This window comes from Streptomyces sp. NPDC048481, assembly GCF_043200075.1.
Taxonomy (GTDB): Bacteria; Actinomycetota; Actinomycetes; order Streptomycetales; family Streptomycetaceae; genus Streptomyces.
In genome coordinates, this window is record NZ_JBICXC010000019.1 from 1 (window position 1) to 40,965 (window position 40,965).

Annotated in this window: 16 protein-coding genes; 9 read left to right on the forward strand and 7 right to left on the reverse strand. The window is 73.5% G+C overall.

Going from position 1 to position 40,965, the window contains the following annotated elements:
• The 5 genes from ACGFSH_RS33690 to ACGFSH_RS33710 all read left to right on the forward strand — a co-directional run.
• Positions 1-1,639: alpha/beta fold hydrolase (locus ACGFSH_RS33690; protein WP_393355306.1), on the forward strand; the 1,639-nt coding region annotated here is incomplete at its 5' end.
• Between the two features lie 176 nt (positions 1,640-1,815).
• Positions 1,816-2,715: a proline iminopeptidase-family hydrolase gene (locus ACGFSH_RS33695; protein ID WP_393355308.1), complete on the forward strand. Its 900-nt coding sequence runs from the start codon at positions 1,816-1,818 to the stop codon at positions 2,713-2,715.
• 142 nt (positions 2,716-2,857) lie between these two features.
• Positions 2,858-17,413: an SDR family NAD(P)-dependent oxidoreductase gene (locus ACGFSH_RS33700; protein ID WP_393355311.1), complete on the forward strand. Its 14,556-nt coding sequence runs from the start codon at positions 2,858-2,860 to the stop codon at positions 17,411-17,413.
• 211 nt (positions 17,414-17,624) lie between these two features.
• Positions 17,625-18,860: a cytochrome P450 gene (locus ACGFSH_RS33705; RefSeq protein ID WP_393355313.1), complete on the forward strand. Its 1,236-nt coding sequence runs from the start codon at positions 17,625-17,627 to the stop codon at positions 18,858-18,860.
• 179 nt (positions 18,861-19,039) lie between these two features.
• Positions 19,040-19,822 (forward strand): thioesterase II family protein, encoded by a 783-nt coding sequence (locus ACGFSH_RS33710; protein ID WP_393355315.1) that lies wholly within the window; start codon positions 19,040-19,042, stop codon positions 19,820-19,822.
• Between the two features lie 98 nt (positions 19,823-19,920).
• Here the strand turns inward: ACGFSH_RS33710 and ACGFSH_RS33715 are convergent, their stop codons facing one another.
• The 5 genes from ACGFSH_RS33715 to ACGFSH_RS33735 all read right to left on the reverse strand — a co-directional run bounded on the left by ACGFSH_RS33715 (position 19,921) and on the right by ACGFSH_RS33735 (position 24,353).
• A complete protein-coding gene (locus ACGFSH_RS33715) occupies positions 19,921-20,400 on the reverse strand; it encodes a hypothetical protein (RefSeq protein ID WP_393355317.1) in 480 nt (159 codons plus the stop codon).
• Between the two features lie 342 nt (positions 20,401-20,742).
• Positions 20,743-21,042 carry a hypothetical protein gene (locus tag ACGFSH_RS33720; RefSeq protein WP_393355319.1) on the reverse strand — a complete coding sequence of 100 codons (300 nt, stop codon included), beginning with the start codon at positions 21,040-21,042 and terminating at the stop codon, positions 20,743-20,745.
• Positions 21,043-21,106: 64 nt separating this feature from the next.
• Positions 21,107-21,961 carry a mycofactocin-coupled SDR family oxidoreductase gene (locus tag ACGFSH_RS33725; RefSeq protein ID WP_393355321.1) on the reverse strand — a complete coding sequence of 285 codons (855 nt, stop codon included), beginning with the start codon at positions 21,959-21,961 and terminating at the stop codon, positions 21,107-21,109.
• A 233-nt stretch (positions 21,962-22,194) separates the two neighbouring features.
• Complete coding sequence (locus ACGFSH_RS33730) at positions 22,195-22,566, reverse strand: cold-shock protein (protein WP_393355323.1); 372 nt, start codon at positions 22,564-22,566, stop codon at positions 22,195-22,197.
• Positions 22,567-22,655: 89 nt separating this feature from the next.
• Positions 22,656-24,353, reverse strand: a complete 1,698-nt coding sequence (locus tag ACGFSH_RS33735; protein ID WP_393355325.1) for a DHA2 family efflux MFS transporter permease subunit — start codon at positions 24,351-24,353, stop codon at positions 22,656-22,658.
• A 128-nt stretch (positions 24,354-24,481) separates the two neighbouring features.
• Between ACGFSH_RS33735 and ACGFSH_RS33740 the strand changes: the two genes are divergently transcribed.
• Positions 24,482-25,255, forward strand: coding sequence for a TetR/AcrR family transcriptional regulator (locus ACGFSH_RS33740; RefSeq protein WP_393355327.1), 774 nt, complete (start codon positions 24,482-24,484; stop codon positions 25,253-25,255).
• Positions 25,256-25,361: 106 nt separating this feature from the next.
• On the opposite strand, the gene ACGFSH_RS33745 is transcribed toward ACGFSH_RS33740, so the two are convergent.
• Complete coding sequence (locus tag ACGFSH_RS33745; RefSeq protein ID WP_393355329.1) at positions 25,362-26,978, reverse strand: AMP-binding protein; 1,617 nt, start codon at positions 26,976-26,978, stop codon at positions 25,362-25,364.
• 89 nt (positions 26,979-27,067) lie between these two features.
• On the opposite strand from ACGFSH_RS33745, the gene ACGFSH_RS33750 reads away from it, so the two are divergent.
• Positions 27,068-27,313 (forward strand): acyl carrier protein, encoded by a 246-nt coding sequence (locus ACGFSH_RS33750; protein ID WP_393355331.1) that lies wholly within the window; start codon positions 27,068-27,070, stop codon positions 27,311-27,313.
• A 38-nt stretch (positions 27,314-27,351) separates the two neighbouring features.
• Here the strand turns inward: ACGFSH_RS33750 and ACGFSH_RS33755 are convergent, their stop codons facing one another.
• Positions 27,352-28,308 (reverse strand): ACP S-malonyltransferase, encoded by a 957-nt coding sequence (locus ACGFSH_RS33755; protein WP_393355334.1) that lies wholly within the window; start codon positions 28,306-28,308, stop codon positions 27,352-27,354.
• A gap of 239 nt (positions 28,309-28,547) precedes the next feature.
• Between ACGFSH_RS33755 and ACGFSH_RS33760 the strand changes: the two genes are divergently transcribed.
• Both ACGFSH_RS33760 and ACGFSH_RS33765 read left to right on the forward strand, forming a co-directional pair.
• Positions 28,548-30,152 carry an AMP-binding protein gene (locus ACGFSH_RS33760; RefSeq protein ID WP_393355336.1) on the forward strand — a complete coding sequence of 535 codons (1,605 nt, stop codon included), beginning with the start codon at positions 28,548-28,550 and terminating at the stop codon, positions 30,150-30,152.
• A gap of 234 nt (positions 30,153-30,386) precedes the next feature.
• Positions 30,387-40,965, forward strand: a 10,579-nt coding sequence (locus ACGFSH_RS33765) for an SDR family NAD(P)-dependent oxidoreductase (protein WP_393355338.1), incomplete at its 3' end; no start/stop codon positions are given.

A 40,965-nucleotide genomic window follows, 5' to 3' on the forward strand; every position in this document is an offset into this window, starting at 1 on the left:
TGGGCAGTCGGCGTATGCGGCGGCGAACGTGTTCTTGGACGCTCTGGCCGCGCATCGGCATGCGCGAGGGCTGCCCGCCACCTCCATCGCCTACGCGCTCTGGCAGACCGAGACCGGGCTCAGCCAGTGGCTCACCGACGTCGACCTTCAGCGCATGCGCCGCACGGGCATGCCGCCGCTGACGGAGCAGGAGGGACTCGCGGACCTCGACGCCGCCGTGGCTGCCGGACGGCCGGCGGTGCTGTCCATGCACGTGGACCTCCCGGCACTGCGCCGGCTGCCCGAGCTCCCGCATCCGATGCTCCGCGCCCTCGTACCGGCGCCCAGGGCAGCGCGGCCCGGCGGTGGGCCGGTCCGGGACGAAGCGCTGCGACGACGGCTGCGTGAATCGTCCGGACCGGAGCAGCTGGCCGAGCTGCGCCGCCTCGTCGTCGCGACGGTCGCCACGGTGCTCGGCTTCGACGACGAGGCCGACGTCGATCCCCGACGCGGCTTCCTGGAGTCCGGGTTCGACTCGCTGGCCGCGATCGACCTCCGCAATCAGCTCAACAAGGCGCTCGGGCTGCAACTCCCGGCCATGGCCGTCTTCGACGGGCAGAACCCGGAGCAGCTCGCCGCGCTCGTCCAGGCCGAACTGGCAGCCGCCGGCCCTGTCACCGCCCCCGCTACCACCGTCACCGCTATCACTGGCGTTGTCGGTGCGGACGGTGGAGACGGCGTCGAGTCCGGCGCACGGGTCGGCGCACGGACCGGCGAAGCCTCCGAGGCCGCCGCGGGAACGGTCGGCGCTCCCGAGCCCGCGGGCGACGCCGATTCGCTCAGCGGCCTCTTCCGTGAGGCGGTGCTGGCGGGCAAGGTCGGCAAGGCGTTCGGTCTCCTGCGCTCCGTGGCCGAACTGCGCGACAGCTTCGACACCGAGGGGATGACGACCCCCCTCGCGTCGGCCCGGCTGGGCGACGGCCCGGGAAGCCCGCGGATCGTGTGCGTCTCGACACCGATGGCGGGCGGCGGCCTCCACCAGCACGCGAGACTGGCGTCGCACCTGCGAGGTGCCCGGCCGGTCTCCGCCCTGGCCCTGCCCGGGTTCGCCACCGGTGAGCCCCTGCCCGCCTCGGCGGAGGCGGTCGTCCGGACCATGGCCGACAACGTGCTCGACTCCGCACCGGACCGGCCGTTCGTCCTGCTCGGGTACTCCTCCGGCGGGCTGATCGCCTACGCCACCGCGTACCACCTGGAGCAGGTGCACGGCGTGGTGCCGGCGGGCGTGGTCCTCCTGGACAGCTACCGGGTGCAGGACGAGGCCATGGTGGTCGGCATGGAGCGGCTCGCGCGAAGCCTGCTGGAGGTCGAGCAGACCGTCGGCCGCTACGACAGCACCCGGCTGTCCGCGATGAGCCGCTACTTCGACATCCTGCCGGACTTCAAACTCGACGCCGTGTCCGCGCCGGTGCTGTTCGTCAGCGCGACCGGCGACTTCCTGGACCGTGGCCAGTACGAGGGCGACCCGGGCGACCTCAGGGCCCGCCCGTGGGACCCGGACCACGAACTGCGTGCCGCGCCGGGCAGCCACTTCACCCTCATCCAGGACGACGCCGGGACCACGGCCGGCGTCGTCGAGGACTGGGTCGGGCAGCTGTAGGGGGAGCGTCGCCCCCTACAGGGGGCCGCAGCGGGTCCGTCGGCCCCGCCCCCGTCACTACCGTCGCAACCGAGGCAGGACCTGACCTCACGACCGTGCGCGCCGCGCCGCGCCCGTCGGCCGCCGACGGGTACGGCACGTCCGCGCGCCGCATCCGGCGTGGAAGGAGAAGTCGTATGGCGCTGCCACCGAGTGCCCGGGGGACCGTCCCCTTCGGGCCTCACCGGACCTGGTACCGGGTCACCGGGGACCGTACCGTCGACCGGCCGACCGTGGTGCTGGTGCACGGCGGTCCGGGCAGCACCCACGACTACCTCCTGGGTCTCGCCGCGCTGGCCGAGCACGGCTGGCCCGTCGTGCACTACGACCAGATCGGCAACGGCGGTTCGACGCACCTGCCGCAGGCCGGCGCGGACTTCTGGACGGTCGACCTGTTCCTGGCGGAGCTGGACAACCTCGTCCACGCGCTCGGGATCGCGGACGACTTCGTGCTCCTCGGCCAGTCCTGGGGCGGCATGCTCTCCTCCGCCTACGCGGCACGGCGGCCGAAGGGCCTGCGCGGCCTCGTCGTCGCCGACTCGCCCGCCTCCTACCCGGCGTGGAAGGAGGAGCTCAAGGCCCTGCGCGCCCAGTTGCCGCCCGGCGTCAACGAGACTCTGCTCGCCCACGAGGCGGCGGGCACGACGGACAGCCCCGCCTACCTGGAGGCTATGAACGTCTTCTACGACCGTCATGTCTGCCGGCTGCCGGACAAGCCGACCGAGCTGACCGCCTCGCTGATGGAGATCGCCAACGATCCCACCGTCTACTTCACGATGAACGGACCGAGCGAGTTCCACGTCGTCGGCACCCTGCGGGACTGGTCCGTCATCGACCTGCTGCCGCGCATCGAGGTTCCCACCCTCCTCGTCTCCGGACGCCACGACGAGGTCACCGTCGGCGCGGTGCAGCCCTATTTCGACCTGATCCCCGACGTGCGCTGGGAGATCTTCGAGGAGTCGAGCCACGGCCCGCACCTCGAAGAACCCGAGCTGTTCATGAAGGTGCTCGTCGAGTACCTGCGCTCGCTGGGCTGAGCCGCACACGGTCGCGGGCACACGGCCGAGCACACGCCGGGCACGGGACCAGGTCCAAGCACAGGGCCTGGCCGGCACAGGGCCAGGTCCAGCCACCCGGCCGCGCACAGAGTCGAGCACACCGAGCAGAACACGAGGACTCGTGGACACCCAGGTTGACCAGCTGGTCGAGGCACTTCGCAACTCCCTCATGGAGAACGAGAAGCTGCGCGAAGCGCATGAGGCGCACCTCGCAGCCGCGCGGGAACCGATCGCGATCGTGTCGGCGGCCTGCCGGTTCCCCGGCGGCGTCGCCACTCCCGGGCAGCTGTGGCGGCTGATCGCCGAGGGCCGCGACGCGGTCTCGCCGTTCCCCACGAACCGCGGCTGGGACCTCGACGGCCTGTACGACCCCGAGCCCGGCGCGGACGGCAAGTGCTACACGCGCGAGGGCGGCTTCCTGCACGACGCCGACCGCTTCGACCCCGGCTTCTTCAACATCAGCCCGAGCGAAGCCCTGATCATGGACCCGCAGCAGCGCGTGCTGCTGGAGGTGGCCCACGAGGCATTCGAACGCGCCGGCATCCCGCACAACAGCCTCAAGGGCAGCCGTACGGGTGTTTTCGCGGGCGTCATGTACCACGACTACGGCCTCGGCGACGACGACGGCAGCACCAGCGGCGGCAGCGTCGTGTCCGGCAGGGTCGCCTACACCTTCGGCCTGGAGGGGCCGGCGGTGACGGTGGACACGGCGTGTTCGTCGTCGCTGGTGGCGTTGCATCTGGCGGCTCAGGCGTTGCGGTCGGGGGAGTGTTCGCTGGCGTTGGCCGGTGGGGTGACGGTGATGTCGACGCCGGAGACGTTCGTGGAGTTCAGTCAACAGCGGGGTCTGTCGGTGGACGGGCGGTGCAAGGCGTTCGCGGAGGCGGCGGACGGCACTGGCTGGGGTGAGGGTGCGGGTCTGCTGTTGCTGGAGCGGTTGTCGGATGCGCGCAGGCTGGGGCATCCGGTGCTGGCGGTGGTGCGGGGTTCGGCGGTGAACCAGGACGGTGCGTCGAACGGGCTGACGGCGCCGAACGGGCCGTCGCAGCAGCGGGTGATCCGGGCCGCGCTCGCCAACGCGCAGCTCACGGGAGTCGACGTCGACCTGGTGGAGGGGCACGGCACCGGGACCCGGTTGGGCGACCCGATCGAGGCGCAGGCCCTGCTGGCGACGTACGGCCGGGACCGGGACGGCGGGGATCCGCTGTATCTGGGATCCGTGAAGTCCAACTTGGGTCATACGCAGGCTGCGGCGGGTGTCGCCGGTGTGATCAAACTGATGGAGGCGATGCGGCACGGTGTCATGCCGCGGACGCTGCATGTGGACGCTCCGTCGTCGCAGGTGGACTGGACGTCGGGGGCGGTGGAGCTGCTGACGGAGGCGCGACCCTGGCCCGCGATGGGCGACCGTCCACGGCGGGCGGCGGTGTCGTCGTTCGGCATCAGCGGCACCAACGCGCACATCATCATCGAACAGCCCGCTGACGACAGTGAGTCGACCCAGCCCCGAGCACGCTCGCACGGCCCGGTGGCGGTCGCTCTGTCGGCGCGGTCGCCGGAGGCGTTGACGGCGTCGGCCGCCGCCCTGATCTCGTGGTGGGCCGAGCGGGACGATGTCGAAGTCGCCGAGGTGGCATCGGCGTTGAGGCATGGCCGTGCCGCGCTGGAGCACCGGACGGTGGTCGTCGCGTCCTCACGCGAGGAGGCGTTGGCCGGCCTGGGGTCGTTCGCATCGGATGCGCAGGGTGCCGGGGTCGCTGTCACGGGGCGGGTGTCTGCCGGGCGGACGGGGTGGTTGTTCACTGGGCAGGGCTCGCAGTGGCTGGGCATGGGGCGTGAGTTGTACGCGGCCGAGCCGGTGTTCGCGGCCGCTTTCGACGAGGCGTGCGAGGCGCTGGACCGGCATCTGCCGAGGCCGCTTCGTGAGGTGGTGTGGGGTGAGGATGCGTCGTTGGTGGATGCGACGGTGTTCACTCAGGCGGGCTTGTTCGCTGTGCAGGCTGGTCTGGTGGCCGTTCTGCGGCATTGGGGTGTGAGCCCGGATGTGCTGCTGGGCCATTCCGTCGGGGAGATCTCGGCTGCGTATGCGGCGGGGGTGTTCGGGCTGGAGGACGCGGCCCGTCTGGTGGCGGCACGCGGGTCGTTGATGCAGGCCCTGCCGGACGGCGGGGGCATGCTGGCCCTGTCCGCCGCACTGGAGGGTGTTGAGGAGCTGATCGACGGAACCGCCGTGGACGTCGCGGCCGTCAACGCACCGAGGGCCGTCGTGGTGTCCGGTGCGGTCGGCGAGCTGGAGCAGGTGACGGCCCGTGCGGCTGAGGCGGGGGTGAGGGCGACGCGGTTGTCGGTCTCGCACGCTTTCCACTCCCGGCTGATGGAGCCGATGCTGGAGGAGTTCGCTCAGGTCGCGGCCGGCGTGACCTACCGCGAGCCGAGGACTGCGGTGGTCTCGAACGTGACGGGGCAGGTGGTGTCGGCTGAGCTGACCGACCCGGCCTACTGGGTGCGGCATGTGCGGGAAGCGGTCCGTTTCGCCGACGGTCTGGCCACGGCACGTGGGCTGGGTGTGACGCGGTTCGTGGAGGTGGGCCCGGAAGCCGTCCTGACCGCCTTGACCCGTCAAAGCCTGGACGAGGCAGACGAGTTGGCGTTCGCGCCGCTGATGCGCCGCCCCGAGGAAGGCGCCTCGGCGCAGGTCACGTTGCTGAGGGCCGCCGCTGCCCTCCACGTGCGCGGTGCTTCCGTGGACTGGCACCTGCCCACCCCCGCCCGCCACCTCGACCTGCCCACCTACCCCTTCCAGCGCAGCCGCTACTGGCTGCCCGCGGCCGAGCGGGGGATGGACGCCGGCAGCCGTGGCCTCGTCGCTGTGATCCATCCCCTGCTGGGCGCGGCGGTATCCGTCGCGGACACCGGCGGGACGATCCTCACCGGACGCCTCTCGATCGAGGCCGAGCCCTGGCTCGCCGATCACGCGGTGAACGGCACGGTTCTTCTTCCGGGCACGGCGTTCGTCGAACTCGCCCTGCGGGCCGGGGACGAGGTGGGCTGTGACCGGGTCGAGGAACTCACCTTGGTCGCCCCGCTGGTGCTGCCCGAACGGGGCGGTGTCCAGATCCAGGTCGTGGTCGGCGGGGCCGACGACGAGGGACGGCGTGAGCTGACCGTGCACTCCCGTCACGACGGCAGGGAGTGGGTGTGCCACGCGCAGGGCACCGTCGCGGCCGGGGACGACCGCCCCGCGGACTTCGACCTGGCTGCCTGGCCGCCCGCCGGGGCGGAAAGGGTCGAGACGGGCGACCCGTACGCCGCTCTCGCCGCCGACGGCTACGACTACGGGCCGACGTTCCAGGGACTACGGCAAGTGTGGCGGCGCGGCGACGAACTGTTCGTGGACATCGCGCTGCCCGAGGACGCCGACGCGCAGGCGTTCGGACTGCACCCGGCCCTGCTCGACGCGGCCCTGCACGGGGTCCACCTCGGTCGCCCCGACCCGGAAGGCGGGCCCGCCCTGCCGTTCTCCTGGCACGGCGTGACCCTCTGGGCGGCGGGCGCGTCCCGGCTGCGGGTCGCCGTGGACGCCGGTGGACGGATGAGGCTGGCGGACGAGGACGGACGTCCGGTCGGGGAGGTGGACGAGCTTGTGGTGCGGCCCGTCACCGCGGCCGACCTCGCCGGCGCCGCGGGCCGTTCCGACGTACTGCACCGGATCACGTGGACACCGGCACGGCTGCCGGAACCTGGAGAGCCCGGAAAGCCGGGAGAAACCGGGGGCCCGGGGGAGTCGGCGGAAGCGCCGGGGCTGTCGTCGCGGCTGCCGGTGACCGTGGTCGCGGCGGATGCACTGGCCGCCTCGGGTGGTGCCGTGGTCGTGCTGCGCGCCGAAGGCGACGAACCCGTCGTGCAGGTCACCACTGCACTCCAGGAGTGGCTGGTGGACGAGGACCGGCGCGACGCCGTCCTGATCGTCGCCGCCGACCGCGCCACGTCCGACGGTCCGATGCGGGCCGGTGTGGCCGGCCTGGTCAGGGCGGCGCAGGCCGAGCATCCGGGGCGCTTCGTCTTCGCCGACGTGGACGACGCCGACGCGCTCGCGCCCTCGGTGTGGCACGCCGTCGCCGTTTCCGGAGAACCCGAGTGGAGGCTGAGGGGCCGCGACTGGTTCGTCCCGCGCCTCACCCGTGCGACACCCGCGACCCCTGCGACCCCCACGGCCCCTGCGGACCTCGGCGCGGCCGCGGTCACTCCGCCTGCCGCCGTCGCCCCGCCCGCCTGGGGTGCGGGCGCCGTGCTCGTCACCGGCGGCACGGGCGGGGTCGGGGCCGCGATCGCCCGGCACCTGGTCGTCGAGCACGGGGTCGCTGAGGTCGTGCTGCTGTCCCGTTCCGGCCCTGACGCGTCCGGGGCCGCCCGGCTCGTGGAGGAGCTGACCGCTGCCGGAGCACGGGCGCGGGCCGTCGCCTGCGACGTCGGTGACCGAGCCGGCCTTGCCGCCGTCCTGGACACCGTCCCGGACCTCGGAGCCGTGGTGCACGCCGCGGGCGTCCTCGACGACGCCGTGCTGACCGAACTGACACCACAGCGGCACGAACGGGTCTGGCGTCCCAAGGCGACGGCAGCCGACCACCTGGCCGAACTCACCCACGCACGCGACCTGTCCGCGTTCGTCCTGGTGTCCTCGATCTCCGGCGTGCTCGGCGCGGCGGGCCAGGCCAACTACGCGGCGGCCAACGCCTACCTCGACGGCCTGGCCGCACGCCTCCGGGACGAAGGCCGCCGGGCCACGTCGATCGCCTTCGGCCTGTGGGGTGAGGTCGGCATGGGCGCCGCGCTCGACGCGACGGAACTGCGCCGCACCGAGCAGGCCGGACTCCCGGCCCTGACCACCGCCGAGGCCCTGGCGGCCTTCGACCGGGCGATGGAGGGCGGGGACGACGTCGTCGTGGCCGCCAGGCTGCTGCCCCAGCTGGCCCGGCACGCCGGACAACGCGCGCCCCTGCTTGCCGAGCTGTTCCGCGGGAGCGGGACCGGGCGCCGGTCCGCACGCGCGACGGCGGGAGACTCGCGCGCCCTGGCCCGGAAACTCGCCGGGGTCGACCCCGCCGACCGCTTCGGCATGGTCCTCGACCTCGTCCGAACCCAGGCCGCCGCTCTCCTCGGATACGACGACGCCGCCGCGCTCGATCCGCAACGCCCCTTCTCCGAGCTGGGGTTCGACTCCCTCAGCACGATCGAGATGCGCAACCGGCTCGCCGCCGCGACCGAGGTCCGCCTGCCGGCCACGCTGCTCTTCGACTACCCCACCGTGCACGTACTGACCCGGCACCTCCTGGCGGAAATCGCGGGGCGGGCGGCTCCCGAGGCCGACACCGCCCCCGCGACCACCGTCCCGGACGACGACCCGATCGCGATCGTGTCGATGGCCTGCCGCTACCCGGGCGGGGTCGCCGCCCCGGAGGAGCTGTGGCGGTTGATCGCCGAGGGCCGTGACGCGGTCTCGGCGTTCCCGGCCGACCGCGGCTGGGATCTCGACGCCCTCTACGACCCCGAGCCGGGCGTCGAGGGCAGGACCTACTCCCGGCACGGAGCCTTTCTGCACGACGCCGACCAGTTCGACCCGGCCTTCTTCACCATCAGCCCGACCGAGGCCCTGACCATGGACCCTCAGCAGCGCCTGCTGCTGGAGACGTCCTGGGAGGCCTTCGAGCGCGCGGGCATCGATCCGATCGCCCTCAAGGGCAGCCGCACCGGCGTCTTCGCGGGCGTCATGTACCACGACTACGGGCCGGGCACGAGCAGCGGCGCGATCGTCTCCGGCCGGGTGTCGTACGTCTTCGGTCTCGAAGGCCCGGCGGTGACGGTGGACACGGCGTGTTCGTCGTCGCTGGTGGCGCTGCATCTGGCGGCTCAGGCGTTGCGGTCGGGGGAGTGCTCGTTGGCGTTGGCCGGTGGGGTGACGGTGATGTCGACGCCGGAGACGTTCGTGGAGTTCAGTCAACAGCGGGGTCTGTCGGTGGACGGGCGGTGCAAGGCGTTCGCGGAGGCGGCGGACGGTACGGGGTGGGGTGAGGGTGCGGGTCTGCTGTTGCTGGAGCGGTTGTCGGATGCGCGCAGGCTGGGGCATCCGGTGCTGGCGGTGGTGCGGGGTTCGGCGGTGAACCAGGACGGTGCGTCGAACGGGCTGACGGCGCCGAACGGGCCGTCGCAGCAGCGGGTGATCCGGGCCGCGCTCGCCAACGCGCAGCTCACGGGAGTCGACGTCGACCTGGTGGAGGGGCACGGCACCGGGACCCGGTTGGGCGACCCGATCGAGGCGCAGGCCCTGCTGGCGACGTACGGGCAGGGGCGGGAGGATCAAGAGCCCCTGTATCTCGGGTCGTTGAAGTCGAATCTGGGTCATACGCAGGCGGCGGCAGGTGTCGCCGGTGTGATCAAGCTGGTGGAGGCGATGCGGCACGGGGTCATGCCGCGGACGCTGCATGTGGACGCTCCGTCGTCGCAGGTGGACTGGACGTCGGGGGCGGTGGAGCTGCTGACGGAGGCGCGCCCCTGGCCCGCGACCGACGGCCGTCCACGGCGGGCGGCGGTGTCGTCGTTCGGCATCAGCGGCACCAACGCCCACGTGATCATCGAGCAGGTCCCGGAGCCGCTGGAGTCGCCGACGTCGAAGGATTCGTCTGACGGAACAGTGGCGATCGCTCTGTCGGCGCGGTCGCCGGAGGCGCTGACGGCCTCGGCCGCTCGTCTGGCGTCGTGGTGGTCCGAGCGGGAGGACGTCGAAGTCGCCACGGTGGCTTCGGCTTTGACGGGCGGGCGTGCCGCGCTGGAGCACCGGGCGGTCGTCCTCGCCTCGTCGCGCGAGGAGGCGCTTGCATCGCTGACCTCGTTCGAGGCCGGCATGTCCGACGCGGTGGTCGGCCGGGTGTCCGCCGGGCGGACGGGATGGCTGTTCACGGGACAGGGCTCCCAATGGCTGGGCATGGGGCGTGAGTTGTACGCGGCCGAGCCGGTGTTCGCGGCCGCTTTCGACGAGGCGTGCGAGGCGCTGGACCGGCATCTGCCGAGGCCGCTTCGTGAGGTGGTGTGGGGTGAGGATGCGTCGTTGGTGGATGCGACGGTGTTCACTCAGGCGGGCTTGTTCGCTGTGCAGGCGGGTTTGGTGGCCGTCCTGCGGCATTGGGGTGTGAGCCCGGATGTGCTGCTGGGCCATTCCGTCGGGGAGATCTCGGCTGCGTATGTGGCGGGGGTGTTCGGGCTTGAGGACGCGGCCCGTCTGGTGGCGGCACGCGGGTCGTTGATGCAGGCCCTGCCGGAGGGCGGAGGCATGCTCGCTCTGGCTGCCGGACGTGAGCGGGCCGAGGAGTTGATCTCCGGACTGCTCGTGGACGTCGCGGCTGTCAACGGACCTGCGGCGGTGGTGGTGTCCGGAGCGGTCGGGGATCTGGAGCAGGTGGCCGAGCGGGCCGACGAGGCGAGGGTGCGGGCGACGCGGTTGTCGGTCTCGCACGCTTTCCACTCCCGGCTGATGGAGCCGATGCTGGAGGACTTCGCCGCCGTCGCGGCCACGGTGACCTACCGCGAACCCGCGACTGCGGTGGTCTCGAACGTGACCGGGCGGGTGGTGTCGGCGGAGCTGACCGACCCGGCCTACTGGGTGCGGCACGTGCGCGCGGCCGTACGGTTCTCCGAGGGCCTGGCCACGGCCGGAGCGCTGGGCGTGACCCGGTTCGTGGAGGTCGGCCCCGAGGCGGTACTGACCGCCCTTGCCCGCCAAGGCCTCCAGAACGGGGACGAGTCGACGTTCGCACCGCTGATGCGCCGCCCCAAGAAGGGCACCTCGGCGCAGGCCACCTTGCTGAAGGCCGCCGCCACCCTCCACGTGTCCGGCGTCTCCGTGGACTGGCACCTGCCCGCCCCCGCCCGCCACCTCGACCTGCCCACCTACCCCTTCCAGCGCAGCCGCTACTGGCAGGACTCGATGCCCGCAGACGCCGACCCCCGGCGGATGGGGCAGTCGCCGACCGGTCACCCGTTGCTGGGTGCGGCGGTGACGGTCGCCGAGACGGGGGGCGCGGTCCTCACCGGACGTCTCTCCGCCGAGACCCACCCCTGGCTCGCCGACCACGACGTCAACGGCGTCTCCGTCCTGCCTCCTTCGGTGCTCGTGGACTTCGCGCTTCGGGCCGCCCTGGAGGTGGACTGTGCGACCGTGGAGGAGCTGGACCTCGGTGCGCCCGTCGTCCTGTCGGGGGGCGCGGCCACTTTCGTGCAGGTGAGCGTCGGGGCGGCCGATGTCTCGGGCCGCCGCCGTCTCGGCGTGTACGTCCGGAGCGGAGACGGGGGCGAGTGGGTCCGCTGCGCCTCCGGCACGTTGGCCCCCGAGAGCCCGACGGCCGCCCCCACGGAGTGGCTCGCGCCGGAAGCCGAACCGCTGGACCTCGACACGATCTACGAAGCGCTCGCCCGTCGGGGGCACGCGTACGGGCCGGCGTTCCGGACGGTGCGGTCCGCATGGCGGGACGGGGCCGCTCTCTACGTCGAATCGGCGCTTCCCGAGACCCCCGACGCCAGGTCGGACGCGTCCTCGTACGTTCTCCATCCCGCCCTGCTGGAAGGCGTCTGCCAGGTTGTCACGGCGCTGGACGGAGCCGCACCGGAAGAGTTGTCGTCCACGTCGGCCGCTTCCGCGATGCTGGCCGCGTCCTGGCGCGGCATCACGGTGGCGGCGGGCAGCGGTGCGGAGACGCTGCGGGCTTCGTTCCGCGATGGCCGGCTGTCGCTGCTCGACGAGGACGGGGTGGCGGTGGGCGAGGTGGCATCGCTGGAGCTGCGGCCGGTCAGCAGCGCCGAGTTGACCGCCGCCGGCATGGCTACGTCCGCAACAGACGCGCTGTATCAGCTGCGTTGGACGGCGGCCCTGCTCCCCGAGCCCGAGTCCGAGCCTGGAGCGGCCGGCCCGGTCGCGGTCGTCGGACCGGAGGACGTGGCGGACGCCGCAGGAGATGTCGTCGTCTGCGTCTGCCCGCTTCCGAGGACTTCCGACGCGGCGGCGGCCCGTTCGCTGACGGGTGCCGTGCTCACCGCGCTGCGGGGGTGGGTCGCCGACCCGGCCAGGCACAGCAGCACGCTCGTGATCGTCACCGTCTGCGACGACGACGCTTCCGGCGCCTCGGCGCCCGCCGCCTCCGCGGTGGCCGGACTGGTACGCGCCGCGCAGATGGAACATCCAGGGCGTTTCGTTCTGGTGGGCCTTGACGTGGCTGACGACGCGTCGCTGCTCGACGAGCGGACCTGGCGCGCGCTGGCCACGGCGGCGGAGCCGGAGTGGCGGCGGCCGGCGGACGGGACCTGGCACGTGGCCCGGTTGCAGCGGCGGCCCCCGGCCGGAGACGGCCCGGACTGGGGCACAGGAACGGTGCTGGTCACCGGTGGCACGGGAGGCCTGGGCGCGCTCGTCGCCCGCAGACTGGCGACCGGGCACGGGGTGCGCAAGCTGGTCCTCGCGTCCCGGCGTGGCCCGGCGGCCCCGGGCGCGGCGGAACTCCTCGCCGAACTGCGGGACGCGGGAGCCGACGTCCGGGCCGTCGCCTGCGACGTCGCCGACCGCGAGGCCCTCGCCGGACTGCTGTCGACCGTCGACGAGCTGACCGGTGTCGTGCACACGGCCGGTGTGCTGCACGACGGCGTGCTGAGCGAGCAGACCGAGGACGGTCTCGACGCCGCGTGGGCGCCGAAGGCTGCCGCGGCCTGGGCCCTGCACGACCTCACCCGGAATCTCCCGCTGCGGGCGTTCGTGATGTTCTCCTCGGTGGCCGGGGTGCTCGGCTCGGCCGGCCAGACGAACTACGCCGCCGCCAACGGCTTCCTCGACGGTCTCGCCGAACACCGCCGCCGGCAGGGCCTGCCCGCGGTCTCGATCGCTTACGGACTCTGGGAGGGCGGCGGCATGGGCGCGGCCCTCGACCCGGCGGACCAGGAGCGAGGCGCGCGCATCGGCATGCCCGCGCTCACCGTCGCACAAGGTCTCGCCCTGTTCGACGTCGCGGTCGCCCTGGGGGAACCGTCGGTCGTCGCGACCCCGCTGCTGCCCGCCGTGGCCGACCACGCGGGGCAGCGCGCGCCACTGCTGACCGGGCTGTTCCGCGCCGCGACCGCCCGGGCCGCCGCCCGGCGCGCGGCAGGCGGACGACTCGCCCGACAGCTCACCGCCGCACCCGAGGCGGCACGGCCTGACATCGCGCTCCGCGCCGTCCAGGAACAGGCAGCCCAGGTGCTCGGCCACCCGGAGGGGACGGCCCTGGAACCCGATCGCCCCTTCTCGGAGTTCGGCTTCGATTCCCTCACGACGATCGAGATGCGCAACCGGCTCGGAGCGGCGACCGGTCTCCGCCTTCCGGCCGGCCTGCTGTTCGACCATCCGACGCTGCGCGCGCTCGCGCGCCACCTGGTCGCCGAGGTGTCCGGCACCGCTCCCGCGGAGACCGCCGCCCTCCGCAGGACCGCGGCGGCGGCCGCCGCCGACGAGCCGATCGCGATCGTGTCGATGGCATGCCGCTTCCCCGGCGGAGTGACCTCGCCGGAGGACCTGTGGCGCCTGGTCGCCGACGGCGTCGACGCGGTCTCCGACTTCCCGGCCGACCGGGGCTGGGACCTGGCGCGCCTCTACGACCCCGAACCGGGCAAGCCCGGCCACACCTACACCCGCAGCGGAGCGTTCCTCACCGGCGTCGACCGCTTCGACCCGGCCTTCTTCAACATCAGCCCGGTCGAGGCACTGGCCATGGACCCGCAGCAGCGCCTCTTCCTGGAGACGACCTGGGAGGCTCTCGAACGGGCCGGCATCGACCCCGCCACCCTGGCCGGCAGCGACACGGGCGTGTTCACGGGCACCTCCTACCAGGACTACGGCTCCAGGCTGCAACAGATCCCCGACGAGGTCGCCGGCTACGTCGGCAACGGCACGCTCGGCAGCGTCCTCTCCGGCCGGGTGTCGTACGTCTTCGGCTTCGAAGGCCCGGCCGTCACGGTGGACACCGCCTGCTCCTCGTCGCTCGTCGCCCTGCACCTCGCGGCCCAGGCCCTGCGGGCCGGCGAGTGCTCCCTGGCGCTGGCCGGCGGCGCGACCGTGATGTCGACGCCGGAGACGTTCGTCGAGTTCAGCCGCCAGCGCGGGCTGTCGGTCGACGGCCGCTGCAAGGCGTTCGCCGAGGCGGCGGACGGCACCGGATGGGGTGAAGGCGTCGGTCTGCTGCTGGTCGAGAAGCTGTCGGACGCGCGCAGGCTGGGGCATCCGGTGCTGGCGGTGGTGCGGGGTTCGGCGGTCAACCAGGACGGTGCGTCCAACGGTCTGACGGCGCCGAACGGGCCGTCCCAGCAGCGGGTGATCCGTGCCGCGCTCGCCAACGCCGGTGTGTCGGCCGCGGACGTGGACCTGGTCGAAGCACATGGCACGGGGACCCGCCTCGGGGATCCCATCGAGGCACAGGCGTTGCTGGACACCTACGGGACGGACCGGGACGGCGCGGAGCCGCTGTACCTCGGGTCGGTGAAGTCGAACCTCGGTCATACGCAGGCGGCAGCCGGTGTCGCCGGTGTGATCAAGCTGGTGGAGGCGATGCGGCACGGCGTGATGCCACGGACGCTGCACGTGGATGCGCCGTCATCGCAGGTGGACTGGTCGGCCGGAGCGGTGGAACTGCTGACGGAGGCCCGGCCCTGGCAGGTTCCGGGTGATCGTCCGCGGCGGGCGGCGGTGTCGTCGTTCGGCATCAGCGGCACCAACGCCCACGTGGTCCTCGAACAGGCGGTGCATGACGCGCAGTTCGCCGTGCCGAGGACCGAAGGACCGGTGGCGATGGCCCTGTCGGCGCGTTCACCGGAGGCGCTGACGGCATCGGCTGCCCGGCTGGCGTCGTGGTGGTCCCGGCGTGACGATGTCGAAGTCGCCGAGGTTGCCTCGGCATTGGCGGGTGGACGCGCCTCCCTGGAGCACCGGGCGGTGGTCGTCGCCGCCGGCCGCGAGGAGGCGCTGACAAAACTGGCCGCGTTCGCGTCGGAGTGGACCGGTGCGATCGGCGGACGGGTGTCTGCGGGGCGGACGGGGTGGTTGTTCACGGGGCAGGGGTCGCAGTGGCTGGGGATGGGCCGTGAACTGTACGGCGCCGAGCCGGTGTTCGCGGCTGCTTTCGACGAGGCGTGTGAGGCGCTGGACCGGCATCTGCCGAGGCCGCTTCGTGAGGTGGTGTGGGGTGAGGATGCGTCGTTGCTGGATGCGACGGTGTTCACTCAGGCGGGCTTGTTCGCTGTGCAGGCTGGTCTGGTGGCAGTACTGCGGCATTGGGGTGTGAGTCCTAATGTGCTGCTGGGCCATTCGGTCGGGGAGATCTCGGCTGCGTACGCGGCTGGTGTCTTCGGGCTGGAGGATGCGGCGCGTCTGGTGGCGGCGCGGGGGTCGTTGATGCAGGCCCTGCCGGACGGCGGGGGCATGCTCGCGCTGGCTGCCGGGCGTGAGCGGGCAGAGTCGCTGATCTCCGGTACTGCCGTGGATATTGCTGCCGTTAATGGGCCTGCGGCGGTGGTGGTGTCCGGTGCGGTCGGGGATCTGGAGCAGGTGGCGGCCCGTGCTGCTGAGGCGGGGGTGCGGGCGACCCGGTTGTCGGTCTCGCATGCTTTCCACTCCCGGTTGATGGAGCCGATGCTGGAGGAGTTCGCCCAGGTCGCCGCGACGGTGACGTATCGCGAGCCGACGACTGCGGTGGTTTCGAACGTGACGGGGCAAGTCGTCTCGACGGAGTTGACCGATCCCGGCTATTGGGCGCGGCATGTGCGGGAGGCGGTGCGTTTCGCCGACGGTGTAGCCACGGCACACGGGCTGGGTGTGACCCGGTTCGTGGAGGTGGGCCCGGAGGCGGTCCTGACCGCACTCGCCCGCCAAACCCTCGACGAAGCGGACGAGTTGACCTTCGCCCCGCTGATGCGCCGCCCGAAGGAAGGCATCTCGGCGCAGGCGACTTTGCTGAACGCGGCCGCCGCCCTCTATGCCTCCGGTGTTTCCGTGGACTGGCACCTGCCCGCCCCCGTCCGCCATCTCGACCTGCCCACCTACCCCTTCCAGCGCAGCCGCTATTGGCTGTCGGAGCCCGTGTCCGGGTCGGGCGCCGGGCAGGTGTCCGTCGGAGTGAGTGCGGCCGGCCTGCGGGAGTCCGGGCATGGTCTGCTGGCGGCGTCGGTGACGACCGCTGACGGCGTGTCGACGGTGCTGACGGGCCGGATCGGTGTGAGCACTCACCCGTGGCTGGCCGATCACGCGGTGGCCGGGATCGCCCTCGTACCGGGGACGGCCCTGCTGGACATGGCACTGCACGCCGCCGAGGTCACCGACTACACCGAGGTCGGCGAACTGATCATCGCCCAGCCCTTGCCCCTGCCCGCACACGGTCAGGTGGACGTCCAGGTCCAGGTGACCACCGCCGGTGAGCAGGCCGACCTCGCCATCCACTCCCGGCCCGCCGAGGACCCCGGAACACCCTGGATCACCCACGCCACCGGAACCCTCACGAGGCCTGTCGCCGCCGCATCCCGCCCGCTCGCCGCGACCGAGCCGGAGCCCTGGCCTCCCGCCCCCGCCGCGAATCTCGACGTCGACGACCTGTACCGGCGTCTTGCCGTCCGGGGTTTCCGTCTGGGGCCGCAGTTCCGGAGTGTGCAGGCGGCCTGGCAGGGCGAGGCCGGGCTGTATGTGGAGGTGGCGCTGCCGGAGGACGTCGACACGAGCGGTCACCGGATCCATCCGGCGCTGCTCGACGGGCTCTGCCAACTGCTGGCCGTCGACGCCGACGCGGACCTGGACGACCCGGCCCCGGACACCATGCCGCTCGGTTCGGCCTGGCGTGGTGTGCGGTGGGAGTCGGGGGACGGGGTGCTGTCGGCCTCACCCGCCCTGCGCCTGGCGTTCACCGGCGCCGGCCTGGCCGTGACGACGCCCTCCGGGACGCCCGTGGCGTCGGCCGCGTCGGTGGACCTGCACGCCGTGCCCCTCCCGGACGGGGCGTACGCGGGGGAATCGGTCCCGGACGCAGCTGCGGTGGGCACCGGGCAGGCGCCGACCGCGACGGCGCGGAGGGGGTCCGGCCGGCGGGCCGACCCGGAGCAGTTCGTGCGCGAGCTGGGCGAGCAGGACGACGAGACCCGCGCGCGGTCGTTGCTGCGTCTGGTGCGTGAGCAGGTGGCGCAGGTGCTCGGGCACGTGGACGCCGAGTCCGTGGATGCGGACACGGCCTTCTCGGAGCTGGGCTTCGACTCGATGGCCGCCGTCGAGGTCCGCAACCGGCTGAGCCGGCACACCGGACTCTCACTGCCCAGCACACTGGTCTTCGACCGTCCGACCGCCCGGCTCACCGCGGTCTGGCTCGACGGGGAACTGCGGCCGCGGGCCGAGAACGGCGCCGACGCGCTGCTGGGCCGGATGAGCACCCTCGACGCGCTGCTGACGAGCGCGTCCCCGTCTCCCGAGGAGCGGGACGCGATCCTTACCGGGCTGGAATCCCTGGTGCAGCGCTGGCGGTCGCGGACCACGGAGACCGACGCCGAACGGGCGGAACAGGAAGCGGTGGTGCTCGACGACGCGAGCGACGACGAACTGTTCGCGGTCCTCGACGGGGAACTCAGCGGCGGTTGAGCGGCGCCGCCGGGCGGCCACTTGCGGTGAAAGGCCACTTCCTGTGCCGGAGGCGCGGCACCGGCACGGGGAGTGGTCCCGACTCAGGGGGACGATAGGGGTACTTCGGCATCGGACGCCCGCCCTAGCGTGGGCTCGCCCGCGCGGAACCGCGCACCTGCCCATGACGCGCGCCACCTCCATCGCGCCGACCTGCCCCGGGAGATCCACGATGACGACCGAGCTGAACACCGTGACGCCGGACGACGCGGTGATCGAACTGTTCAGTCCGCCGCAGCCCGCGGACCCGTTCCCCCTCTACGACGTGCTGATGGAGACCGACCGCGTGTACCGCAGTCCGTCGCTCGGCCTGTGGGCCGTGACCGGCTACGCCGAGTCGGCCGCGATCCTGCGTGCCAACACGACCCGCAACGGGCCGCGAGCGGCCAGCACGATGCGGCCGGACTGGGCGGAGCACGAGGCGCTGCGCATGTACCTCAACGCCCTGATCACCCTCGACCCCCCGGACCACAGCCGCGTGCGCGGGCTCGCTGGCAGGGTGTTCACCCCGGCCGCGGTGCGCGCCCTGGGGCCCAGCATCGAGCGCCTGATGCGCCGTCACCTCGACGACATGGTCGAACTGGCCCAGGGCGGCGCCCCGGTGGACCTGATCACGTCGCTGGCCAGCCCGTTCCCGGTGGCCGTCATCAGCGAGATGCTGGGCGTGCCGGACGAGGACGGCATGCACTTCTACCACGTGGCCAACAACTGGTCGCGGGTCTGGGCGGGCGGCTACTACTCCGAGGAAGACCTCACGCGCGCCGACGCCGCGGCGCTCGAACTGCGCGAGTACTTCGACGGCATCCTCGACGAGCGCCGCAGGAGCCCGCGCGAGGACCTGCTCTCGACGCTGGTCCGCGAGGGCGACAACGCCCGGCTCTCTCCTGAGGAGACGATGTCGCTGGCGACGTTCCTCTTCGTCGCGGGCTTCGAGACCACCACCTCCCTCATCAGCGCGGGACTGATCTCCCTGCTGGACCACCCGGACCAGTTGGAGCTGTGGCGCCGCGACGCGTCCGTCACGCCCACGGCGGTCGAGGAGCTGCTGCGCTTCAACACGCCGATCACGGCCGCCAGTCGGGTGATGAAGGAGGACACCGCGCTCGGCGACCAGATCGTCCCGGCGGGCAACCTCGTCGTCGCGCTGCTGGCCGCGGCCAACCGCGACCCGCGCCAGTTCACCGACCCCGGCAGGCTGGACCTGACCCGCAGCGAGGGCGCCAACCTCGCCTTCAGCGCGGGTCCGCACTTCTGCATGGGCGGGAACCTGGCCCGGCTGGAGGCCTCGGTGCTGTTCCCGGCCTTCCTGGAGCGCTTCAGCAGCATCGAGGTGGTGGGCACCCCCACGCGCCGGGACGCCATCGGGCTCAACGGATACGAGGAGCTCCAGGTCGTCCTGGGCACCTGAGCCGGCCGGCGTGAGGCGGCCGGCACGAGACGCGGTCCGCCGCGGCGCCGGCGTCCGGGCGGTCCGCCCGCGGCGCCGGCGTTCTCCGGCAGTGAGTCCGGCCTCAAGTCGCGCCCGTACGAAGTGGCCACGCAGCCGTCGGCCCGAAAGCCGTTCCGGAAAGGGACAGGGAACCCCAGATGTCATTCACAGACCCCGCAGTGTGGCTGCGGCGCTATCACCCCGTCGACGACAACGCGCCGCGGCTCATCTGCTTCCCGCACGCCGGCGGGTCGGCGAGTTACTACTTCCCGTTCTCCCGCGCGGTTGCCGACACCGGTGCCGCCGAAGTGAGCGTGGTGCAGTACCCGGGACGCCAGGACCGGCACCGGGAGGCGTGCCTGACGGATCTGCGGCAGTTGGCGCGGTGCGTCGTCGACGCCGTGCTGGCCTGCGACGACGGCCGTCCGGTGGCGCTGTTCGGCCACAGCATGGGCGCGCTGCTCGCCTTCGAGGTGGCCCTGCAACTCCAGGAGGGGGCCGGACTGAGGGCGGACCGGCTGTTCGTCTCCGGCCGGCGTTCGCCCAGCCGTCCCACGAGCGAGAAGGTGCACCTGCGGGACGAGCAGGGCCTGATGCGCGAGGTGCGCGCACTCGACGGCACCGGATCCTCGATGCTGGACGACCCCGACATACGCGCGATGATCCTGCCCCCGCTCCGAGCCGACTACGAGGCGCTGGAGACCTACCGCTACAGTCCGGCGCGCCGCCTGACCATCCCGGTCGACGCCTTCGTCGGCGACAGCGACCCGCGTACCCCGGTCGACGACGCCGGGCAGTGGAGCGCGGTCACGAGCGGGGACTTCGACCTGCGCGTGCTGCCCGGCGGGCACTTCTACCTCGTGGAGCAGTGGACGACACTGGCCGCCCACCTGGGCGGCCGGCTCGCCGGCACGGGGGAACCCACGAGTCGGCGGCTGTGAACTCGGCCGATCGTGAACTCGGCCGACCGTGAAAACGGTCGGCCGTCCGATCGGACCGGTCAGTGTGAAGAAGCAGGGGGCCTTCTCGCCTCGGGACGTTATTCACCTCGTCCCCACGGAAGTTGGCCCCCACCGTGTCCCGTTCCGCCCCCTCCCGTTCCGCCCCACTCCGCCCCGGCCCGTCCCGAGAGGCGGAACGCCGTAAGGTTCAGTACCTCCTGTGTCAGCCCTGCGGCCGAGCGGAGGGCGCCGGAGTCGACGGATCGGCGGGGCCCCGAGACGCTCGCGACGAGGCGGCGGCACTGCTCCGGGATCGACTCGGCGAGCGTGGTCGCGGGTCCCGGCTGCAGCACGGCGGGGGTGGCGCGCTGGCGCCGGGCGACGCCCGCGGCGATCACGTCGGCGAAGAGCGCGCCGGAGCCGAGGCCCAGTACGGCGCGGACCCCGAGGCCCGCGGAGGCCACGTCGTCGAGCCACGGCGCGACATGGCGGTCGAGGTCCAGTCCGTGGGGGCGGTAGCCGGGCGGACGCCCCAGGGCCTGCCACACGGTGTGCTCGGTGTCCAACAGCGGTGCCACGGCACGGAGATCGGCGCCGGGCGGTCCGAGAAGGGGACGTCCGACCACAAGGATCAGCTCGCCCGACTGTCCGCGGAGCAGTTCCTCCCAGCAGCCGGGAGGGCGCCCGCGCCGGCCTTCTGCCACGTGCATGGTCGGCCTCGCATGCGTACGCCGCTCGTCGGGGACGGGCGGGCGGGGAGCGGTGCGGGACAGGGGACGCGGAAACCGTGCGCCCGCCCCCGACGGGGGATGGAGAGGGCGAGTCGCACGGTTTCCACGGGCCCGGTGGGCGCCTCGGGCGGGCCTGTCGGCCCGGTGGCGCCTTGGGCGGACCTGCGGGTCGGGCCGGTGGGTCTCGGGTCAGACGCGCTGCCCGGTCACCGTCATCCGGCCGAAGCTTCCCGCGATGGTCGCGCCGGTCAGGTTGTCCTCGGCGACGATCAGGTCGAAGTCCATCTTCATGGGCATCGGGCGCGTCATGTTGATGGTGAACTGGGCGCGGTCGCCCTCCAGCCGCCCGTTCTCGATGCCCACCGTGCTGCCCATCGCCGTCGCGGTGCCGGTGAGCGCCGCGCCGTTGCGGGTGACGTCGATGCTGCCCTCCTGGGGGCCGATGGGGGAGGCGATGGTGATGGACCACTTGCCGTCGATGGCGCTCATGAGTTCTCCATACTGGGTTGGTGGCCGGGATGGCCGGGTTGGGCGACGGACCTTCTCCGGTGGTTCAGCGCTCGATCTGCCGCTGCGCCAGGGCGCCGGCGTCGATCTTCAGCTGCACGCCGGTGAGGTACCGCGATTCGTCCGAGGCCAGGTAGACCACGGCGTGGGAGATGTCGGTCGGGTCCAGCAGCGGAACGCCCATGGCGTGGAAGTTCCGGAACAGGATCTCCGCGTCGGCCTCGGTGGGATGCTCGAGGTCGGGGCGGTAGGTGCGGTACGTGGACTCGTTCTGCACCATGCGGGTCGCGACGTTGCCCGGGTGGACCGCGTTGACGCGGGTGCCCTTCGGGGCGAGCTGCACGGCGAGCCAGTTGACGTACTCGACGAGGGTCTTCTTGGCGAAGCTGTAGCCGTACCCGCCGGGCCCGGCGACGGCGTTGCCCGCCAGCTCCGGCGCCAGGCCGGCGACCGAGCCCATCACGATGACCGACGCGCCGTCGCCGAGATGGGGGAGCGCGGCGTGCACGGTGGAGATGGTGCCGAGCAGGTTGACGTCGACTGTGTCGGTGAACGCGTTGAGCGGCCGGTCCATGCCGACCGGGCTGATGCCGGCGTTGGCGACGACCGCGTCGAGCCGGCCGAGTTCCTCGACCGTCTCGGCGAACGCCCGGTCGAGTGCCGCACGGTCGCGGATGTCGACCTGCCGGACCGCGGCGCGCCGTCCGCACTTCCTGACCAGGTCGGCGGTCTCGTCGAGTTCCGTACCCGTCGACATGCCGTAGTCGGCGACGGGGATGTCCTGGCAGATGTCGAACGCGATGATGTCCGCCCCCTCCTCGGCCAGACGCAGCGCGTGACTGCGGCCCTGTCCGCGGGCGGCGCCGGTGATTGCGACGACCTTGCCATCGACCCGGCCCATGATTCGCCTCCGTAGGCAATGGAAGTGGTTGCGTGTGCGCGGTGGTGCGGCGGCACGGTGGTGCGGTGTCACGGTGGTGCGGCGGCCCGCTCGGCGTGCCGGCGACGTGCCGTTCGCCGCGCCCCCGGGCCTCTTTATAGCCACGTGCGCCGAGGGCGGACGACCCCTAGGTTGCCGATCACCGCAGACCTAGGGGTCGTCAGGCCGGCGGTCCCGCCCCGTGGCCGCGAGGGTCAGTCGGGCACCCAGCCGTGACCGCGGGCCACGCGCAGCAGCCGCTCGCGCAGCCGGGCGATCTGGGCCGCCGTCACCGACGGGGCGCAGAAGATGATCGCGTCGGTGAACTCCTGGAGGAGTTCGGCGGACGTGACCCTGCGGCCGGCGGCCGCGGACGTCGTCCCGGCGGTCCCTTCGGACGGCTCCTGGGGGAGGGGCCGTACGTTGAAGGCCCGCAGACCCCGCTCGCTCTCGGTCTCCTCGAACTGGACGGGCACCCCGGGGGTGATGAGGTGCCGGTCGCAGAGGATGTCGTTCGCGTGCATGAAGGCGTCCTCACCCGATGGTCGGCTGACGAAGCCGTAGCCGTGCACGCTGTCGAAGCTCACTACTCGACCTTCAGGCATGGGTTCCGCCATTCTGTGTGGGGGATCGGTACGCCGCGGGCTCGTCGGGGACGATGTCCGTGCGGCCCTGATCAGCTGCCCGTGCTCCGGTCGGGGCTGGAGGGCACCTCTCCCGGACGGCCCGCGGGGGCCGGCACCGTCGGACCGTCGCCGGCGCCCAGGGCGGCGGCCTCCTCCGGATGGTGGGCGAGGTAGTCGCTCAGGCCGGGGAACTCCTCCTCGAAGTCCTCCGGGTACTCGGCCGGCGCGTTGCGCAGGGTGATCAGCGCCGTGATCGCGACAAGGCCGAGGATCACCACGTTGAGCAGGACGGCGCTGTGCAGACCCCGCATGAAAGCGGCGTCGGCCGCGTCGATGATGGCGGAGGCCGTCTTCTCGGGCAGCGTGGCGGTGGCCTGGAGGGCGCCGCCGAGGGAGTCCTTCGCCGCTTCGGCCACCTGCGCGGGGGTGTTGTCGGGCAGCTTCAGGGTGTGGGTGTAGCGGTTGTTGAGGATGGTGCCGAGGACCGCCATGCCCAGCGCGCCGCCCAGTTCGGCGGCCGTGGTGGCCAGGGCTGCCGCGGCGCCGGAGCGCTCCTTGGGCGCGCTGTTGACGATGGTGTCCGAGGTGACGGTGAAGGTGGACACGGCGCCGATCGCCTGGAGTACGACCGGGATGATGACGATGCCGTAGCTGGTGTCGACCTTCAGGGTGCTGTAGAAGGCCATCGCCCCGGCGCCGACCGCGAGACCGAAGGCGCACAGCTTGGCCCGCCCGATCTTCGGCACCAGCATGGCGATCATCGGGGCGACGATGATGGCGACCCCGGCGGGCGGCAGCATCGCGAGGCCCGACTTCAGCGGCGACCACCCGTGCACCAGCTGGAAGTACTGGCTGAGCAGCAGGGTCGTGCCGATGAAGGCGAACAGGGCGAAGGTGTTGGAGGCGACGGCGCCGGAGAACGCCATGCTCTTGAAGAGTTTGACGTCGATCAGCGGATGCTCCATGCGCACCTGCTTGAGGCCGAAGGCCACGAGGCCGGCGACGCCGATCGCCGCCGCGATCAGCACCCGCTTGTCGCCGAAGCCGTCGTGCACGGACTCCTGGATGGCGTAGACGATGCCGACGATGCTGACGATCGACAGGACGACGCTGACCGGATCGATCCGGCCGGGCAGCGGGCTGCGGGACTCCGGGACCACCACGACCGCCACCGAGAACAGCAGGATCATGATGGGGACGTTGATCAGGAAGACCGATCCCCACCAGAAGTTGTTGAGCAGCGGGCCCGCGATGACCGGTCCGATCGCCATGCCGCCGCTGATCATGGCGGCCCAGACGCCGACCGCGGTGGTGCGCTCCTTCGGGTCCGTGAAGATGTTGCGGATGATGGAGAGCGTGGTCGGGTAGACCGTCGCGCCGGCGACGCCGAGCAGCGCCCGCCCCGCGATCAGCCACGCCGGCGAGTCCGCGTAGGCGCAGAGCACGGACGCCGCGGCGAAGGAGAAGGAGCCGGCGAGCAGCAGCTTCTTGCGGCCGATCCGGTCGCCGAGGTTACCCATGGTCACCAGCAGGCCGGACAGGGCGAGACCGTAGATGTCCGCGATCCAGAGAACCTCGGTGGACGTAGGCTGCAGGTCCTTGATGAGTGAGGGGATGGCGAGCTGCAGGACGGTAAGGTCAACGCTCAACAACAGTGCGGCCATGCAGATCACGACAAGCGCCACCCAGCGGCGACCTCCGAGTTCAGGCGGCGGGGCCAGGCGGGGAGCGGTTGGAGAGGTAACCATCGGAGTCTCCGGCTTCTACGCGGGAATTCGACGAGCACGGTAACTGTGTATGCCGTACTCGCTTGTGTAAGCTATACGCAGAAGTGTGGAGCGGTCAATCGCTCCGCACTGGATGAGCTGGAGTGTCTGTGTCGAAACAAGACAGCGATGACTTCTCTCGGACCCTTGAGCTGCTGTGGGGCGGGCGAGGGGCGTCGGCGCGCGGGCCCAAGCCGGCGCTGACCGTCGAAGGCATCGTGGAGTGCGCCATCGGGATCGCCGACCGGGAGGGCTTCTCCGCCGTCTCGATGCAGCGGGTGGCCAAGGAGCTGGGCCGCAGCACGATGTCGCTGTACCGCTACCTTCCGGGGAAGAACGACCTGGTCAGCCTCATGATCGACGCCGCGCTCGGCGAACCGCCGATCCTTGACGACGCCATCGGCGACTGGCGCGCCAAACTCGAGGTGTGGGCCCACTGCTACCTGGTGGTCCTCAACGACCACCCCTGGGCCGTGACCGCGGCGACCCTGGGCCGGGCCATGGGGCCCAACGAACTCGGATGGCTCGAATCCGGCGTCTCCGCTCTCGCCGGGACGGCCCTGAGCGGCAGCGAGAAGACCGACGCGGTCGTCGCCGTCAACGGTCACGTCCGCAGCTGGGTGCAGTATGCGGGCAACACGCCCGCCGACCCGGCGGCCGACCTCTCGAACGAGTCCTGGGGCGCCGCCATCGCCGGCCTGGTCCGTGATCACAGCGAGCGCTACCCCGCGCTGCTCGAGGCCATGGAGTCCGGCGCCTTCGACCCGGCGGACGACGGTGGCCCGGCGTTCGGCCTGCGCGTCGTGCTCGACGGCATCGGCGTGCGGATCGCCGAACGCGACGCGGCGAAGAACCGCCCCCGCCGGGCCGCCCGCCAGCCCTGACCCACCCGCGCCCCGACCCGCCTGCGGCAGGGCCCCGACCCGCCCGCGGCCGGCCCGCCCCACCCCCGGCCCGGCCCGCCCGCGGGGTCAGCCCGCCCCTCTCCGGTCACCCGCGCGCAGGTTGCCTCCGTACGGACCCCGTCCCGCCCGCCCCGGCCCGCGAAGGACTCCGGTCCGCGCCCTCCGGCCGGACGAGAGCCTGCGCGGCGAGCGCCTTGCGGTCGGTCTTCCTGTTCGAGTTGAGCGGGAACTCCGTCAGGCGCCGGAACTCACGCGGCAGCGCGCCACCGGGCAGCAGCGGCCGCAGATGCCGGAGGAAGGCGGCCGGCGCGACCGGCTCCCCGGTGTAGAAGACCACCAGCTCGAGGGAATCGTCCGCCGGGCGGACCACCGCCACCGCGTCGCTCACCCCCGGACAGGCACGCGCCGCGTTGTCGACCTCCGCCAGCTCCACCCGAAGACCCTTGATCTGCACCTGTGAGTCGAGCCGCCCCACGTAGGCGAACTGGCCGGCCGTGCGCACCACCCGGTCACCCGTGCGGTACCAGGTGCGTCCGTCCGCGACGAAGAACCGTCCCACGCCGTCCCGCGCGTCCAGATATCCGGGCGTCAACTGTGGTCCACTGACGCACAGTTCACCCCCCTCGTCGCTCTCTTGGCCGTCGGCGTCCAGCGTCCGCGCCCGAAGCCCCCCGTGCAGGGCGCCGATCGGCACGATCCCGTTGACCGCGAGCCCGGGGGAGGTCCGCGCCGACCAGCGGTGGACGCTCACCGTGATCGTCAGCTCGGTCGGACCGTAGAGGTTCTCGACCACGCCGTGGCCCACCGCCCGCTGCCAGTCCGCCGCGTCGGCGCACTTCAGCGCCTCACCCGCGAAGAAGCTCCAGCGCAGGCCCGGCATCGAGCCAGGCGTCAGCCCGCCGGTGCGCCGCACCAGGGCGACGGCGCTGGGCGTGGAGAACCACACGGTGACGCCCCGCTCCCGGACGAACCCCGGCAGGTCCAGGTAGGCGGTCGGCGGGACCGGGTGCACACAGGCGCCCGCACCCCAGGCGCAGAACAGGTCGAAGATCGCGCAGTCGAAGTTCAGCTCGACCGTCTGGGCGAAGGCGTCGCCGGCGCCGAAGTCGTAGCGCGCGTCGACCTCCGCGAAGTAGTGGAGGAAATTGGCGTGCGTCAACGGCACCCCCTTGGGCCGGCCGGTGGAGCCCGAGGTGAACAGCACGTAGGCGATGTCGTCGAGGGCGACCCCGCTCGGCTCCGCCAGGGCGTCCCCCGGCTCCTCCCGCACCAGGCCGGCGGCCGTCCCGGCGCCGCCGGGCAGGTCAGGGCACAGCACGGGCAGGTCGAGACCGGCCTCCCGCACCGTGACCAGGCCGTCCGGGTCGGCGATCACCGCCTCGACCTCCGCCGCCCGCAGCATCTGCCCGATCTGCCCGGCCGGCCACCGCACATGCAACGGCACCGCCGCGGCCCCGCTGTAGAGCGCGGCGAGCACCCCCGCGTAGCCGGTGCGGTTCTTGCCCGCGAGCACCGCCACCCGCCGCGGACGCCGTCCGAGCCGGCGAACGAGCGCGCCCGCCCAGAGGAGCGCGCTGTCGTGCAGCTCGCGGTACGAGTACTGCTCCGCCGCTCCCAGGCACAGCGCGGGACGGTCGGGGGCGGCGCGCAGACCACCGAGGAAACGATGGTGCAGTCCGGCGTCCGGTACCGGCTCGGTCATCGTCGTCTCCAGCCGCAATTAGGGGTTGTTGCCCGATCGCAGGCGCCCGTAGGTTGGCGCCGAATTCGCCGAGCGGGAAGGGCCCGACCATGTGGGATTCCGAGTTCGAGCAGCTGCTGCGACGGCACACCCCGTTCATCGGGCCGGACGAGCCGCTCACCGAAGACCTGCCCCTGAAGGACCTGGGGCTCGACTCCATGGCGACCGTCGAGCTGCTCGCCGAGCTCGAGGCGGCCTACGGCGTGCGCTTCAGCAACGACGCCATGAGCATGGAACGCTTTGCCACCCCCGGAAAACTGTGGCAGACGCTCACCGAGGTGCAGGCCGCGGCCTGAGCCACGCGCCGGCGGTCCGACCGCCGGCGCCCACCCGCTCACGTCCTGCCCGCCGGCAGCCGGCGGGCAGGCGGCACCAGAGCACGCCGGGCGGTGAGCGTGGTCACCGTGAAGTTGTCGGTGCTCGCGCGCACCCGGCCCCACAGACTGTCCTGGCCCGCGACGACCAGCTCGGTCACCCCGCGGGCCCGCAGCGCCGCCACCACACTGAGCCAGCGCACCGGCGCCACGATGCCGTCCAGCACCATGTCCCGCACCTGCCCCGCCGTGCGGACCTCGCCGCCGTCGTGGTCGTCGACCAGCGGCAGCACCGGGTCGGTGAACACCAGCCGCGAGAACACCTCGCGGTCCACCTCCTCGCGCAGCGCCGCGAACGACGGCGAGTGCATGGGCGGACGCATCGTGGCGAGCGGCAGACCGCCACGCGCCCGCATCCGCTCCACCAGCCACGGCAGCCGCGCCTCGCGCACCGACACGATCGCGAAGTCCGAGTCGACGTAGCAGGCCACGTCATGCCACTCGTCCCGCGCCCGCAGCTCGTCGAGCACCGCCTCCAGCTCCACCGCCGGGAGGCGCGCACAGGACTGCGACACCGTGTCCGTATAGTGCTCGGCGAAATACCGGTCGACGCACGCACTCCATCCCGCCGTCATCCGCACCGCGTCGGCCAGGCCCACCGCGCCCGCGTACACCGCGGCCGGCATCCCGCCGAAACTCGGCCCGACGACGACGTCCGGCCGCAGCCCGGAGCGCAGTTCCGCGTCCCGGGCCAGCGCCAGGCAGCTCACCAGGAACGACACCCGGGAACTCTCCGTGAACCGCCCGTCCTCGTCCCTGTACCGGTCCAGCAGGTGGTATCCGAGCGTGTCGCTCGCCTCGGCGACCAGCGCTCTGGCCGATCTGCCGAGCATCAGGAACTTCGCGAGGTCGGCATACGGCGTGACGCTGATCCCGGGGAAGACGATCGCCGTACCGGTCGCTCTTGCGTTGTCCACGCACCCTCCAGTTCGGCCGGTCAACGGCGTGCGGGCGCTTGGTCCAGCCGCCCGCACGCCTCGTCGTGCCGAGTTTCCAGACGCCCGCAAGCGCACAGAACCCCTAGCGTCCCCTAAGCCCCGGGAGGCCGCCGCCAAGGAGCTGCCGGGCCGACGCGCAGTCACTACATTCGGCGCCCGGAACGTGCCGCGCACTTCCCGCGCGACACCGCCGCCCCCGTCCGCCGACAGGAGAACCCGTGACGTCGCAGCCCCCGCCCTCGGTCCGCTTCGCCTGCGCCACCGACGAGAACGACAACCTGCGCGGCTATCTGCTGGCCGCGGCAGCCACCACCCCCGACGCGCCCGCCCTGGTGGAACGCGCGCCCGACGGCGGCCTGCGCACCTTCACCTACGCCCAGCTGGAAGGCCTCGTCGACGAATACGTGGATGGCCTGGACCGCCTGGGACTGGACGTCGGTGACCGCGTCGTCGTGCAGTCCCACCACTGCTCGTCGGCCGTGGCCGTACTGCTGGCCTGCGCGACGCTCGGGCTGCCGTTCGTCCCCGTCGCCCCGGACCTGCCCGACGAGCGCCTCGCCCTGATCATCGACAGCGCACGGCCGGCCCTGTTCCTGCAGTTCGGCGACGACGTCCGCGGCCGACTGCCCGACACCCTCGGCACCGGCCGCTTCGGGGACGACGGCCTGCGGATCGACCGGGCGCCGCGCCCCGGCCCACGGGTGCGCAACGGGGTGACGCCCACCGACTCCGTCTACATCATCTTCACCTCCGGTACCACCGGCCGCCCCAAGGGCGTGGTGATGACCCACCGGGGCGTGCTGGCGTTCCTGCGCGGCGTGCGGCGGCTCGGCTTCGTCGCCCCCGGAGACCGGGTCGCGACCACGTCCCCCCTGCAGTTCGACTTCTCGCTCGTCGACACCGGCATGGCCCTGGGCTGCGGCGCCACCATCGTCCCCGTGCCCCGCGACGAACTCGGCTGGCCCCGCCGCTTCCTGGACTTCCTGACCGAGGCCGAGGTCAGCCAGGTGCACGGGGTCCCGTCCATCTGGCGGCCCGTGCTGCGCACCGCGCCGGCCGAACTGGGCGCGATGCACGCGCTGCGGCGGATCGTCTACTCCGGTGAGGAGTTCCCGCTGCCGGAGATGCGGCGCCTGTCCGCACTGCTGCCGCAGGCGCAGATCGTCAACGGCTACGGCGCCACCGAGTCGATGGCCGCCTCCCTCACCGCTGTGCCCACCCCCCTGCCCGACACCCTGGAACGTCCCTCCATCGGCTGGGCGCACCCCGGCGCGGAGATGACCCTGGTCGACGCGGACGGCCGGCCGGTCACCGAACCCGGACGCACCGGCGAGATCCACCTGCGCAGCCCGGCCCTGTTCTGCGGCTACTGGGACGACCCCGAGGCCACCGCCGCCGCGCTCGTGCCCGACCCCTTCCAACCCGCCTCCGGCCAGATCGTCTTCCGCACCGGTGACCTCGCCTACCGCGGCCCGCAGGGCGAGTTGTACTTCTGCGGCCGCGTCGACTCCCAGGTCCAGGTGCGGGGCAACCGGGTGGAACTCGGCGAGATCGAACGCCGGTTGCAGCAGCACGAGGGCGTCGCCTCGGCCGTCGTCGTCCTCGACGAACGAGGCGATGCGGAGCCGGTGCTGAGCGCCTTCCTGGTGCGCGCAGACAGCGCGGCCGGCCAGGGGGCGACGGCGGCCGCCGTCCGCGCCTTCTGTGCGGCCGCTCTGCCCTCCTACATGCTTCCGCAAGGCGTCCACTTCGTCGGCGACATCCCGCTGACCGTCAACGGCAAGGCCGACCGCCGCGCGCTGCTGGCCGGCGTCCCGCGCTGAACGCGCCCCGCTCGGCCGGCGCAGGGGAACGGTTCCGGCCGCGGGCCGGGGCGGGCCGGCCGACGCTCCGGCGGCGGGAGGCGCACCGACGGGCGGACGGCCACCGGGGCGGGGCGGCATAGGGGGAGTCCCCGCAATCGCAGGGGTGGGGCGGATTCTCGCCGAAAGCTACCGTCGAGCGGCGAGACGCGCCCGCCCCTCCCGTCGGAACCCGAGTGTCGAGGTGACAGCCCAGTGATCCCCGCCGATGACGCCGGCTCCCACGTGGAGCACGGTGCCACCACTCCTCAGCCGACCGCCCCGACGAGCACCGCCGCGGCGGACAGCGCCGTGGCGGGCACAGCCGCGACGAGCGCGGAACTGACCCGGCTGCTGCGCGAGCAACTGCACGAGATCCGGCTGCGCACCGACCCGCGGGCCGAGGGCGAGATCGACCCCGAACTGCCGTTCCGCGACCTGGGCATCGACTCCCTCGGCCTGGTCGAACTGCACGCCCGGCTGGTCGCCCGCACCGGGCTCGACCTGCCCGTCACCGTCGGCTTCGAGTACCCGCGGCCCGCCCTGCTGGCGCGCTACCTGCGATCGCGGCTCCTCGGCACGCCCGACGAGGCGCCCGAGCCGGAGCCGCACCGGGGCGGCGCCGACGACCCGATCGCCGTCGTCGGCATCGGCTGCCGCTACCCCGGCGGCATCGGCTCGCCCGACGACCTGTGGCGCGTCGTGGCCGGCGGCGAGCACGTCGTCGGCGACTTCCCCGACGACCGCGGCTGGGACCTCGACGCCCTCTTCGACCCCGACCCCGACGCACCCCGCACCAGCTACGTCCGCAAGGGCGGATTCCTGCCCGGCGCGGGCGACTTCGACGCGGAGTTCTTCGGCATCGGGCCGAAGGAGGCCGTCGCCATGGACCCGCAGCAGCGTCTGGTCCTGGAGACCGCCTGGGAGGCCCTGGAACACGCGCGCATCGACCCCACCACGCTGCGCGGCAGCCGCTCCGGCGTGTTCGTCGGCGTCGAACCGCACGAGTACGGCCCCCGCACCCACGAAGCCCCCGACGGCGTCGACGCCCATCTCCTCCTCGGCAACCTGCCCAGCGTCGTCTCCGGGCGCGTCGCCTACACCCTCGGCCTGGAAGGGCCGACCCTCACCGTCGACACCGCCTGCTCCGGCTCCCTCACCGCACTGCACCTCGCCGTGCAGGCGCTGCGCCGCGGCGAATGCGGCCTCGCCCTGGCCGGCGGCGTCGCCGTCATCTCCAGCCCCGGCACGTTCACCACCTTCAGCAGACAGCGCGGCCTGGCCGCCGACGGCCGCTGCAAGGCCTTCGCCGCCGAGGCCGACGGCACGGCCTTCGCCGAGGGCTCCGGCATGCTCGTCCTTGAACGGCTCGACGACGCCGTCAAGGCCGGACACCCCGTCCTCGCCGTGGTGCGCGGCACCGCCATCAACCAGGACGGCGCGAGCAACGGCCTCACCGCCCCACGGGGCGAGGCCCAGAAGAAGGTCATCCGGCAGGCCCTCGCCGACGCCGGCCTCACCGGCGACCAGGTCGACGCCGTCGAGGCGCACGGCACCGGCACCCGGCTCGGCGACCCCATCGAGGCCCGCGCGATCCTCGACACCTACGGCCGCGACCACTCGGCCGGGGAACCGCTGTGGCTCGGCTCGGTGAAGTCGAACATCGGGCACACCGGCGCGGCCGCGGGCGTCGCGGGCGTCATCAAGGCGGCGATGGCGATGCGGCACGGCGTGCTGCCCGCCACCCTGCACGCCGAGAACCCGACCCCGCACGTGGACTGGTCGGCCGGCACCGTACGGCTCGCCACCACGTCCCGGCCGTGGGAGCCGCGAGAGGACCGCCCGCGCCGGGCCGCGGTGTCCTCCTTCGGCGCGAGCGGCACCAACGCGCACGTCGTCCTGGAGGAGCCGCCCGCCCGGCCCGCCCCGCCCCCGCACCCCGGCGGCGTCCAGGGGCCCGTCCCCCTGCTGCTCAGCGCCCGCAGCGAGGCCGCGCTGCGCGCACAGGCCGCACGCCTGGCCGAGCGGCTCACCGCACAGCCCGCCGGGGACACCGACCTGCGCGACGTGGGCTACTCCCTCACCGCCACCCGCGCCGCCCACGACCACCGGGCCGTCGTCCTCGCCGACGACGCGGAACAGGCCCGCGCGGGACTCGCCGCGCTCGCCGCGGGGGAGCGGCCCACCGGCCGCGCCGGCCGGGGCTCGCTCGCCGTCCTGTTCACCGGCCAGGGCTCCCAGCGCCTGGGCATGGGCCGACGGCTCCACGAACGCCACCCCCTGTTCGCCCACCACTTCGACGTCGTCGCCGACCACATGGACCTGCTCCTCGACCGGCCGCTCGCCGACGTCGTGTTCGCCGCCGAGGGCACCGCGGCGGCGGAACTCCTCGACCGCACCGAATACGCCCAGCCCGCCCTGTTCGCCCTGGAGGTGGCCCTCTACCGCCTCCTCGAATCGTGGGGACTGCGCCCCGACTTCGTCGCCGGGCACTCCGTCGGCGAACTCGCCGCCGCCCACGTGGCCGGGGCGCTCTCGCTGCCCGACGCCGCGATGCTGGCCGTCGCGCGCGGCCGGCTGATGCAGGAACTCCCGCCCGGCGGAGCCATGGCCGCGCTCACCGCGAGCGAGGACGAGGTGCTGCCGCTGCTCGGCGACACCGTCGCCGTCGCCGCCGTCAACGGGCCCACGTCCGTCGTCGTCTCCGGCGCCGAGGCCGAAGTCGCCCGCATCGAGGCCCACTTCGCGGGCCTGGGCCGCCGCACCCGGCGGCTGCGCGTGTCACACGCCTTCCACTCGCCGCTGATGGAGCCGATGCTCGACGAGTTCCGGCGCGTCGCCGACGCCATGACCCACACCGCCCCCGGCATCCCGGTCGTCTCCACCCTGACCGGCGAACCGGCCGTTCCCGACGCCGGCCACTGGGTACGGCACATCCGCGGCACCGTGCGCTTCGCCGACGCCGTCCGCCACCTGCACGACGCCGGAGTCACCACCTTCCTGGAGGTCGGCCCCGACGCCGTCCTCACGGCCCTGACCCCCGCCTGTCTGCCCGGCGCCGCGGACGACGTCGCCGCCCTGGCCACCCTGCGCGCCGGCCGCGACGAGGAGAGCGACCTGCTCGACGCGGTCGGCGCGGCCTGGATGCGCGGCGCGAGCGTCGACGGCGCCGGACTGTTCCCCGACGCCCGCGCCGTGCCCCTGCCCACCTACGCCTTCCAGCACCGCCGCTACTGGCTCGACCTCCCGGCCGCACCCGGAACCGGCGGGGTCGGCCTCACCCCCCTGAACCACCCCCTGCTCACCGGCGAGATCACCCTCGCCGACGGCGACGGCACCCTCCTGACGGGCCTGCTGTCGGCGCGCGCCCAGCCCTGGCTGCGCGACCACGTCATCGCCGGGGAGCGGATCCTGCCCAGTACCGGCTGGCTGGAGCTGGTGCTGCGGGCCGGCCTCGCCGTGGACTGCCCGCGCGTCGACGAACTCCTCGTCCTGACGCCGCTCACGCTGACCGGCGACGCGTCCGTGCCCGTGCAGATCCGCGTCGCCGCGCCCGGCCCCGACGGGCGCAGACAGATCCGCGTCTCGTGCCTGGACGCCGCGACCGAGAACTGGGTCACCCACGCCCGCGCCACCGTCATTGCCATCCCCACTGCCACTGCCACTGCCCCCGCCGGACCGGCCGGGACCGGCGACACGTCCGCACCGGGCGGCGCCCCCGGGGCGTGGCCGCCGCCCGGCGCCGAACCTCTCGATCTCGGCGCCTTCTACGCCGACCGCGCCGACGCCGGCTACGCCTTCGGCCCCGCGTTCCGCAACCTGCGGGCCGCCTGGCGGCTGGGCGAGGAGGTCCTCGCGGAGGTGGGCCTCGACGACACCGCGCGCACCGGGGCCGAACGCTTCCTCGTCCACCCCGCCCTGCTGGACTCGGCCTTCCACGCCGCCGACTTCCTTCCCGCCCCCGACACTGGCGGCACCCGCATCCCCTTCTCCCTCGACGGCGTCACCGTCCACGCTCCCGGCGCCACCTCGCTGCGCGTCCGGCTCGAGCGCGACGCCACCGGACTGCGCGCAGAGCTGACCGACGCCGGCGGCGGACCCGTCGCCACCGTCGAGACCGTCGTCGAACGCCCTCTGGGCGACGCCCGCCCCCGCCGGCCCCTCTACGAAGTGCGGTGGGAGCCGACACCGGCCGGCACCGGAACGCCCCGGCTGGCCCTCGTCGGCGCCCCGGCCGTACCGCTGCCCGGCGAGACCTACCCCGATCTCGCCGCCCTGCGGGCCGCGCTCGCCGACCGGGCCGAAGCGCCCGACGCCGCCGTCGTGTTCGTCCGCACCGGCGAGGACTCCACCCCGGCCGCCGCCCGCGCCGCCGCCCTCCGCACCCTCACCCTGCTCCAGGAGGCGCTCGACTCCGGCCTCGGCGCGCTGCGGCTCGTCCTCGTCACCGAGAACGCCGTCGCGACCGGAGCCGCCGCACTCGACGGACTGGCCGCCGCCCCCGTATGGGGCATGGTCCGCGCGGCCCAGGCCGAACACCCCGGCCGGTTCGTCCTCCTCGACGCCGAACCCGGCTGCACACCGGACCAGTTGCTCGCCGCGCTCACCGCCGCCCTCGACCCCGCCCGGGGCGAGGACCAGCTGGCCGTCCGCGACGGCGAACCGCACGCCGCCCGCCTCACGCGCATGCCCGAAACCGACCGCGACGGCGACGGCCACACCCCCGCGCCCTGGACCGACGGCACGGTCCTCATCACCGGCGGCACCGGCGGCCTCGGCCGCCACGTGGCCCGCCACCTGGTCGCCCGGCACGGCGCCCGCTCCCTGATCCTGACCAGTCGCTCCGGTGAACGCGCCCCGGGAGCGGGCGAGTTCGCCGAGGAACTGCGCGCGGCCGGCGCCCGTGTCCGCGTCGAGGCATGCGACGTCGGCGACCGTGAGGCCGTGGCCCGCCTCCTCGCCGGCATCGACCCCGACCGGCCGCTGACCGGCGTCGTCCACGCGGCCGGCGTCGTGGCCGACGGCGCCGTCACCACCCTCGGCCCCGCCCAGGTGGACAGCGTCTTCACCGCCAAGGTCGACGGCGCCTGGCACCTGCACGAACTCACCCGCGACGCCGGCCTCGGCGCCTTCGTCCTGTTCTCCTCGGCCGCCGCCACCATGGACGCGGCCGGCCAGTCCAACTACGCCGCCGCCAACGCCTTCCTCGACCGGCTGGCCGAGCACCGCCGGGCCCTCGGCCGGCCCGCCACCTCCCTGGCCTGGGCCCTGTGGGCCGGCGACGAGGGCATGGGCGGCCGGCTCGACGAGGTCACCCTGCGGCGCACCCAGCGCTCCGGCGTGATCGCACTGACCGCCGAACAGAGCCTCGCTCTCTTCGACGACGCCCTCACCCGCGACACCCCGGTGATGCTGCCCCTCCGGCTCGACCTGCCCGCCCTGCGGGCCCGCACCGGCCCCCTCCCGTCCGTCCTCGCCGCCCTCGTCCCCCGCAGACCACGCCCCACGACCCGGGCCGCCGGCCCCGCCGACGGCGAACTCGCCCGCCGTCTGGCCGCCCTCACCGAACGCGACCGCCGCCCGCTCGTCCTGGACCTCGTCACCCGCCACGCAGCCGCCGTCCTCGGACACGAGCACGCCGACGCCGTCGACCCCCGCCGCCCGTTCAGCGAGGTGGGCTTCGACTCCCTCGGAGCCATCGAACTGCGCAACGCCCTCGGCGCAGCCACCGGCCTGCGCCTGCCGTCCTCCCTGATCTTCGACTACCCGACCCCGGCGGCCCTGGCCGACCACGTGCTCGCCCTGCTCGCCCCGGAGCCCGCCGAGGCCACCGCCGAGGAGACGGTCGCACCCTCCGACGACGACCCCATCGCCGTCGTCGGCATGGCCTGCCGCTACCCCGGCGGCGTCTCCACCCCCGAAGAGCTGTGGCAGCTCGTCGCCCACGGCGTCGACGCCATCTCGCCGTTCCCCGTCAACCGCGGCTGGAACACCGCCGAACTCTTCGACCCCGAGATCGGCCGCACCGGCAGGACCTACGTCCGCGAAGGCGGCTTCCTCCACGACGCCGCCGACTTCGACGCCGACTTCTTCGGGATCAGCCCCCGAGAGGCCGTCGCCGTCGACCCGCAGCAGCGGCTGCTCCTGGAGACCTCCTGGGAGGCCGTGGAACGCGCCGGCATCGACCCCGGCAGCCTGCACGGCAGCCGCACCGGCGTCTTCGCCGGCGTCATGTACCACGACTGGGCCAGCCGCCTGCGGGACGTCCCCGACGACCTCGCCCCCTACCTCACCAACGGAAGCTCGGCCAGCGTCGCCTCCGGCCGGGTCGCCTACGTCCTCGGCCTCGAAGGGCCCGCCGTCTCCGTCGACACCGCCTGCTCCTCCTCCCTGGTCGCCATGCACTGGGCGATGCAGGCACTGCGCCGGGGCGAGTGCACCCTCGCCCTGGCCGGCGGCGTCACCGTCATGGCCACCCCCGAAACCTTCACCGACTTCAGCCTCCAGCGCGGCCTGGCCGTCGACGGCCGCTGCAAGTCCTTCGCCGACGCCGCCGACGGCACCGGCTGGGGCGAGGGCGCCGGCATGCTGCTCCTCGAACGCCTCTCCGACGCCCGCCGCAACAACCACCCGGTCCTCGCCGTAGTCCGCGGCTCCGCCGTCAACCAGGACGGCGCCTCCAACGGCCTGACCGCACCCAACGGCCCCTCCCAGCAACGGGTCATCCAGCAGGCCCTGGCCGCCGCCGGACTCGGCCCCGCCGACGTCGACGCCGTCGAGGGACACGGCACCGGCACCCGGCTCGGCGACCCCATCGAAGCCCAGGCCCTGCTCGCCACCTACGGCCGGGACCGCCCCGGCGACCCTCTCTACCTCGGCTCCATCAAGTCCAACATCGGACACGCCCAGGCGGCGGCGGGCGTCGCCGGCGTCATGAAGATGATCCTGGCCATGCGCGCCGGCGTCCTGCCCGCCACCCTGCACGTCGACGCCCCCTCGACCCAGGTCGACTGGAGCGACGGCGGCGTCGAACTGCTCACCCGCTCACGCGGCTGGCCGCGCGCCGGCCGCCCGCGCCGCGCCGCCGTGTCGTCCTTCGGCGTCAGCGGCACCAACGCCCACGTGATCCTGGAGGCCGTCGAGCCGCCGCCCGCGCGCACCGCCGGCACCCCGGCGGGACCGCTCTGCTGGCCGCTGTCCGGACACAGCGAACAGGCCCTGCGCGACCAGGCCGCCCGCCTGCACACCGCACTCCGCGACGACGACACGTTCGCCGTGGGCGCGGTCGCCCGCAGACTCGCCCTCGGCCGCGGCGCCCTGCCCCACCGGGCCGTCGCCGTCGGCGCCCGGCCGGCCGAACTCCTCGCCGCACTGCGCGAGATCGCCGCCGGCCGGGCCGCCGTGACCGGCCGCGGCAGGCCCGGCCGGGTCGGCTGGCTGTTCACCGGGCAGGGCTCCCAGTGGGCCGGCATGGGCCGGGGCCTGCACACCCACTGCCCGCCCTTCCGCGACGCCTTCGACGCCGCCTGCGCCGCCCTCGACCGGCACCTCGCCTCCCCGCTGCGCGACGTCCTGTGGGACACCGGCGGCAGCGGCGACCTGGACCGCACGGAGTGGACCCAGCCCGCCCTGTTCGCCGTGCAGGCCGGCCTCGCCGGCGCGCTGCGGCACTGGGGGCTGCGTCCCGACGCCGTACTCGGCCACTCCATCGGCGCGCTCTGCGCCGCCCACACCGCCGGAGTGCTCGACCTCGACTCCGCGGCCCGCCTGGTCGCCGCCCGCGGCCGCCTCATGCAGGCCCTGCCAGGCGGCGCCATGCTCGCCCTCAACACCACCGAGGAGCACGCCGCCCGCCTGACCAAGGACCTCGCCCTGGACCTCGCCGCCGTCAACACGCCCGGCTCCGTCGTCGTCTCCGGGCCCGAACAGGCCGTCCGCCAGGCCGCCGAACGGGCCGCCGCGGACGGCGTACGGCACAAGCGGCTCGCCGTCTCCCACGCCTTCCACTCGCGGATGACGGAGCCGATGCTCGCCGACTTCGCCGAGGTCGCCGCGAGCGTCGACTACCGCGAACCCGAACTCACCGTGGTCTCCGACGTCACCGGCCGCCCGGCCGGCCCCGGCGAACTCACCGACCCCGCCTACTGGGTCGAGCACGTCCGCCGCACCGTCCGCTTCGCCGACGGCGTGACCGCCCTCCACGACGACGGCGTGACCCGCTTCGTCGAGATCGGCCCCGACGCCACCCTCACCGCCCTGGCCCGCGAGACCCTCGCCGACACCGAGGGCACGGCCTTCGTACACCTCCAGCGCGCCGGCCGCGACGAGGCCACCGAACTGGCCACCGGCCTGGCCACCGCCTTCACCGCCGGCCTGGAGCCCGACTGGGCCGCGGTCCTCGCCGGCACACCCGACGACCCCGAACTCGTCCTGCCCACCTACGCCTTCCAGCGCCGCCGGTTCTGGATCGACGCCGGCGCCCCGCCCCTCGACGCCGGCGCCGCCGGCCTGGACGCCCTCACCCACCCGCTCCTCACCACCGCCGTCCCCGACCCCGGCACCGGCCGCACGGTCCTCACCGGACGCCTCGACGCCGCCAAGCACCCCTGGCTCGCCGACCACGCCGTCCACGGCGTCACCCTCCTGTCCGGCACCGGCTTCGTCGAACTCGCCCTCGCGGCGGGCGAGAAGTGCGGGGCGCCCGCCGTCGACGAACTGACCCTGGCGGCCCCGCTCGTCGTGCCCGCCGAGGGCTCCGTCACCGTCCACGTCGCCGTCGGCGAACCCGACGCCGCCGGCTCGCGCACCGTCACCGTCCACTCCCGCGCCGACGGGCGCACGGACTGGACCCGGCACGCCGGCGGCTCGCTCGGACCCGCGCCCGAGACCCCGCCCGCCGCCCCGCCGGCCTGGCCCCCGCCGCACGCCACGGCCCTCGACGTCACCGACGCCTACGCCCGGCTCGCCGACCAGGGCTACCACTACGGCCCGCTCTTCCAGGGCCTGCACGCCGCCTGGGCCGACGGCGAGAACCTGTACGCCGACGTCGCGCTGCCCGACACGGCCGACGCCGGACGCCACCGGCTGCACCCCGCCCTCCTCGACGCGGCCCTGCACGTCGAGTCGCTCGGCGGCCCGCATTCCGGCGAGACCCTCATCCCCTTCGCCTGGCAGGGCGTCCACGTGCACCGGCCGGGCAACGCAGCCGTCCGCGTCCACCTGCACCGGGCCACCGGCGCCGAACACAGCTCCCTGCACCTGTACGACACCGACGGCGCGCCCGTCGCCACGGTGCGCTCCGTGCACGGCCGCCCGGTCAGCGAACAGCAGCTCGCCGATGCCCGGCGCAGCCCCCTGCACCGCGTCGACTGGAAGCCCCTCGACGTCCCCGCCGACGGCGGCGGCCCCACCACGGTCGGCCCGCCCGAAGCCTTCGGACTCACCCCCGCCGCCCCCGACGTCGCCTCGCTCGCCTCCCTGCCCGGCCCTCCGCCCCCACTGGTGCTGCTCGCCTGCCCGGCGCACGACACCGAGCTGCCGGCCGCCCTCCACACCGTCACCGCCCACGTCCTGGGCGAGGTCCAACGGTTCCTGGCCGCGCCCGCCCTCACCGGGAGCCGGCTGGTCGTCGTCACCGGCGGTCTCGCCGCGGGCGCGGTCGCGGGACTGGTCCGCGCGGCCGAGGCCGAACACCCCGGACGCTTCGGTTTGATCGACGTCGACACCGAACCGGCCTCGCACGCCGCCGTCCCCGCGGCCGCCGCCTGCGGCGCCTTCGAGGTCCGCGTCCGCGACGGCCACTGCTCCGTACCCCGCCTGACCCCGGTGACCGGCCCCGCCCCCGAACCGCAGCCCATCGACCTCGAGGGCACCGTCCTCATCACCGGCGGGACCGGCGGTCTGGGCGCGATGCTCGCCCGCCACCTCGTCACCCGGCACGGCGCCCGCCACCTCCTCCTGGCCAGCCGCCGCGGCCCCGCCGCCCACGGCGCCGACCGCCTCACCGCAGACCTCCAAGCCCTCGGCGCCACCGTCCGCATCACCGCGGCCGACCTCACCGACCGCGACACCACCGCCGGCCTGCTCGACGGCATCGACCCCCACCACCCCCTCACCGCCGTCTTCCACCTCGCCGGCACCCTCGACGACGCCCTCCTCACCGACCTCACCCCCGACCGCACCCACCCCGTCCTGCGCGCCAAAGCCGACACCGCCTGGCACCTCCACGACCTCACCCGCCACCACCCCCTCACCCACTTCGTCCTCTACTCCTCCGTCGCCGGGCTGCTGGGCTGGGCCGGTCAGGCAAACTACGCGGCGGCGAACACGTTCCTGGACGCGCTCGCCGAGTACCGGCACGCCCGCGGTCTACCGGCCACCTCACTCGCCTGGGGACTGTGGGCCGAGGGAATGGGATCAACCCTCAACAGCAGCGAGACCGCCCGCTGGACCACCGCCGGCATGACCCCCCTCACCGAGTCGGCCGGTGCGGCGCTGCTGGACGTCGCCCTCGGCCTGGACGCCCCGCTCCTTGCGCCCGTCCGCTGGGACCGCACCACGCTCACCGCACTCGCCGGGCAGGGCGAACTCCCGCCGCTCCTTGAGCGTCTGGCAGTCACACGTCGAGGACGTCCGACGGTCGGGACCCGCGTCGGCACCGGCGCCGGCAGCACGGCGTCCGGGTGGCAGCAGGAGATGGGTGGTCTGTCTGAGGTGGAACGGGCCGCCGCCGTCCGGGAACTCGTCACCCGCGTCTGCGCCGCCGTCCTGCACACCCAACCCCAACACCTCGCCA

Excerpts from the sequence above, each read along its gene's own strand:
- ACGFSH_RS33695 (WP_393355308.1), top strand. The coding sequence starts at position 1,816 with ATGGCGCTGCCACCGAGTGCCCGGGGGACCGTCCCCTTCGGGCCTCAC.
- ACGFSH_RS33705 (WP_393355313.1), top strand. The coding sequence starts at position 17,625 with ATGACGACCGAGCTGAACACCGTGACGCCGGACGACGCGGTGATCGAA.
- ACGFSH_RS33710 (WP_393355315.1), top strand. The coding sequence starts at position 19,040 with ATGTCATTCACAGACCCCGCAGTGTGGCTGCGGCGCTATCACCCCGTC.
- ACGFSH_RS33720 (WP_393355319.1), bottom strand. The coding sequence starts at position 21,042 with ATGAGCGCCATCGACGGCAAGTGGTCCATCACCATCGCCTCCCCCATC.
- ACGFSH_RS33725 (WP_393355321.1), bottom strand. The coding sequence starts at position 21,961 with ATGGGCCGGGTCGATGGCAAGGTCGTCGCAATCACCGGCGCCGCCCGC.
- ACGFSH_RS33735 (WP_393355325.1), bottom strand. The coding sequence starts at position 24,353 with ATGGTTACCTCTCCAACCGCTCCCCGCCTGGCCCCGCCGCCTGAACTC.
- ACGFSH_RS33745 (WP_393355329.1), bottom strand. The coding sequence starts at position 26,978 with ATGACCGAGCCGGTACCGGACGCCGGACTGCACCATCGTTTCCTCGGT.
- ACGFSH_RS33750 (WP_393355331.1), top strand. The coding sequence starts at position 27,068 with ATGTGGGATTCCGAGTTCGAGCAGCTGCTGCGACGGCACACCCCGTTC.